This window comes from Chitinophaga niastensis (assembly GCF_003014755.1).
GTDB lineage: Bacteria > Bacteroidota > Bacteroidia > Chitinophagales > Chitinophagaceae > Chitinophaga > Chitinophaga niastensis.
The window spans coordinates 1,960,829-2,018,499 of the sequence record NZ_PYAW01000001.1 but is presented as its reverse complement, the minus strand read 5'-3'; the positions used below and the strand labels follow the sequence as shown (position 1 = coordinate 2,018,499).

At 40.9% G+C, this 57,671-nt stretch carries 45 protein-coding genes and 1 tRNA gene (2 of these 46 running past the window's edge); 18 read left to right on the top strand and 28 right to left on the bottom strand.

Annotated elements, in window-relative coordinates; all coding sequences use genetic code 11:
* Positions 1–349, bottom strand: the 5' portion of a protein-coding gene (locus tag CLV51_RS08345; RefSeq protein WP_106527501.1) for an FAD-dependent monooxygenase. 827 nt of this gene lie to the left of the window's left edge; the window shows 349 of its 1,176 coding nt (coding positions 1–349); the start codon lies at positions 347–349; its stop codon lies off the left edge, out of view.
* A 414-nt stretch (positions 350–763) separates the two neighbouring features.
* Between CLV51_RS08345 and CLV51_RS08340 the strand changes: the two genes are divergently transcribed.
* On the top strand, positions 764–3,790 hold the full coding sequence (locus CLV51_RS08340) for a glycosyltransferase family 117 protein (protein ID WP_106527500.1): 3,027 nt from the start codon (positions 764–766) through the stop codon (positions 3,788–3,790).
* 110 nt (positions 3,791–3,900) lie between these two features.
* Here CLV51_RS08340 and CLV51_RS08335 read toward each other — a convergent pair whose 3' ends face one another.
* From CLV51_RS08335 to CLV51_RS08310, 6 genes are all read right to left on the bottom strand, one after another.
* A complete protein-coding gene (locus tag CLV51_RS08335) occupies positions 3,901–4,374 on the bottom strand; it encodes a YybH family protein (protein ID WP_106527499.1) in 474 nt (157 codons plus the stop codon).
* 89 nt (positions 4,375–4,463) lie between these two features.
* Positions 4,464–5,264, bottom strand: a complete 801-nt coding sequence (locus CLV51_RS08330; protein ID WP_106527498.1) for a helix-turn-helix transcriptional regulator — start codon at positions 5,262–5,264, stop codon at positions 4,464–4,466.
* A gap of 68 nt (positions 5,265–5,332) precedes the next feature.
* Positions 5,333–7,777: a TonB-dependent receptor gene (locus CLV51_RS08325; RefSeq protein WP_106527497.1), complete on the bottom strand. Its 2,445-nt coding sequence runs from the start codon at positions 7,775–7,777 to the stop codon at positions 5,333–5,335.
* 315 nt (positions 7,778–8,092) lie between these two features.
* Entirely contained in the window at positions 8,093–9,001 is a 909-nt protein-coding gene (locus CLV51_RS08320) for a helix-turn-helix domain-containing protein (RefSeq protein ID WP_106527496.1), read from the bottom strand.
* Positions 9,002–9,069: 68 nt separating this feature from the next.
* Positions 9,070–10,518 (bottom strand): aldehyde dehydrogenase family protein, encoded by a 1,449-nt coding sequence (locus CLV51_RS08315; protein ID WP_106527495.1) that lies wholly within the window; start codon positions 10,516–10,518, stop codon positions 9,070–9,072.
* Positions 10,519–11,021: 503 nt separating this feature from the next.
* Positions 11,022–11,753, bottom strand: a complete 732-nt coding sequence (locus CLV51_RS08310) for an SDR family oxidoreductase (RefSeq protein ID WP_106527494.1) — start codon at positions 11,751–11,753, stop codon at positions 11,022–11,024.
* Between the two features lie 412 nt (positions 11,754–12,165).
* Here CLV51_RS08310 and CLV51_RS08300 point away from each other — a divergent pair, with 412 nt between their 5' ends.
* The 3 genes from CLV51_RS08300 to CLV51_RS08290 all read left to right on the top strand — a co-directional run bounded on the left by CLV51_RS08300 (position 12,166) and on the right by CLV51_RS08290 (position 14,365).
* Entirely contained in the window at positions 12,166–12,573 is a 408-nt protein-coding gene (locus tag CLV51_RS08300) for a VOC family protein (RefSeq protein ID WP_106527493.1), read from the top strand.
* Between the two features lie 57 nt (positions 12,574–12,630).
* Positions 12,631–13,074, top strand: coding sequence for a DUF1569 domain-containing protein (locus CLV51_RS08295; protein WP_106527492.1), 444 nt, complete (start codon positions 12,631–12,633; stop codon positions 13,072–13,074).
* 274 nt (positions 13,075–13,348) lie between these two features.
* Complete coding sequence (locus tag CLV51_RS08290) at positions 13,349–14,365, top strand: serine hydrolase domain-containing protein (RefSeq protein WP_106527491.1); 1,017 nt, start codon at positions 13,349–13,351, stop codon at positions 14,363–14,365.
* Between the two features lie 59 nt (positions 14,366–14,424).
* Here CLV51_RS08290 and CLV51_RS08285 read toward each other — a convergent pair whose 3' ends face one another.
* The gene (locus CLV51_RS08285) at positions 14,425–15,708 is read right to left on the bottom strand and encodes an HAD-IB family phosphatase (protein ID WP_245898653.1); all 1,284 of its coding nucleotides are present in this window, start codon (positions 15,706–15,708) and stop codon (positions 14,425–14,427) included.
* Between the two features lie 189 nt (positions 15,709–15,897).
* On the bottom strand, positions 15,898–16,737 hold the full coding sequence (locus tag CLV51_RS08280) for an AraC family transcriptional regulator (RefSeq protein ID WP_106527489.1): 840 nt from the start codon (positions 16,735–16,737) through the stop codon (positions 15,898–15,900).
* Between the two features lie 91 nt (positions 16,738–16,828).
* On the opposite strand from CLV51_RS08280, the gene CLV51_RS08275 reads away from it, so the two are divergent.
* A complete protein-coding gene (locus CLV51_RS08275; RefSeq protein ID WP_106527488.1) occupies positions 16,829–17,389 on the top strand; it encodes a short chain dehydrogenase in 561 nt (186 codons plus the stop codon).
* An 85-nt stretch (positions 17,390–17,474) separates the two neighbouring features.
* On the opposite strand, the gene CLV51_RS08270 is transcribed toward CLV51_RS08275, so the two are convergent.
* A complete protein-coding gene (locus CLV51_RS08270) occupies positions 17,475–18,470 on the bottom strand; it encodes a quinone oxidoreductase family protein (protein ID WP_106527487.1) in 996 nt (331 codons plus the stop codon).
* Positions 18,471–18,805: 335 nt separating this feature from the next.
* Complete coding sequence (locus tag CLV51_RS08265) at positions 18,806–19,924, bottom strand: DUF2911 domain-containing protein (RefSeq protein WP_106527486.1); 1,119 nt, start codon at positions 19,922–19,924, stop codon at positions 18,806–18,808.
* 447 nt (positions 19,925–20,371) lie between these two features.
* Here CLV51_RS08265 and CLV51_RS08260 point away from each other — a divergent pair, with 447 nt between their 5' ends.
* Positions 20,372–20,983 carry a hypothetical protein gene (locus CLV51_RS08260; RefSeq protein ID WP_106527485.1) on the top strand — a complete coding sequence of 204 codons (612 nt, stop codon included), beginning with the start codon at positions 20,372–20,374 and terminating at the stop codon, positions 20,981–20,983.
* 72 nt (positions 20,984–21,055) lie between these two features.
* Here the strand turns inward: CLV51_RS08260 and CLV51_RS08255 are convergent, their stop codons facing one another.
* From CLV51_RS08255 to CLV51_RS08245, 3 genes are read right to left on the bottom strand one after another with little or no spacing between them, the layout of a single operon-like run.
* Positions 21,056–21,472: a c-type cytochrome gene (locus CLV51_RS08255; protein WP_106527484.1), complete on the bottom strand. Its 417-nt coding sequence runs from the start codon at positions 21,470–21,472 to the stop codon at positions 21,056–21,058.
* Positions 21,473–21,480: 8 nt separating this feature from the next.
* The gene (locus tag CLV51_RS08250; protein ID WP_106527483.1) at positions 21,481–22,779 is read right to left on the bottom strand and encodes a PQQ-dependent sugar dehydrogenase; all 1,299 of its coding nucleotides are present in this window, start codon (positions 22,777–22,779) and stop codon (positions 21,481–21,483) included.
* 44 nt (positions 22,780–22,823) lie between these two features.
* Positions 22,824–25,709: a helix-turn-helix and ligand-binding sensor domain-containing protein gene (locus tag CLV51_RS08245; RefSeq protein WP_106527482.1), complete on the bottom strand. Its 2,886-nt coding sequence runs from the start codon at positions 25,707–25,709 to the stop codon at positions 22,824–22,826.
* 364 nt (positions 25,710–26,073) lie between these two features.
* Between CLV51_RS08245 and CLV51_RS08240 the strand changes: the two genes are divergently transcribed.
* From CLV51_RS08240 to CLV51_RS08220, 5 genes are all read left to right on the top strand, one after another.
* Positions 26,074–29,289 carry a SusC/RagA family TonB-linked outer membrane protein gene (locus CLV51_RS08240; RefSeq protein ID WP_106527481.1) on the top strand — a complete coding sequence of 1,072 codons (3,216 nt, stop codon included), beginning with the start codon at positions 26,074–26,076 and terminating at the stop codon, positions 29,287–29,289.
* A gap of 23 nt (positions 29,290–29,312) precedes the next feature.
* Positions 29,313–30,812 (top strand): RagB/SusD family nutrient uptake outer membrane protein, encoded by a 1,500-nt coding sequence (locus tag CLV51_RS08235; protein WP_106527480.1) that lies wholly within the window; start codon positions 29,313–29,315, stop codon positions 30,810–30,812.
* Positions 30,813–30,848: 36 nt separating this feature from the next.
* On the top strand, positions 30,849–31,733 hold the full coding sequence (locus CLV51_RS08230) for a hypothetical protein (protein WP_106527479.1): 885 nt from the start codon (positions 30,849–30,851) through the stop codon (positions 31,731–31,733).
* 4 nt (positions 31,734–31,737) lie between these two features.
* Positions 31,738–32,772, top strand: a complete 1,035-nt coding sequence (locus CLV51_RS08225) for a family 16 glycosylhydrolase (RefSeq protein WP_106527478.1) — start codon at positions 31,738–31,740, stop codon at positions 32,770–32,772.
* Between the two features lie 284 nt (positions 32,773–33,056).
* Positions 33,057–34,175, top strand: coding sequence for a TIGR03118 family protein (locus tag CLV51_RS08220; protein ID WP_106527477.1), 1,119 nt, complete (start codon positions 33,057–33,059; stop codon positions 34,173–34,175).
* 46 nt (positions 34,176–34,221) lie between these two features.
* On the opposite strand, the gene CLV51_RS08215 is transcribed toward CLV51_RS08220, so the two are convergent.
* Positions 34,222–35,064, bottom strand: coding sequence for a rhomboid family protein (locus CLV51_RS08215; protein WP_106527476.1), 843 nt, complete (start codon positions 35,062–35,064; stop codon positions 34,222–34,224).
* A 270-nt stretch (positions 35,065–35,334) separates the two neighbouring features.
* Here CLV51_RS08215 and CLV51_RS08210 point away from each other — a divergent pair.
* Positions 35,335–35,408, top strand: a tRNA-Asp gene (locus CLV51_RS08210).
* Positions 35,409–35,659: 251 nt separating this feature from the next.
* On the opposite strand, the gene CLV51_RS08205 is transcribed toward CLV51_RS08210, so the two are convergent.
* The 8 genes from CLV51_RS08205 to CLV51_RS08170 all read right to left on the bottom strand — a co-directional run bounded on the left by CLV51_RS08205 (position 35,660) and on the right by CLV51_RS08170 (position 44,800).
* Entirely contained in the window at positions 35,660–37,999 is a 2,340-nt protein-coding gene (locus CLV51_RS08205) for an N-6 DNA methylase (protein ID WP_106527475.1), read from the bottom strand.
* A gap of 6 nt (positions 38,000–38,005) precedes the next feature.
* Positions 38,006–38,341, bottom strand: coding sequence for a helix-turn-helix domain-containing protein (locus CLV51_RS08200; RefSeq protein WP_106527474.1), 336 nt, complete (start codon positions 38,339–38,341; stop codon positions 38,006–38,008).
* Positions 38,342–38,557: 216 nt separating this feature from the next.
* Positions 38,558–39,376, bottom strand: a complete 819-nt coding sequence (locus CLV51_RS08195) for a hypothetical protein (RefSeq protein WP_146151248.1) — start codon at positions 39,374–39,376, stop codon at positions 38,558–38,560.
* A gap of 11 nt (positions 39,377–39,387) precedes the next feature.
* Positions 39,388–39,594: a hypothetical protein gene (locus CLV51_RS08190; RefSeq protein ID WP_106527472.1), complete on the bottom strand. Its 207-nt coding sequence runs from the start codon at positions 39,592–39,594 to the stop codon at positions 39,388–39,390.
* 4 nt (positions 39,595–39,598) lie between these two features.
* Positions 39,599–40,123: an endonuclease/exonuclease/phosphatase family protein gene (locus tag CLV51_RS08185; RefSeq protein ID WP_106527471.1), complete on the bottom strand. Its 525-nt coding sequence runs from the start codon at positions 40,121–40,123 to the stop codon at positions 39,599–39,601.
* Positions 40,124–40,203: 80 nt separating this feature from the next.
* Positions 40,204–42,681 carry a beta-galactosidase gene (locus CLV51_RS08180; RefSeq protein WP_211301950.1) on the bottom strand — a complete coding sequence of 826 codons (2,478 nt, stop codon included), beginning with the start codon at positions 42,679–42,681 and terminating at the stop codon, positions 40,204–40,206.
* A gap of 305 nt (positions 42,682–42,986) precedes the next feature.
* Complete coding sequence (locus CLV51_RS08175) at positions 42,987–43,364, bottom strand: SWIM zinc finger family protein (RefSeq protein ID WP_106527470.1); 378 nt, start codon at positions 43,362–43,364, stop codon at positions 42,987–42,989.
* Between the two features lie 14 nt (positions 43,365–43,378).
* Positions 43,379–44,800, bottom strand: a complete 1,422-nt coding sequence (locus CLV51_RS08170; protein WP_106527469.1) for an AAA family ATPase — start codon at positions 44,798–44,800, stop codon at positions 43,379–43,381.
* A 746-nt stretch (positions 44,801–45,546) separates the two neighbouring features.
* On the opposite strand from CLV51_RS08170, the gene CLV51_RS08160 reads away from it, so the two are divergent.
* Positions 45,547–46,413, top strand: coding sequence for a helix-turn-helix transcriptional regulator (locus CLV51_RS08160; RefSeq protein ID WP_106527467.1), 867 nt, complete (start codon positions 45,547–45,549; stop codon positions 46,411–46,413).
* A gap of 58 nt (positions 46,414–46,471) precedes the next feature.
* Entirely contained in the window at positions 46,472–47,077 is a 606-nt protein-coding gene (locus CLV51_RS08155) for a short chain dehydrogenase (RefSeq protein WP_245898652.1), read from the top strand.
* A 225-nt stretch (positions 47,078–47,302) separates the two neighbouring features.
* Here the strand turns inward: CLV51_RS08155 and CLV51_RS08150 are convergent, their stop codons facing one another.
* The 5 genes from CLV51_RS08150 to CLV51_RS08130 form a co-directional block, all read right to left on the bottom strand.
* A complete protein-coding gene (locus CLV51_RS08150) occupies positions 47,303–47,713 on the bottom strand; it encodes a hypothetical protein (protein WP_106527465.1) in 411 nt (136 codons plus the stop codon).
* 351 nt (positions 47,714–48,064) lie between these two features.
* Positions 48,065–49,786, bottom strand: a complete 1,722-nt coding sequence (locus tag CLV51_RS08145) for a hypothetical protein (RefSeq protein ID WP_106527464.1) — start codon at positions 49,784–49,786, stop codon at positions 48,065–48,067.
* Between the two features lie 10 nt (positions 49,787–49,796).
* Positions 49,797–50,588, bottom strand: coding sequence for a DUF4397 domain-containing protein (locus CLV51_RS08140; protein WP_146151247.1), 792 nt, complete (start codon positions 50,586–50,588; stop codon positions 49,797–49,799).
* A gap of 60 nt (positions 50,589–50,648) precedes the next feature.
* Positions 50,649–54,005: a TonB-dependent receptor domain-containing protein gene (locus CLV51_RS08135; protein ID WP_106527462.1), complete on the bottom strand. Its 3,357-nt coding sequence runs from the start codon at positions 54,003–54,005 to the stop codon at positions 50,649–50,651.
* 63 nt (positions 54,006–54,068) lie between these two features.
* A complete protein-coding gene (locus CLV51_RS08130; protein WP_158266955.1) occupies positions 54,069–55,052 on the bottom strand; it encodes a FecR family protein in 984 nt (327 codons plus the stop codon).
* 185 nt (positions 55,053–55,237) lie between these two features.
* Between CLV51_RS08130 and CLV51_RS08125 the strand changes: the two genes are divergently transcribed.
* The 4 genes in view from CLV51_RS08125 to CLV51_RS08110 are tightly spaced (at most 49 nt apart) and all read left to right on the top strand, a layout consistent with a single transcriptional unit that may run on beyond the window.
* A complete protein-coding gene (locus tag CLV51_RS08125) occupies positions 55,238–55,825 on the top strand; it encodes a Crp/Fnr family transcriptional regulator (RefSeq protein ID WP_106527460.1) in 588 nt (195 codons plus the stop codon).
* 49 nt (positions 55,826–55,874) lie between these two features.
* Positions 55,875–57,089, top strand: coding sequence for a multidrug effflux MFS transporter (locus CLV51_RS08120; protein ID WP_106527459.1), 1,215 nt, complete (start codon positions 55,875–55,877; stop codon positions 57,087–57,089).
* A gap of 3 nt (positions 57,090–57,092) precedes the next feature.
* Positions 57,093–57,614, top strand: a complete 522-nt coding sequence (locus CLV51_RS08115) for a GNAT family N-acetyltransferase (protein ID WP_211301949.1) — start codon at positions 57,093–57,095, stop codon at positions 57,612–57,614.
* A 37-nt stretch (positions 57,615–57,651) separates the two neighbouring features.
* On the top strand, positions 57,652–57,671 hold the 5' portion of the coding sequence (locus tag CLV51_RS08110; RefSeq protein ID WP_106527458.1) for an alpha/beta fold hydrolase. The gene runs 1,426 nt beyond the window's last position; only the first 20 of its 1,446 coding nucleotides appear in the window; the start codon lies at positions 57,652–57,654; the stop codon falls past the right edge of the window.

Below are 57,671 nucleotides of genomic sequence, written 5' to 3'. Positions count from 1 at the left end.
ATTCAACATCTTGTTTTGTGGCATCATAAAATACATTCACCAGGTCGCCACGCATAATTTCCAGCTCGCCGCTGGTAAAGCCTTCAGGCATACTGGCCACCTTTTTATTGTTCTTATCTACAATGGTAATTGTACCTGTGCGTGTTTCGTATTTTCGTATCTCATCAAGAAGTCCCATCTTCACCAACACCTCCATCGCAGCACCCCGAAAGTCAACAGCATAGCCTCCCGGACGAATTCCCGGTGCACGTTCAATAATTGTAGTTTGAAAGCCATAGCGGTTTAGCCAGAATGCCAATGCAGGGCCTGCAACACTGGCTCCGGAAATTAAAATAGTTTTTGTTTTCATAACTGTTTTTATAAGTTATTATCTCTTTTGAATAATGATCCAAAACTAAATTGAATCTAAAATTTCAGCAATCGCCAATAAGGTCAACTACGTAAATAGATCGGTAAATGAAGGACTTGGGCCGGTAAACAACGGGGGGCTTTAATTTTATCATGTAGAAGTTAATCGCCCGTGGCCTTCTCCCAGGCGAATTATCAAAAATAAAACCTATAGTCTCCAATTATGAACTAATATGTTACATTCATCCCTACAAACCTGGCAGATAAATCCGGTGAGGACATTGCCTCACAGATCCTTCATGAAACAATGCAATGATGGTGGTTGTAGATGACCGCAAATTTTAACACCTTATTTCAGGAATGTCTTCTAATTTTATAATCATCACTTCCTTTCATAAAAATAAACTTCTCTTGAATGAGCAGCTTTAAGAAAATGAATAGCATAGCAGGCTGGATAATTTGCGCCATTGCCTGCACAATGTATATCCTCACCCGGGAAGCCACGGTTAGTTTTTGGGACTGCGGAGAATTTATTCCCTGTGCATATAAGCTTCAGATCTCACATCCGCCGGGTGCCCCGTTATTTATTATGTTAGGCAGATTGTTCATTATATTCTTCGCAGGCAGCTGGGATGCAGTGGGGCCTAACGCCCATGCAGCACAGCAGGTGAATCTGTTGTCTTCCATCAGCAGCGGGTTTACCATCATGTTCCTGTTTTGGACTATTACACATCTGGGCCGTCGCCTGTTGCAAAAGAAAGAGGAAGTGCTACCCCTGGAAAAATCACTGGCCATTATCGCTGCAGGTGCAGTAGGTGCACTGGCATTCACGTTTTCTGACTCCTTCTGGTTTTCTGCAGTGGAAGGTATCGTGTTTGGTGTTTCTCCTCTCTTCATTGCAATGGTTTTCTGGGCTATTCTTAAATGGGAAGAACAGGCGGATGAACCATACTCCGATCGCTGGATCTTGCTGATTGCCTATCTGATAGGATTATCTATCGGGGTACACTTGTTAAGTCTGCTCAGCATCCCGGCTATTGTAATGACCTATTACTTCCGCCGCTACCGCTATTCACGCAAAGGTGCTTTGCTGGCCTTTTTGCTGGCATGTGCGTTAACCGGTATTGTACAGATATTAGTAATACAGGACACTGTAAAAATAATAGGCTGGTTTGACCGCTGGTTCGTAAACGATTTGAATCTGTCATTTAATTCCGGTGCTGTTTTCGCTATTTTGTTACTAGCATTACTGATTGGTATAGGGATATACCAGGCACAAAAAAGGAAACGGTACTTTCTTCAGCTGGGATTATGGTGCTTTACTTTTATCCTGATAGGATATTCTTCTTATTTCATGATCCTGATACGCGCCAATGCCAATCCTCCCATCAATATGCAGCAGGTAAACAACCCGATTGAGCTGGTGGCTTACCTGGATCGTTCCCAGTATGGTACATGGCCCATTTTACATGGCCCGGATTTTACAGCCAAACCTGTTGGCAGCAAAGAAAAAGGAGATATTTATTATAAAGATGAAAAAACAGGGAAGTATGATGTAGTAGGAAAAAAATTCGATTATGAATATAATCCTGACGATATTCACCTGTTTACACGCGCATGGGACAATGACAATTCCCTGGGGCATATAGATTATTACCAGTCATGGCTTGGCCTGGGTAAAGAGGAGAAGCCCTCTTTCGGCGATCATATGAAATGGCTGGTGGGATATCAGTTTAACTGGATGTACTTCCGTTATTTTATGTGGAATTTTGCAGGCCGGCAGAATGATTTGCAGGGCCTTGGCAATGCCCGTGATGGTAACTGGATATCGGGTATTCCTTTCATTGATAATTGGCGGCTGGGTAATCAGCATCTGTTACCGGATACGCTTAAAGAGAATAAAGCGCACAACACCCTGTTCATGCTACCATTGCTGCTTGGTATACTGGGTATGGTTTATCAGTGGAAACGCGACCGCCATAACATGATAGTAATGTTCCTGCTTTATTTCTTTACAGGTATCGCCATCATATTATATCTTAATCAATACGGCCCGCAACCGCGGGAAAGGGATTATTCTTATGTCGGATCTTTCTATACATTTTCCATCTGGATAGGATTAGGCGTATTATATGTATATGAATGGATAAAAAGGAAACTGCCTGGTAAAATGGCTGCTCTCACTGCCGGATTGGTATGCCTGCTGGCAGTGCCGGTGTTGATGGCTTCACAGGAATGGGATGATCATGACCGTTCCATGAAAACACTGGCAAGGGATGCTGCTGCAGATTACCTGAATTCCTGCGCGCCCAATGCCATCCTCTTCACCGGTGGCGACAACGATACCTATCCGCTCTGGTATGCACAGGAAGTGGAAAATATCCGTCCTGATATACGCGTGAGCGTTACCAGCCTGCTGGGCACCGATTGGGCTATTAATCAGTTACAGCGGAAAATAAATAAAAGCGATCCGTTGCCTTTTAGCTGGACACCGGATAAATACCTGGGCGATAACCGTAACTACATTCCTTTTTATAATCCCGGTAATATTCCGCAAGACCGTTATTTCAATCTCAATGAAATAATGGCTTTCATGGGAGACGACAATAATAAACAACAGACGCAAGGAGGAAGCAGTGTTAATTACTTCCCCACACATCAGTTCTTCCTGCCGGTGAATAAGGAAGCTGTGATAAAGAATGGTACGGTGGCGCCGAAAGATAGCAGCCACTTTGCATCACAGGTGAACTTTACGATAACTGGTAATGCGCTGTTCAAAAATGACCTGGCAGAACTGAATATTATTGCTGCCAACAACTGGAAGCGACCAGTTTATTTTACACATCCTTTCGCTTTAGGGTTAAATAATTATGTACGACAAGAAGGCCTGACCTATCGTTTGGTGCCTGTTAAAAAAGAAGCAAATGAAGACCTTGGCAGCAGCGTGAATACAGATGTTATGTATAATAACCTGATGACGAAATTCCGTTTTGGCGGTGCCGAACATCCAGGTACTTATTTCGACGAAAACGGCAGGAGGATATTGTTAGGCATCCGTAAAACCTTTTCTACATTGGGTATTGCACTGGCAAACGAAGGCAAAAAAGACTCTGCGATTAAGGTCCTCGATTACGGCTACAAAATGTTGCCCACAGCCACTTTGCCTTATGGGATGACTTCCGGCGAAGGTAATAGCATGCATAATATTACTTCCATGGAATATGCATATGCTTATTATCTGAGCGGCAACATAGCCAGGGGCAACGCTATCGCGGATGAAGTGATACGCGACTGTAACCAGCAGCTGAATTATTATAATGCCTTACCACCCAATCTGAAGGATGCCTTTTTACAGGACCAGCAATCAGGTACCGCCATTATTACCCGTTTACAACAAATGAAAACAGCATTTTCAGATGCTGCTCAGTTGAAACTTAAATAACGGCTGCCATTATTTTAATATACATTTTCGTATAGTTGTAAGCGTTACATATACGCCTACAACTATACGAAAGGGTAAACTGACATATTTATAAAAAGCGTCGAACTAAATTATTTAGGGCGCCAGTTGCTGCTAAACGAATCTCTATACATCTTCCATCCTTTTGCTGTTTTTTTCCATAAAACCAAATACTTTGCCTCATCAATTAAAGTACCGTTCTTATCAAATACCTGCCCCCACCCTACTTCCGTCACAAATTCAATTCCATCTCCATATATTTCGGTAGTCACGAGCTTTCCGCTCCTCGCGCCGGCATTGTACCCTGCTCTGAAAAAATTTGCTATACCCTCTCTCCCGCACGCCATAGGACTATTCGGCGCCATAAGACATGCATCGTCAGTATAACAGTTAATAAAAATAGAAGAATCATTTTTAAAAAATGACTGATGAAAAACAGCGTTACTTGCAGCAATATCTTTTTTGGCTTCTTCTAAATTTGATTTTGATTGGGCGTGGCTGTGGCTAAGGTGAAAAAGGGAAATTACTGTTAAGGTGATTGCGATAAAGCTTTTTTTTGTTCTCATTTTTTGTTTCTTTAACTGTTACGAATTGCGTTAATTGAAACAAAAATAGTGCTGTCGCAGAAGTTAAAATAGTAAATTTCGGAACTCCATTAAGTTTTTGCGATTGCTTTGGCGTTTAAATATGCCAGTGGTGTTTCTCCAGAAAGTAACTTAAACTCCTTGATAAAATGTGATTGGTCAAAATATCCACAGCTATACGCAATGGATGTTAATGATTCTTTTTTGTTATCAAGAAAGCTAAGGCTGTGGTGAAAACGATTTATTCTCAGAAAGCTTTTTGGTGTTAATCCGGTGTGTTGCAAAAATAGTTTTTGAAGATACCGATTTGAGATTCCATACTTTTTTGCAATAAAATCCACATTGTCACTATAGTTATTGGCTGCCAGACTTCTGGTAATATCACCAACCAAGTTAATCTGGTCAAACCTTCTTTCGGGGCATGATAACCGGTTCAGCAAAAAATATTCGATGAGCGCAATTTTCTTTTTTAATTCTTTTGTTTCCATCAATTGTTCATACAATGTTTTAGTGGATGTATGCAGTAAGCCTGTCAGGTCGGATATCTGATCATTGAACTCTTCCATGCGCTCTTTTAAAAAATACGCTGCCGCATGGGCATAAAACCTTATTCCTAACATGGTAAGTTTCCCTTTAGACTTGATTGCCAGCGGCCTGGTCAATTGTCCCAGGTAATCAATAGGTGGGGTTAGATTGAATCGCTCCTCTTTTTCAGAATGCAGGTATACATCGCTTAAATTAAATATCAATTCGGGGTATCCACCTGGCAATACTTTTGATTCATATTCAATAACCTCATCAGACTCTATAATAAAAAAGCATTTTACATACTGCCTTAAATACTCCTGTGGTGTTATTTCTTCGTATTTCATGTGTATATGGATCTTCTATAAAAATATAACTTTATTGAATACCTTATTTCCTGCAAACGATCTTCTCCTTAGTTCTTAATATTAAATGGAATAATCAACTTAATACTAAAATTCCTTCCCATGCTATAAACGCCCATCCTGCCGGTTACATTATTCGTATCACCATATTTAACGCGGCTCATATTGCTTTGGTAAGCAACATCAGCCAGGTTATTGCCCGATATATAAATAGAACAAATGGCTTTATTATTTGAATAAATATCTGTGCCAATGCCCGCATTAATTAAAGTGTATCCGGGTGTTACTGTTTCATTGCCAAATTTGTAATAAATTTTGTCCTGCTTAAAATAATTTTCCATTCCTATCCTGAAAAAAGCATTTTGAAAAACACCATTTATTTTTTTGCAACTGAACCTAAGCGTTGATAATAGCTTTTGTGGTGGTGTGTATGGCAGATATTTGGTAGAATCTCCCTGGTTTTGCAGAATGGCATGTATCAACGAAAAACTATTTTCAAAACTCAGCCATGTAACAACCTGCGGGTGAATATTACAGGTTAATTCTCCACCGGAAATCACCGCATCACCTGATACATATTTGAATGTAGAACCGGCAGGCAGACCTGAGGCGAAATCCTGCCGCAATGAATCACCGCCAAAAACACTTGCGAGTTTTACCGGGAAAATGTAATTATTTATTTTATTAACAAAAGTATTCAGCTCTGCTGAAAAGTCTTCCGTATTTATACCAATGGAAGCATCTACCTGAAAACTGCTTTCTGCTTTTAAATTTGGATCCCCTATTTCATAAAATGGTGTACCGTCATGAATTCCATCAGAACCACTTTCAGCAATAGTAGGCGCCCGGAACCCCCTCGAAAAATTCAGCTTACCATATACATTTTCTGTAACATCATAAGTAGCACCGAGGCTCCCGGATACACCAGAGAAATTGGATTGATGAGCAGTAAACCTGTTAATGGACTTAGCATTCGGGCTATTTAACCTTACTGCATTGGAATCGATATATAAATCTTTTGTTTGAAGGTTACGTGAATCAAACCGGAGGCCACCACTGATAGTAAGTCTGCCCATCGTTTTTTTAGCTATAGAAAAAACACCAATATCAAATAAATTGTATTCCGGCACCAGAAAAACAATACCACGATCTTCGGATGACTGTCCCATGCCATTTACACCAAAGGACCATGATAATTTATTTTTTTCCCGCATAATATACTGTGCATCATAATTGATAGTACGCAAAAAGAAATAATTATTGTATATATCGCCCCTGGTAATATCATTTGCTTCCTGACGGTAGTTTTGTTGTAAGCCTAATTTTACTGTCAACCGCCCCTCACCCAATATGAAATTATTATCCAGCACAGCTTTATAATGCCGCACATGCTGATGAATAATGGGATAATTATTGTATTTGGTATAATCGCCGACAGGTGCGATACCTAAACTATCTGCATCATTTGCGTCCAGAAAATGTTTGGTAAAAGAACCAGTAGCGCTGTCTCTTGCCCCTTCAATGATACCTAATTTCAAATCAAACACGCTTAACCGAAGGTGAGAATAGCCCCATTTTTTGTTAAGGCCTATAATAGCTTTAAAATCATTTTCTCCGTAACCTGAATTCCAGACATAACCATCATATTTGTTTGCATAATCATGCGCTTGTTTCTTTGTATATCTAAAATCCCAGATAAAACCATTTTGATTACCAGCCAAATTAAAAGAGCCTGCATACAAGCCATTGTTGGTTTGATAATTCGCTAAAATACTTCCTTTAATTTTTCCTTCGGGAAGGGGTGCAGGCGCCAGGAAATTTATTACGCCGGCCATTGCATCTGAACCATAGCTAAGGCTGGACGGGCCTTTTAAAATCTCCACGCGGTTTACCGTATATTCATCTATTTCAATTCCAAATTCATCACCCCATTGCTGGCCTTCCTGCCGTACCCCATCATTAACAACCACCACACGGTTATAACCTAAACCGCGTATCACGGGTTTAGAGATAGCAGGACCTTCTGTTATTTGTGATACGCCTGGTGCAGTTTGTAACGCATCTATAATATTACCGGACACATTTTGTAACAGGTTTTTTTGTGTAAGGATGGTGCTGGGGACAGGGTTTTTTCGCCATTCTGTAGCAGATGATACACCTGTTAAAATAATTTCCTGTAGCTCAGCCTGGGAAATGGTGAGCGAATAATTTTTTTGCGTTTTCCCTTTGATAGATATATTATCAATCTGGCGGGCATAACCAATGATGCTTGTTTCTATCAAAAAAAATCCGGAAGGAATATTTTTGATAGCATAAGACCCCTTTACATCGGAAACAGCGCCCGTTTCCAAATCGGGGATATAAATAAAAACACCTGGTAAAGCCATTCCACTCTTAGCGTCTTTTATTATTCCACTCAGTTCATTTTGTGCTTGTATAATGGCAGGTAACAATAAGAGCATAACAAGATATGCGAATGAATACATCTTTTTCATAGGGATAAAATTTGGTTGTTTTCACGCCATGTAGCGTTAAAAAAAAATAAAGTAAATTGACAGGTGACTGTGGCAGTTCATTGTTCACAATTTGGGATTCATGGTGATATGCTAAAAAAGCTATAGGAAAATACAACTTTTTTTATTTTAATCATTAAAATAAAAAATAACCTGACATTATTCTTAAAAGGCAAAAAAGTATTAAAAATAAGTTAATATTATATTTGAAAATACATTACCTATTTACCTATGAACTAGGGCATAAGCGGTTTTAAATAAAGAAGCCTGATACAGATGAACATAAATCTCCTGATATCAGTTAAATGACTTCCTGAATTCAATGGGCGAAATATTGGTTTTACGCTTAAATATTCTATTAAATGATTGAGGGTGCTCAAAACCAAGCTGGTAAGCAATTTCAGCGATGGTAAGATTTGTGGTACTTAGAATGTCTTTCGCTTTTTCTATGAGCTTATTATGAATATGCTGCTGGGTATTCTGGCCGGTAAGCGACCGAAGCATATCACTTAAATACCGGGTGGAAACATTCAGTTTGTCTGAAATGAATTGAACTGAAGGAAGACCTTTCATTAACGCCTCATTGTTGTCAAAATAATCAGTCAAAAGCTTTTCCAGCTCCACAAGCAAGTCACTGTGTATTGCTTTCCTCGTAATAAACTGGCGGTTATAAAAACGATTGCTGTAATTGAGTAACTGTTCAATTTGCGATATTATAATATCCTGACTAAAATTATCTATTGATAATGAAAGCTCATGTTCAATATTTTTAAAGATGCCGATAATAATTTCCTTTTCTTTTTCAGAAAGATAGAGCGCTTCATCAGCCGAATAAGAAAAATACCCGAAGTTCTTAATATTGTTTCCAAGCGGATAGTTCCTGATAAAATCCGGGTGGAATAATAATGTGTAACCGCCAAAATCAGCTTCTTCAGCGGTGGCAGTAATGACCTGATTTGGCGAGATGAACGATAGCCCACCTTCATCAAAATCGTAATACCCTTGTCCGTATTTTATTTTGCCTTTAAAATTCCTTTTATAAGAAACCTTATAAAAATTCAGGATCATGCCCTTCCCAATTTCAGTGGTGTCATTTTTGACATCCTTATAATCCACCAAACTTATCAGTGGGTGCAATGGTTTGGGTAATCCAAGTTCCCGATGTAAATCAGAGATTGAATTAAATATGTGAGGTCCAGGTTTCATATATTAATAGTATTTCATTAAAATATTTGTCGGGAAGATAATTATCCAATCAAAGACAATACCATTAGTTATGATTTCGGTACACCCTGCCAGGTCCCTGCATTTTGTCTGACTGCAATCGTCTGCGGAACAGTGTATGCAAGCAAGCCCTCGCGTCCACTCTCAGTTCCGAGTCCGGACTGTTTGTGCCCGGCAAAGGTAATGAAAGGCGATAGACCCAAAGCCTCGTTAATCCATACCGTTCCTGCCTGTAACCGCTGGCCAACAGCCAATGCGGCAGCGGCATCTGCTGACCAGACTGTAGCACCAAGCCCATAATCAGTGGCATTAGCACGCGCGATGGCATCTTCAATATTATCGAACTCAATTAACGGCAGCACCGGACCAAACTGTTCTTCCTGAACAATACGGGAGTGCTCAGGTGGATTATCGATAATCGTAAGAGGAATAAAATATCCCTTTTGCGCAGTTGGCATGCCGCCCATAAGAAATTTATAGCCGTTGTCCTGTGCATCACGAATTAAATCCAGCACACGCTCATATTGCGGACGATTCTGAATAGGTCCAAGCTGAACATCCGGATCTGTGCCATTCCCCATCTTTATCGTTTTCGCGTAGTTTACAATCTCCTGCTTCATTGGCCCGTAAATGTCTTTATGAATATAAATCCGTTTAGATGCAAGACAAATTTGACCGGAGTTTCCAAACGAAGCCCAGAAGATGCACTTAGCAACAGTTTGTATGTCAACATCCGGAAGGACGATTGCAGCATCATTTCCTCCAAGCTCGAGCGTAAGATGCTTCAGCGTTGCTGCTGCACCAGCCATTACTTTGCGGCCGGTCGCTGTTGATCCGGTGAAGCTGATTTTGGCAAAGCCGGGATGGCTCGTCATCCATGGTCCTAGTTCATCGGAGCCTGATATTACATTAAGTACGCCTTCAGGTAAAACGGTTTGCATGAGCTCTCCTAATTTCAGCGTCGTCAACGGAGTAAAAGGAGACGGCTTAAGGACAACGGTGTTGCCTGCCAAAAGAGCTGATGCGAGCTTGAAGGCAGCTAATCCAATGGGGTAATTCCACGGTGCAATTGCACCGACTACGCCAAGCGGAACATGACGAGTGACAGAGCGATGCGCTGAACTGTCGTTGTTGACTGTTTCCGGCAGCGTCATCTTAGCAGTTTCACGAAGCCAATAGGCTGCACCACCAATTTCCATCGCAGCGTCACTTAAAGTCTTACCCTGTTCAGCAGTGAGCAGCCGACTTAAAGGCCCAACGTTAGCCTCTAAAGCAGACGCCATTTGATGGAGCAGATTTTGACGTGCTGTAAATGGAACTACTGACCAGGAAGGGAATGCGCTGTGTGCCGCCCCAACTGCACTATCCAGCAACTCACGTGAGCAATCAGGTGCGTATCCAACGATTTCTTCGTTAGCAGGATTTATCACTGTAATCTTCGATGTTGTCGTTACGCTTTTCCCATTGATGGTCATCGTAAAATCGGAATTGAATTTCATTTTATTATCTTTTTTGTCAGAAAATTTTTGTTGGACCAGTCATCGTTTCTATATAACTACAGTATAACATTGACTTCGTTTGTGATGATGAAATTATCAGGCTGAATTATTATAACACAAAGGTGGGTCGAATCAATAAAGAACCTGTAGCCTATTTGGTGTTTATTGTATCCAAAATGACATTAAACCCAATCAGGCACATACTATTCTCCTTATCCCCGGCCGATTACCGGGGTAAGTTCGCGATGCTGCAAGACCAGCTTATAAACAATATAAAGGTGAGGTTTGGTTACAGATATGGGGATCGTAATGCTGTTACCGTAAATTATTAGATGATTCCTTAGTATGCTTATTCGTCAGGGGGTAAGATCGCTTGCAAAACCTGTTTAGTAAAATGGTAGATTTTATCCGGATCAGCGGCAAAAAAATTCGAACATTGCTCCCTGTAGTCCGCAATTTTTTATAAAGAAACCGCGACTAGCGCGGTTTCTTTTTCGTTCAATTTAACCTTGATTCACATTCAACCGGTTAAAAGCATTTTTTAAATCTTCCGGACTTGCTTTAACCATCGCTTCACTAAATCCAAACGTTAGCTGAGATTTCCCTTCCTTCAACTGTTGAAATACTGATGCTATAAAATCACTTACAGGAGGCGCAGCATCGTGCAATCCTATTCCACCGAGATCTGTATTCAATGCAGGTGGGACCATTTCAATCACTTCAATATTTTTTGATTTCAGTAAGTGTTGTGCAGAGAGCGTAAACGAATGAAAAAATGCTTTCGTTGCTGAATAAACCGGTACTTTAGTAAACGGCACAAAAGATAAGCCTGAGGTTACATTAATAATAGTATTTAACGATTTTAAATTAATGAAGAGGGAGGTTAAGTGAATGGGGGCTTCAATATTAGTGGTGATTTCCACTTTTGCACGTTGAAAAAAATCAGTATCAGCGATTGTCATCCATTGCTGAATGCCCGCATTGTTTACCAAAACATTTAGATCGCTGTGATTATCTGACACCCAGTTAAATAGTTCTATGCGTTCTGCTTCAACAGATAAATCGCATACCCTGGTAATCACAGCAGGAAACTTATCAACGACCTCCTGTAAAGCTGATTCGCGCCTTCCACAAATAATCACGGTATTATTTTCCCGGATAAATCTTTCGGTGAGTCCTAAGCCAATACCGCTTGCACCACCGGTAATCAAAATTTTGTTGCCTGTTATTTTCATTTTTGCTTTGTTTTAAAATTGATGGCAAATCATCTAATACTACACCGCTCTTTGCCTGGATCAGAAACTCTTCCGTAAAAATGCAGAAGTACCCGGACTGGTTCACATCCTGCGGCAAATAGTGGTAATAAGTAACCTGGTTCGACGCTTATACCTGATGCCTGCTTATAAAAGTCATTGAGCGTGGTAATATCCATTATCCTGGCTTGTAAAAATCAAATTTACCCCTTTGATTGAAATTGCCGGCCAGAAATTATGCTGGCTGCCTTTCAGGCCGGGTCAAATCACCTTTAACCTCTATTCCAGATTGTTTTGCTTAAAAAACAGTTAGATTAGAAAAAATAGCAATTTTGGAGAAATGAAGTTTTAATTAATACCTGTTCTTTACGTAATCATTTAAAACCCTGAAGGCATGATATCTAAAATGACACATGTTAGCATCTATGTTCTCAACCAGGACAGTGCTTACGACTTCTACACTAACAAACTGGGGTTTAAAGTTATAAAAGATGTACCAATGGGTAATGATGATCGCTGGATCACTGTTTGCCCACCAGAACAACCTGGTTTTGAAATAATATTATCGCCGGTAAACAGGGGCCTGTTCTCTCCGGAAGCAGTTAAAGCGCTGAAAGAGCTGATAGAAAAAGGAACTTTTGGTGTAGGCCTTTTTACCTGCAACGACATCTTTGCAACATATGAAGAACTAAAAGCAAAAGGTGTTGAATTTACTAAAGCGCCTAAGAAAGAATTCTATGGCACGGAAGCAATATTTAAAGACGATTCAGGCAATTGGTTTTCGCTCGCGCAGCTTGTTTAAAGAATATCTTACCCCAACTCACACCATACCAATATATTTAAAAAATTATCAGGGAATATGAAAACAGTATTTGACAAAACAACAAGAGATGAATTGATTAATAGAATCAATATGCTCAATGAAAATAGTACCGCTCAATGGGGCAAGATGAATCTTTACCAGATGGTGAAACATTGCAGACTATGGGAAGAAATGATATTAGGCAAGAAAAAGTATAAACGGATATTCATGGGTCGCCTGCTTGGTAGAATGGCGCTGAAAAGTTCTACAAAAGACGAAAAGCCTATGATGCACAATGCCATTACAATTCCTGAACTCAGAATAAAAGAAACTGGTGATTTTTCATCCGAAAGAAAGAAATGGATTGCCCTGATTGAGGAACATGAACATTTTTCAAACCCTGATTTCGTACATCCTTTTTTTGGAAAGATGACAAAAGAACAGATTGGATACCATGCTTATAAACATACCGACCATCATCTCCGGCAATTTAATTGTTAGCTGCAGGGGCTATGTGTCTTTTCTGTTTTTATATAAAAAAGTAAACTATCTCAAACCAATTCAGTATTCCATTGTTAAATACGATGGCCTTTAACAATGGAATACATCCTTAAACAGTTCCTGTCAAGCCTTCCGGCACTGCTGTGCCAAATAGATCACCTAACCATCCTCTCCCCTTTTCTCATAAGATCTACCCGGGATTATTTACAATTATTGTATATTTAATTACGAAGAACCAATTACCCAAAACAACATTCATTAATCCCCGGCTATAATGAAAAAAGTGCTACTCCTGATCTTCTCATGGATCATCGTTTTGGAAGTCTGCGCACAAACAGGGCAGGACACTTTCACCCCACTCCGGAAAATACCTTCCTTATACAGTATAGTCCTGTCCGTAGGTGATACAATACGTTATAATCAGCATTTCAACGGAACAAAAGATGATGATATCTTTGATGATCAGTCTTTGACCAAAAGTATAGGATGTTTCCTGATCGGCATTGCTATCGACAAAGGGTTGATTTCATCGCCTGATGAAAAGCTGGTGCATTGGTTCCCTGAATTAAAAAATGATACAGATAAAAGAAAACAGGATATCACGCTCCGGCAGGTGATGAATCAGGCTTCAGGACTTTATCATGAAAACCTGGAAAAATTGAATGGTATTGCCGACTTTCTGGCTTTGCCCGATCCTGCCGGCTATACATTGAAAGCTCCTTTGCTGACAACTCCCGGCAAAGAATTTCATTATAATAATGCAGCCACGCACCTGCTATCGGTAATACTCAGCAAAAGTTGCGGGATGGACGTATTCGCTTTCGCCCAAAAAAATCTTTTCAACCTGCTGGGCATTCAAACGATGCAGTGGAAAAAAATGAAAGATGGCTATTATGATCTGAGCGGCTTAGAGAACATTCGGCTTCGCACAGTAGATTTGATCAAATTTGGGTCCTTACTGCTACATGAAGGCCGCTATGGTCAGCAACAAATCGTTTCTCCCCAGTGGATCGCGCAGATCCTCCATCCCGATATCCAGTATGATACGGAGTGGGGGTTCCATCCTTCCCGGTATGGCCTGTGCTGGTATCATACAACATACAGAGGACAGGATATGATCTATGGTATGGGTTGGGGAGGGCAGTTCCTCATCGTTGTCCCTGCCCTTAAAATGGTGATGGCTATTAATCAAAGTCATGAAGACGACAAAGCCCCCATGCAAAGCGGACGTTTTACCACGGCTATCTTCCCGCTCTTCTACGACGCAGTATTACAGCACTGGAGTCATTAAAAAACGCGCATCAATCATATGACTATGCGGTTTTTAATGATAACTTATTCACAACATCATCAGTATAGTACCCGAAAACTAATCGTATTATTAGTATTCTTCAAATCCTTCAATACCTGTTTATCATATTCAGCACTGATGTCTGTGATCACATAGCCTATACATTCATTCGTCATCAGGAATTGTGATACAATGTTGATACCGTGCCCGGCAAACACCTGGTTTACTTTAGCCATAACACCCGGTACGTTCCGGTGAATGTGGATAAAACGGTGTCCATTTTTCACTTCAGGTAACTGTATGTTGGGGAAATTACTGCTCTTGAACGAATCGCCATTATTAATAAACTTAGCGATCCTTTTGGCAACAGATTCAGGCTTCCTGATATTATCAAAAATCACTACTCCCATTGCAGTACAGGTATCATGAGAAATATATTTTTTACTGTTACCCAGGTAACCGATGACTTTCAATTTTGCGGCACGACTGAGTTCTTCCGGACTAATGGATGCTTTATTACCCATTAAAATGATCCCTGCTGCTGCTATATGCTTCTCCTCCAATGAGGCGACCTGTTTTACGGAGAAACCATCTTTTTTCAGGTATTTAACGGCTATATCCGGCACGTCGCCGATAACCACACAAAGGATACGGTTTTTCGGGTAAGAGATAGCTGAGGGCAGGTTATTTACGTACAGAAATTCATCCAGACTGGGCGTGATATGATCCGCTTTCTCAGTAACAGATTTGCGTTCTATATTCTCTGTAAAAGCATAAAACTTTTTGATCATACCAAATTCCTTCAACTGGAAATCTGAATATCCATCACCGATACCATGTATTTCTCCCTGCAACTGCAGTTCCCGTAACAGTTTCACCTTACCTCCTTCGAAAGAAAGCGGATTAGCTTCATCATAACCCACTATTTTCCCTTCCTCATTAAACACAAATGTATTGGCATAAATATTTTCCTTTTTGATATGAAAAGGAAGTACTACCGGCGTAATAAATTCTTTAAATCCACCTGATACGATCAACACATCATCTGCATGACGACTGAAGAAATTTTTATTCCTTGAAAAAGATGTAGACACCTGCTTTTTTAAATGCTTTACCAGCTGCTTCAGGTGATCCTTATTGGCTTCCAGTAACTGTATCCTCCCTGCCAGGCTTTCTCTGAAAGAAAGTTTGCCATCCATGGCCTGATTGGTCAAATCTTCTATTTTCTTATAGATCTGCTCCCTTTCCGGATGCTCCCGCAGTGAAATGCGCGCCAGTTCATCTAATGCTTCCACCTGCGTAAAGGTGCTATCGAAATCAATTATATAATATTTTTTACTCACAGACATCTTATTTATATAATCTGGCATGTATCAGCAGCCAGCTACGTTAATTGGAGCACAAAAATATAAGTTTAAGTAGCATTTAAAAGACAATTTTATTTTTGCTTCTTAAGATCAGGAAGAATAAAGACGGGAAAGCTGCGGCCTGTTTGCGTTACCGCCAGCTGGAAAGAGGGGATTTAAAACTATTTACCTGGCTTGATTGCGGAATGCTGTTGGGCTCATCCCCTTATACTTTTTGAAAAGCCTGTTCAAATGACTTTCATCTGTAAAATTAAGTTCAAATGCAATTTCATTTATCCGCATGTCGCTGTGCAACAATCTTGTTTCTATCAATCGCAGTTTATAAGTTGAAATATATTGCTGCAGGGTTTCTCCCGTTTGTTTCTTAAAATAACGTCCCAGGTAACTCAGTGAAATCCGAAAATGTTTACTAAGCTGTTCTGCTTTCAACATTTTTGGTTCAAATATATTTTGCTGGATATAATGCAAAATATCAAGCACTGTTTCACCGGTATTTTCTTTTATATTTTTAGGGAGTTTTAAGGCAATATTTCTTGCTACAATAATGATAATTGCATTTACAATTTGCTCAATTATTTTATTATGATATAGCTGTTGATTAGCATGTTCTGCGATTATACTTTCGATAAGAGATGCTATGAGCGGCTTATCTGTCTTATTTTTTAATATACATCCGGGGCGGTGACTGGCATTCTGAAGAATATATTCTACACGCTCCACCCATTCTTTATGTTTATTCGACTTTGTCTTTATGTAATATTCATTAAAACGAAGAAAAAAGAATTGAGTAACTGTGGTTATTTCAAATGAATGAATATCCTGCGGCGTTATTAAAAACAGGTTCCCCTTTCGATAATTAAATTTGTTCTTGTTTATATACTGTACGCCGGTTCCTCCCGCAATATAAATTAACTCAAAAAAATTATTGCGCCGGATAGTCCTTGGAAACTTGTCCAATTCCTTATAATCAATTTCAAAAGGCTGATGTAAATTCTCGTTTGCCATATATTACAAAATATACAGAATTAGCGAAATAATGTACAGGAAAATAGGATAATAATCTGTATAATTTTGCATTATCACAAATTATCATCAAATGAAAATATTGATAATAGGGGCTGGCGGCACCATTGGAAAATTACTCGTAGCCCACCTTTCAGAAAAGCATGAAGTTATCAGTGCAGGAAGAAAAAGCGGGGATGTCCGGGTAGATATTTCTTCAGCCGCGTCTATTGAAAACATGTTCAGGCAATCAGAGAACATTGATGCCTGCATTTGCGTAGCCGGAGAAAGTTATGCGGGGGAGCTCCTGTCGCTTACACAAGCGCAATTAAATGCGGGGATCACCAATAAATTATTGGGACAGATTAATCTTGTACGTATTGGGCAACATTATTTGAATGATGAAGGTTCTTTTACACTTACCTCAGGCAAGATGGGCGACAAACCTGCCAAACACACTGCAGGAAAGGCCTTTGTTAATGGAGGCATTAATAGTTTTGTAAAGGCTGCCGCGATGGAAATGGAAAGAGACATCCGTGTAAATGCAGTGAGCCCTGCAAAAGTTACGGATATTGCTGTTACAGAATTAGTAGCAGCCTACCTGAAAAGTGTGGAAGACCCGCTTAACGGAGAGATCATTAAAATCGGGTATTAAGAATTCGAACATGGCCACTTGTAGCCCGCATAAAACTAAAAATGCTCACCCGAGCTATGAGCATTTTTAGCTTTTAAATTTTTGTTTAGCTATGCAGATCAGATATGTTGAAAACATGCTTCCCACTTCCGGGATGATGTATGCTTTCATTGATAGCAGTAATGAAATCTTCCAACGCATGTGTTCCGCCTATAGGAGCTTGAAAGCCCGCTTGTCCGGATACTGCTGCAATTTCCTCAAGCATCGATACGTCCTCTTTTTTTGGCGGTGTGAAAAAGTAACGGTATACATGAGATTTGATTTCGATACCATTAAGAAGCACATCGAAATTATGCAATTCAAACTTTTCAGGGCTCATGCCTCCGTTAATAATCACTTTAGCGCCAAAGGCTGTACTCCTTATCAGTTCTCCGGTAATTGGCCCGCCAACGTTGTCTATAATTCCATTTAGTCCTTTATTTCCGGTAATCTCCATGATTTGCTCCCTGATATTTACCTGTAGATCAGAAAGATTGATGACAGCTGATGCTCCGGCAGTTTTCAGGTCAATTGTCTTATTCATTTTGCGGACAATGGAAATAACATGTACACCTTTATTTTTCGCAAACTGGGAAACCATCATTGAAATGGATGAATTACCCGCAGTCAGGGCAAGCCATTGGCCAGACTGCACCCCGGAATCGTGGAGTAAATCCCATGCACTGATTGCATTCATAAACTGACCAGCTCTTTCAATTGGATAGCCTGCAGGTAATACCATCAGCCATTCTGCGGGTACAGCTACATATTCTGCCCAGGTATTATAATAACTGAATGCTACATACGTGCCTACTGGCAATGAAACATTTTTTCCTGTCTTTTCAATTATACCAGCGCCGTGATTCCCTGCAATCTGCTGTGGAAAAACCGGTCTTTTAGGTGCGGGATAAAGATTTTGAATGAATAAAAAATCTCCGGGATTAATAGATGCTGATACTGTTCTTACAAGCACTTCATTGTCCTTTATATCAGGCACAGGTATATCACGAAGTTGTAGTACCTCTGCAGGCAGGCCTATCTTATCAAATACGATTGCTTTCATTTTTTAAAATTTAGATGATTATGCTGAAAACAATATTCGGTCACATTCCTTATCTTTCATATGTCATATTTGACAATTACTATGCAAAAACTGCCATATGTATTTTGTTATTTAACTACCGGGATGACGCCTGGGTAGTTTCGCAGAGAGACTCAGCCCCATAAATAAAGCTGGAGCCATGTTGGCGCACTGGTGGGCTTATTAGAAATTAATTTAAGTTGGAGATGTGTCGGGGGCCCGATTAAGGCAGGTAAGTAGTTAAAATGCTTCCGGCAAATGCCGGAAGCATTATTTATTTCAGGAAACGTGGCGGGCTTGCCCGCCTGAGTAGCAATTTAATTTACATCCTTTCCGTCCTGCAAAGTTTTAATGATTTTATCAAGCCTGTCTTTATTGGGTTGGTCTGGTGCCTGTGCTCTGGCCTTTTGTGCAAATGGTAAGGCTTTCTTATAATCGCCGATGGCAGAATATGCCCTTGCCATACCTGCATTGGTAAGAAATACATCCGGATGTTTATCATAATCCATTTTAAAAATCTCAAAGGCTTCCTTACCTTTTTTATTGGCGGCCAGCGTTCTTGCATAGAAGTACAATTCGTTCACATCGCCAAATGGTAACCCTTTTTTCATAGCCGCTGTAGCCTCTGCACTTCGTCCCAAGCTATCAAGTATCATTGCTTTAGTACTCCAGGCCTGGAAGCTCTGGCTACCACCAAAATCAACGTTGGTTGCATTGTCGGCCCATAACAATGCTTCATCGAGATTGGTTTTATTTTGCGCACAGTATAATGCTGCTTCGTTCCAGCTTTCCCAGGTAAAGCCCTTGCTGCTGCGTAATTCATTTCTGTATGATTCGAGTTGCGTATTGATTACATCAACATCAATTTTAAAAGGGATGATCAGCTTTTCCCATTGCAATTGAACAGTGGCGCTTGTTGGAGTTTGATCAGCAAACTCATATTTAAGCCATTCAACACTTTTGTCTGTTTGTATTGGTTTTACTTTTACGCGCAATGCATCTTCGGCAGGGTTGTAATAAAAACTTCCCCATGAAGAGGTATTTTTTGAGAAGAGAAGTGTACACTCATTGGGGTCATAAGCAACAAAGAAACCATACTTACCGGCAGCCAAAGACTGTCCTTCGATCTTTACATTTGTTGAAAATTCGATCGTGGTATTTTCATTGGCCCCGGCGCGCCAGGGGGCAGCTTTTGAAGGGCCAAAACCCTGGTCAACATAACCCACGGGGATTAGTTCTCCCCAGATGTGACCTTCTCTGTTTTTAACATGTGGCCGGCTGTAGTTAATAGTCACCTCCGTGATGCCTATTTGTTCGGCAACTGATGCCCTTTTATTGCCGCCATTTGGCAATGATGTTAGTTGTGCCTGGACCAATCCAATAAAAACAAATTGGAAAATTGCCATGGTAATACAGGCAGCCATTACTTTTTTCATTTAACGTGTTTTTTAAAGTGATAATGAAGCTATTTGTTTAGATTTTATCCGATGAATTTCTTCATTGTCATGTCTAAATTTGTACAACCCGGCTTCAGCAATACGATTCACCATTGGCTGGCCACCACAAAGATTTTTAATGCCGGACAGAAAGTTTATAAAATGATTAATAATTGAAGATTTTGGTCTGATACTTTATAATGCAGGCGACTTGTTTGTCCGGGGCTTTCGACTTCTTCTTGGGATAATTTTAGTTTATAAGTTATGAATAATTACTCAGAATATGCCACTTTATTTTGCTGCTGCTTTTTGTTGGGAAGCTCAGCATTTAGCATGCGCCTGATTTCAGCAAGTCCTGCATAAGGGTCTAAACTTATCCCTTTCGCTCCGGATAGCACAAATTTGTTTATATTACCATCGGATTATTCTCATTTTTATTTATACCCTATGTCTGCTATATTCCCTAACACACCAGCATATGACCTGGTAGCTGAAGCTGAGCGCAAGAAACAAAACTGGTTCCAACAAAAATTTGGCCGTGCATTTTCGATTAAGTCCACCACACAATATGCTGGTATGACCCGGGCCACTGCAGATGAATCAGGGAATGTGGTGGTGAAGAAATCTTATGGTACTGAAATCATTTCACTGGTGGTATTTTTGCTGTTTATTGCGATAATGCTTTTCAACTTCATCAGCATCTCCAACAGCACCAGTTTATCAGGTATCAACCCACCCAGTATTTTTTTTGTAGCGGTAATGGCCGCCCCTATTATCTTTCTTGTTAATTTCCTCTATGCGCGCAAGGATAAATCCCGTCCTAAAATCATTACCATTAATAAACAAGGCATTTTTATTAACGATGAGTCAATACCCTGGGCGGAGATACGCCAGACCTTTATTGTTGAAAAACCAAAAGGTAAAAGTGTAAGCAAACGCCTGGTCATTGTAACATCTACAGACACACTGCTATATTATAACCTGGATGGCTTTTCTCTCTGGGGAAATAGCCTGCTGACAGTATGCGCCGCTATCAGGGATTTTCAACCCAATAAATAATGTGCACCAGCATCTCCCGGTGTAAATAGAAGAAACAGCATTTTATTAGCATCTATTTCATAGCCGCTACATTTACGGCTGCTTTGCGCGGACAGCCTTCACTTCTGCTATCGTAACTGCTTTGGCTTTATTACCAAAGTTATTACGGATAAAAGTTAGTACATCAGCAATTTCCTGGTCTTTCAGGAAATTATGAGGCGGCATATTGTTAGAATAATATTCATCATCAATAGGCACAGAAGATTGCATGCCTTTTAAGATCACATCTATCAGTTTTGTTTTATCTCCAATTATAAAAGATGTTTTTTTCAGTGGCGGATTCAAATGCGGTACGCCACCACCATCTACCTGGTGACAAGCAAGACAATATTGCTCGTATACTTTTTTTCCTCTTATTTTAGATTGTTGGCCGGGAGTAGTTTTTGGTGCCTGTGCCATCAACGAAAGTATGGCACTGAGTGCCACACAGGTAACGATCATTCTTTTCATACTAAAAACTATTTCCCGCTATAGGTAATTTTATATACTGTTCCTTTTACATCGTCTGTAACGTACAATGAGCCATCAGGGCCTTGTGCCAAGCCACATGGGCGGTGTTGCGCCTGACCGGGAGACTGAATATTGGTAATGCCTGCAAAGTTATCCGCAAAAACTTCCCAATCACCGGAAGGTTTACCATCTTTAAACGGAACAAAAACTACGCAATAACCTTTCTGTCCTTTCTGCCTGTTCCATGAACCATGAAAAGCAATAAAGGCGCCATTTTTATATTTGGCCGGAAACTGGCTACCGGTGTAAAACAACAAACCATTAGGCGCCATATGCGCCGGGAATGCAGCAACAGGATCAATGGCATTTTCTCCGCCTGTTTTCTTTCCATCGCCACCGTATTCAGGTGCCAGCATTTTTTTCTTTTGCAGCCCATCATAATAAATATATGGCCAGCCGGCATTATCTCCCTTCTTCAAAGCATACATACATTCAGCGGGTAGTTCGTTGCCCTGCTCCAGTGTATAATATTCAGGGAACATATCAAACAGTCCGTCTCTTCCATGCTGCATTACAAATAACTGGTTCTGCTGGGTGTTCCAGTCGAGCCCTACTACGTTACGCAAGCCCGTCGCGTACTTAACACCATCTCCATAAGCCTGATTCAGCTTATCGGCTTTGAATTGCCAGATGCCCGCTGCTGAGTCCAGTATAGGACATCCTTCAATACCTTTGGAACCTTTGGCCCTGTCCTGTACCTGGCAGGAATTGGAAAATGCACCAATGTTTACATAAATATTGCCGTCATTATCCAGCGCTAAACTTTTGGATTCATGCTGATGGCGGTTAATGAGCCCGGTGATAATCTTTTCAGGCTGATCAGGATTTATTACCTGGTATTTGTCGTTTAACTTATAACGATACACGTCTTCATCAGAAGATGCATACAGGTAATTTCCTTTTATGATAATACCGGTACCACGATAAGTACCAAAACTCTTTACTACGTCTGCCTTTCCATCTCCGTTATTGTCGTGCAGGAAAGTAATGGCTTTGCCTGGTTTAGACGATTGTACCTTCACATACACATCACCCAGCGGCGTTACAGCCACATGCCGGGCTTCACCCAGATTCTCCGCTACTTTTAAAGCCTTGAAACCTGCAGGCAGTTTTAAACCAGCGTTACCCGGATCTGTAACAGGTGAATGATGGCGGATAACAGTGCTATCTCCGTTAGTTGCCAGGCAACTGTTAGAGACCAGCGCCATTACAGACCAACATCCTAAAAGAATCAGCTTTGCTTTCATGTTGCTTGTTTTTCAGTGATAGGTGTAAAAATAATAAGGTTTTATTACATCTCATTTAAAAAATCGCTCATCGATTGTTCCGTCGTCAGATTCAGTTTTTTCCGCAACCGATACCGCTTAATCTCTACCCCACGCACGGAAATCGCCATCAGCTGCGCTATTTCTTTGGTAGATAGTTTCAATTGCAGATAAGCACACACCTTTAAATCAGTATTCGTGAGCGCAGGAAATTTGTTTTTTAATTTCTTCAGAAAATCATTGTTGATCTCATCAAAATGCGAAGCAAACTGGTCCCAGTTAGCATTATTTCTTTCCACATCACTCAGTAGCAGCAGTGCATTTTTTATCTCCGGATTATTACCATTCTTTTTATAAACAGCTGCCAATATATCCTTCACTTTTACCAATGCATCCCCTCTTTCTACCAGGTGCATAGACGCATCCGCGAGTGCATTGTTTTTGAAATGGATCTCACTCGCCAGTTTTTCATTCTGGAGCTTCATGATTTCTTTCTCATTTTTTTCTAACTCCAGCTGATGAATATATTTGAGTCGTTGTTGTTCTTCGTCAAACCTGCGTTGCTGCAAATGTAAAACCCTTTCCTGCCATTTGTGTAACAAATAAAGCACGCCCAGAAAAAGCAATACATATAAAACATAGGCCCATATTGTTTTATACCAGGCTGGTTTTACTACAAAACTATAAGTCACTATATCAGATTCATGTCCGAGGTTATCATGCGCCTTTATTTTAAAGATGTATTTTCCGTCAGGCAGATTGGTATAATCTTTTTCAGATTTAGCCGACCAGGCAGACCATCTGCTGTCGTATCCTTCCAGTTGATAGCTATATTCAATATTATTTTGCATGCCATAAGAAGGCGAGCTGTATTCAAAATGAAAGGAGTTGTAGCTCTTCGACAATGCCGCAATTTCCTGTTCACCCTGCTGGTAACCGGTTGCAGACCGATGATGAAAATAACCACCAAAAATAATACTGTCTGATTTACCGGAAGCTTTTACCTGCCCCAGTAAAACTTTCACCGCCTGTTTATTGGTAGTATACTTTTCGTAGTTAAGATGTATAATGCCTTTATCTGAGCCGATAAAAATATTCTCTTTATTAAAAGCATAAATATTTTCGAAGCCTAACAATATCTTACCGTTTAATTCCGGTATCCAGGTAATAGCAAATGGTTTACCAGCCGCAGGTGCATTGAAACTAACAACGCCCATTTTTTTCCCGCTGCAAAACCAGATATTACCATCTGTATCTTCATTCAGATATCGTATTTCCATATTGCCAAATACCGGCGTGAGAAAAGATGATGGTATAAACCGGCTGGTAGCCGGATCAAATTCATATATTCCCTTGCCCGTAGCAAATACAACCCTGTTCTTTATCTTAAAAACATAATTACCGAGTGCAGACGGTAAGCCTGCGCTGTCGGTAAATAATTGTGAAGAGATCTTTTTATTATCAGGAGATAGTTGCAGCTGGTACACCCCTCTGTAAGGATGTGATGCCCATATGGTGTTGTTATTGTCAATTTCCAGAAAACGGATAGACTCGGAGATGCCTTCCAGCATTCCTTTATCTACAAACTTATCCTGATTAAACTCCAGCATCTTCAGGCCGGTATAGGTGCCCACTAAAATATTTCTTGCAGGAAAAACAGCAGATGTGGGCTTAAACAGCCATGCACCTACACCATAGGCCAGTGGCATGCTGATATTATTTTGTATCACAAAACTACCGGTGTGTTGCCCCATCAGGATACGTTTATTCACTTCATCAAACCGCCACACCTCTCCCTTACTGTTTTTGATGTGTATAAAATCGCCCTTGGAAAAACTGAGGTCGCCACCGGTATCCGATAACGGTACATAATAGGCTCCATCGGAAGTGCCCATGTAGAGCTGCTTATCAAAGATCCTGGTAGAGTAACCCGATAGCTCATTACTTTTATTGGGCGTGATATATTTAATAGCCGCATTGTAAGCAATAAAGCTGATACCATTATTTAATCCTGCCCACAGGTTATTATCCTTGTCCAAAAAAACGCACAGCACATTATTGTTCTGCAAGCCTTCTGTACGGGAGATCTTTTGCACAATATGCCCGTTGAAATCCAGTACCAGGCAGCCTTCTGCAGTGGTGCCCGTTACAAATTCGGCCGGATTTATTTGCTCCGATACAAAAACACAACTACTGGAAAATGCCGGTTGTTTTTTAACGATAGAATCGTTGTGTAAAAAATATAAGCCATCGAACTGTGTATTTATCAACAGGCTGTCGGTCCCGATCTTTATAATGCCGGATACCATTACATTGGTTAATGACCGTTTGTTGCCAACAGGTATCCATTCATGGTTTTTAAACTGCAGGAGCCCGTTGGCTTTGTCCTGTGCATACAGTACATCACCTGCTTTTTTCAGGTACAGCCATTCGTTGGGGTATACTTTGATACTGTTATTTCTATATTCAAGAATACGATCTGAGGCTTGAAAGAATACGGACTCTTTATAAATTTCAATACGCCAGATATCAGCAAACTTATTTTGTGATGGCGGGAGCAAATTTTTTAAAGAGGTGTAGGTGAGGCTGCCATTGTAGCCGGGAGTGAAAAAGCCAATCTCATCTTGTGCGCCTGCAAAGATCCTGTCGTTGTTGTCGATTGCCAATGCACGTACAATTGTTTTATTAGGCAGCGGATATATTTTCCAATGGCTCCCGTCATAGGTGAGCATCCCTTCATTATTAGCGAAGTACATAATACCTCTGCTATCCTGTTTTATATCCCATGTTTGTGTACCTGCCTGGAAGTCGCCTTTATTATAATTGATGATCTGCGGCAGCCCGATGGTGTTTTGCCCTAAAGCAATAATTGCCCAGCCATTGATCAAGATAACTAACCACCAGATTTTCATGAAACGTAGTTATTATGTTGTTAGATGTACTAATGATGTAGTTGAAATTTATTAGTAATCATTTAGTTAGATAATTATGATGAAGTATAGATGTACCCTGAATATTTGCGTCATACAGTGGATCGTGTAATTTTAATTATTCAAAGTAAGGTAAAACTTTAGACGCAGACCAACTGAAATCATGATCGGATTTTTAAAAATACAGGTAGTCAGTACGCATCGTTGTTGGCTATTATCACAGCAGCCAGATCGGCTGTTTACAATATAATTTATCAAATAATAACGAAAGATCAACCCTCCTCAGCCAGAAAACCAATCTGGTCAGGGCATTCCCGTATGCAAAATTGTCAAATAAAATTCTCGTATGAAAAAGATTTTACCAAGCATTTTAATTCCTGTATTGTTATTGTTTGCCACTGTGTCATGGGCACAAAACAAAACAGTTACCGGCAAGGTAACAGATGAAACAGGTGCACCTGTACCGGGTGCTTCCATTGCAGGCAAGGTTTCCAAGGCAGCGGTAGCCGCTGATGCGAACGGCGTGTTTAAAATTGCCGTTGCTCCCGGAGAAAAAACCCTGACCGTAACCGCCTTAGGTTACACGCAACAGGAAGTACCCGTTTCGGATGCACCAGTTACTATTCGCTTATCATCTTCTTCTAAAGAATTAAGCGAAGTAATAGTAGTAGGTTATGGCACGCAAAAGATCACCAAAGTATCCGGTGCCATCTCCACTATTAAGGGAACAGACATTGCTAACCTCCGGCCGGTAAGGCTTGAAGAAGCACTGCAGGGAAGAGCCTCAGGCGTCAACGTTATTCAAAGCGGCTCACCGGGCGCTAAACCAACAGTATTGATCAGGGGTATTCCTTCCTTTACCGGAACAGACCCGGTAGTAATAATAGATGGTATTCCGCAAACACTGGACGACCTGAATGCTATTAACGCTGCCGATATAGAATCCCTGAACGTATTAAAAGATGCCGCTACCACGGCCATTTATGGCGTAAAAGGAGGCAACGGCGTGATTGTAGTAACCACCCGCAGCGGCAAAAAAAATCAAAAACCGGAGATCACCGTCAATGCTAATTATGGGGTACAGGAAGTACTAAAAACCATCGGTGTATTAAATGCTACCGAATACGGCGGCATTATCAATGAAGGCAGCGTGGCCGCCGGGGGCAATCTTATCTTCCCCGATATATCAAAACTGGGTGCCGGTACCGATTGGCAAAAAGAAATATTCCACAAGGCGCCCATGCAAAACTATAATGTAGGCGCCCGGGGCGGCAGTGAAAAAATGACTTATTTTATTGCTGCCGGTTATCTCGGTCAGGATGGTATTGTGGGCGGTGGCAGTAAATCCAACTTTAACAGGATTAATGGTACAGCCAATATTGGGATAGATCTGGCACCTAAATTGAAATTAATCCTCAATACCAGCTATGTTAATATAAGAAGTAAAGGCATCCGGGAAAATTCCTTTAACTCCATCATTGGCAGCGCGCTAAACTTTGATCCTACCGTTCCGGTATTAAATTCAGTACCTAATACCGTTGGTAAATACGGCTTCAGCGACCTGCTGCGATCAGAAATATTTAATCCGCTTACCAAACTGGATAATACCTATCAAACATCCAATGGCAACAAGTTATATGGCAAAGCGGAATTACAATATGATATCCTGAAAAACTTAAAACTCACTTCCCGTTTTGGTTATACCAATTGGGATGAGACGGGCAAATCCTTTATCCCACTGGTTTTCTACGGCCCTTTGAATGTGGAGAATACCATGAATGCAGATGGCGCTACGGTTGTTACCAAAAATGATCTGGGTGGCATTTCCTCCAGCGCACATAACAGCGTAACGGAATACAAAAAAAGCAATTTTAGTTTTACTGCAGAAACATTTGCCAATTACAACTTCAATATAAAAAAGGATCATCATTTTGAAACAGTAGCCGGTTTTTCTATGGCTAAAAGCACCTATAATGGTCTTACAGCTACTGCGCAGGATGTACCTTTTAACTCCTGGACATTTGCAGACCTCACAGCTGCTACCGGTACCAACAGCGCCGGCGTAGTGTATTACCGCGATACTATTATCAATGGTGTTGCCCAGCAGGTGCGTGATAAATCAGGAGATGTGGCCCCTAACCTGAATGCACGCAACATGAATAAAGATCGTGGGTTCAGAAAAAACCTTTCTTATTTTGGCAGGATAAATTATGATTATAAAGATAAATACCTGGCCTCCTTTACCGCAAGACGTGATGGTTCCTATGCATTCGGGCCTGATAACAAGTTTGCTGATTTCTACTCCGGCTCCTTAGGATGGATAATTTCCAGTGAAGATTTCTTTCATTCTAATTTTATTAATTATTTAAAAATAAGAGGCAGCTATGGAACGGTGGGAAATGAAAATGTAAATCCTCCTTCCATACAGGTGATCACCGGCGGACCTAACTATGATAACGCCAATAACAACGGCTATACATTCGGCAATAGTTTTCTTCCGGGATCTACCATCGGGTCTTATCAAAACCTTGCATTAAGCTGGGAAAAACAAAAACAATCAAATGTTGGGTTTGACATTACCTTCTTCAAAAATAAATTCTCTTTAACAGCAGACTATTTCCAGAAAGAAGTAAGCGGTTTATTATTCACTCCTTCTGTATCGCTTTATCTGGGCACCGCAAAGGTACCGGATGCTAACATCGGCGCTACAAAAAGCAGCGGGGTAGATATGTCGCTGGGCTACACCGATAAAATAGCCAATAAGTTATCGATCAGCACCTCCATAACTTTTACTTCTTCCAAAAACATGGTTACCGGCACCAATACAGATAATACCGCTGTAATAAATGGTGGCAACTATTTTAACGGTCAATCTCAAACCGTTACCCGGTTTGAAAAAGGGCAAATACCAGGTTATTTCTATGGCTATAAAACAGATGGCTTGTTTCAATCCGTCGCTGATATCGCCAAAGCACCGAAACAAGATGGCGCACAACCAGGCGATATCCGCTTTGTAGACGTAAACGGAGACGGCGTAATTAATGATAAGGATAAAACCATGATCGGTAACCCCTTCCCTAAATTCACAATGGGCTGGAACTTATTTTTAGGATATAAAAGTTTTGATCTGAATATTTTCACCTATGCTTCTGTTGGTAATGATGTGTACAGAGCTTATGAAAGAAATGCCAACTACACCAATAAATTCAGAGATGTTTTAGACAGATGGACCGGCCCCGGCAGCACTAATAATGCACGTCATCCGCGGTACTCTTTCACAGATGGCAACAGCAATATCAGGGTATCCGACAGATATGTAGAAGATGGTTCTTTTATAAAACTTAAAAACATTCAATTAGGCTACACATTGCCCGCCTCCGTTTTTCAACATGCCGGATTCAGACAGGTACGTGTATACGTACAGGTTAAGAACGCGTATACCTTTACCCGCTACTCCGGTTATGATCCGGAAATAGCAGGTGGCATACTGGATACGGGCGTAGACAGAGGTGCATATCCCCAGGCCAGAACATGGTCTTTCGGCATTGATTTCAAATTGTAGTGTTAAAAGTAAAAAGACGAAAAATGAAAAACATACTAAAAATAGCAGGTGTTCTCCTTTTCATAATAACAATAACTTCCTGCAAGAAGTGGGTGGATTACAATCCGCACGACGATTATAAAGTAACGGATCTCGATTACCTGAAAACAGAAAGTGATTACAGAACAATGGTGGTGAGTACCTACTCCCCCATCCAGTGGCTCAATCAGGCAGTACCTATTGGCGACATTGCATCAGACAATGCTGTAACCGGCGGTGAAAACGCCTCCGATGTACTGGGATTGCAACAAATAGATGATTACACCATTACCACTAACAACGATTATTTAACAGAGATATGGTCATCTGCCTATGAAGGCATTAACCGCGTCAATTACCTGGGCCAGTTTAAGGACAAAAATCCCGCAGGCCTCACCATTGATTTTGCAGGTAAAGATGCGCTGTATGGAGAAACATATTTCCTGAGAGCTTACTATTATTTTACATTGGTTAAGTTTTTTGGAGACGTTCCGCTGTTTACAAATAAACGGCTTTCCATCACTGATTCCAGGTCATTAAAAAGATCTTCAAAAGATGATGTATATAAACAGATAGAACTGGATCTGAATAATGCCATTGCCGTATTACCGCCTACCAATGCGCAGGCTGGCCGCATCACTAAATATGCAGCCCAGGCTTTGTTAGGTAAAGTATTGCTGTATGAAAATAAATTTGATGCTGCCGCAGCCATGCTGGAAAATGTAGTAAACGGGCCGTTTACTTTAGTACAAAACTTTGGTGACATTTTTTTACAGTCTGGTGAAAACGGACCGGAATCAATTTTTGAAATTCAATATTCCAATCTCTCTCCTTATTATAACTGGGGAGGCGCTACCAGGGGCCAGGGTAACTATGCGGTACAACAATGCGGCATACGCGGTCTGAACGGATCAAGTCCTTATGCCGCCGGATGGAGTACCAATCTGCCCACACTGGAGTTAGCGAAAGCCTATGCTTCCGGTGATCAAAGGAAAGATGTAACCGTGTTGGATATTGAAGTGTATAAGACCGCACATCCCGAATTTAATATTTCTTACCAGGTAGCTCCTTATAAAAATACCGGTCTTTATAACCAGAAATACCTTCCAAGAAAAGGCGAAACTTCTGGTCAGCCTGAGCTGAACTATTTGAATAACTACAGGACCATTCGTTATGCGGATGTGCTGTTAATGGCTGCAGAAGCCAATAACAGGGCTACTACTCCCAATGATAATAAAGCACAAACGTATTTAAACAAGGTACGCCGTCGTGCTTTTAATGATCTCTTACATGATGTAACACTCACCGGTACTGCATTAAAACAGGTTATCTGGGATGAGCGCAGGCTGGAACTGGCGATGGAAGGCGACCGCTTTTTTGACCTGGTAAGAACAGGCAGGGCAGCTACCATTATCGCCGGATTTAAAGCCGGAAAAAATGAGTTGTTCCCGATACCACAAAAGGAAGTTGACATCTCTCAACTGACACAAAATCCAGGGTATTAGTACTTCTATTCACTAATTAATTCAGCACACCATATTATGACAAAACAAATAAAATTATTTACCCGGCTTTTTTTAGCCACACTGCTTTTATTAAGTAGTTGTAAAAAAGATGATTACAGTTTCGGAGATGTAATAACACCGTCGAAACCTGCACTCAACATTTCCGTTGTGGGAAAAGATGCTACACATCCTTATGGCGATGGTTCAGGCTCTATCCTGTTGAGCGTTACAGCAGATCATGCCTTTAATTATAAAGTAGATTTTGGTGATGGACAACCCGCCAAAATTGCCACCTCCAATGAATTTGCTTATCAATATAAACATACCGGCAATAAACAATTTACCATCACGGTAACAGCTGCCGGTAAAGCAGGTGTTTCAAGCGTAAATACAGCTGATCTGACGGTATACCGCGCATTTACACCTGATCCCGGATTGGTTACCATGCTGACTAACAACAGCAGCAAAAAATGGCGGGTAGATAAAGATGCACCCGGCCATCTGGGTGTATCAGATGCCGCGGTGTTTACACCCGCATGGTGGGCGGCGGCTCCCAATGAAAAAGCCGGCTTAGGTATCTATGATGATGTATATACTTTTACTGCGGCGGGCAATGTATTTTCACACAAAACAAACAATGATCTGTTCGGAAAAAAAGAATACCTGGTAGACTTTGATCCCACGCTTACCGGTACCGGCGACTATACTTTAACCGGCCCCAAAGCTGCTGACTACACAGAAACCTTTGGTTATGATGGCAGCGCTACGGAAGAATTTATCACTTTCTCCAACAAAGGACATCTTGGTATGTATCTTGGCGTTCATAAATACCAGGTACTGGAAAGAACCGATACTCATATGAGTTTACGTTGTTTGCAGGCACCCGGTGCATGGTATGTAAAATTAATAGCAATTCAGTAAGCGTATGAAATATATCTCAGTAATTATGATGGCACTACTCATCAGTATTGCCAGTTGCGGAAAAAATGAAACTAAACCAGCCGCAAAGGTAGCGCCTTCCAACCTGGTTGTAAATGCCGTGGTGAGTGCCGACAGCAGCGGTGCAGTAACTTTTACAGCCGTCGCCGAAAATGCAGTAACGTATGATTACGATTTTGGTAACGGTACATATCAAACTGTGGCCAATGGCATCGCTAATTATAGTTACACGGTTGTAGGGCATCACAGCTACACCGTTACTGTTACAGCAAAGAGTGCCGACGGACTTGTTATCAGCAAATCTATACAGGTGGCGGTAAATGTAAGCGCCTTGCTCTGGTCGGATGAATTTAATACCGATGGTCCTCCTGATCCTAAAAAATGGGGCTATGATATTGGTACCGGCGACAACGGATGGGGCAACGCAGAAGCGCAATATTATACTAACCGGCCAGAGAATGTAACCGTAGCTAATGGCATCCTGAAAATCACGGCCATCAAAGAAAACTATGCCGGCAGTGCCTACACCTCTACCAGGATGCTCACGAAAGATAAATTTTCTTTTAAGTATGGTAAGATAGAAGTAAGCGCCAAACTGCCCGCCGGTGGCGGTACATGGCCCGCTATCTGGATGCTGGGAAGCAATATTACAACTGCCGGTTGGCCTGCCTGTGGTGAAATAGATATCATGGAGCATAAAGGCAATGTGCCTAATAAAATTTACGGCACGCTGCATCACCCTAATCATTCCGGTGCTAACGGTGACGGCAGTACGCTGATGATCACTAATGCAACTACTGCCTTTCACAAATATGCTGTTGACTGGTCGCCTACCCTCATCAGGTTTTATGTAGATGATCAGTTATTTTACACATTTACGAATACAGGTAGTTTGCCTTTTAACCAGCATTTCTTTGTGATATTTAATTTCGCCATAGGCGGTAATTTTGGCGGCGCCATTGATCCGGCGTTTACCAGCGCATCCATGGAAGTGGATTATATAAGGGTTTATAAGAATTAACTAAGCTCCAGTCTGTCAAAAGGGTCAAATCATCAGGAAGATGATTTGACCCTTTTGAATTTGTGCATCCTTAAAAATAATTTTTTACCCCGAGGCAACGTTTTTAGTGTAATCTCCGTACTTGCAAGTCTATTGTCCTGTCTTCCCTTGCCCCTTCTTTTTAACCATCATTCCTTTTTCATTGTACCGGACTGGTAGTATAATCAGGCTTTGCTATTCCGCTGAATTTAATATGGCCACAGCCTTCCCAGGGTTGCATTTTATCACCTTTTAAATCTGTAAAAATGTTAAAAAAAATTGCCAACGAGCAGTCTGCGTTGAAAAACAAAATCACCCGCAATCCCTTTATGATTGCTTTTATCAGCGTGCTTGCGTGTACGCTCCTCCTGCTCATAACAGGTTGTAGACAGCTGGTCCAGGAAATTATACTGGACGATTACAAACAAACCAATTTAGTGGCAGATGTTAGCGGTTTTGGTGCCGCCAGAATTGATACGGGTCTTGTTAATGCCTGGGGGATTGCGGTGGCCCCCAGTGGTCCTTTTTGGCTGGCTGCTAACCATACCGGCCTCAGTCCCGTTTATGATAAAACAGGCGCCACCCTGCGCCCCTCAGTAACCATTCCCGGCCCCGATGGTACCGGTTCCGGTGCGCCTACCGGCGTTGTATTTAACAGCACAACAGATTTTGTTATCTGGAGTGGTAAACAACCTACCCCCAGCAAGTTTATTTTTGCTACAGAAGACGGTACCATTGCAGCCTGGGCTGGCGGCAGTGCAGCTGTGATTGTAGCCAACAGATCCTCACAAATGGCAGTGTATAAAGGACTGGCATTAGCTAATGATGGCGGCAGTAATTTCCTGTATGCCACTAATTTCAGGGATGCTAAAGTGGATGTTTTTGATAAAGATTTTAACCTGGTTACTACAAAACCATTCCATGATCCGACCATCCCTGCCGGCTTTGCACCTTTCAATATCAGGCTTATAGGCAAAAGATTATTTGTTACTTATGCCTTACAAAAGCCTAACAAAATGGATGATCAATCCGGTCCGGGCAACGGATATGTAGATATTTACGGAACCAATGGCATGCTGATAAAAAGATTTGCATCGCAGGGAGCGCTTAACTCTCCATGGGGAATGGTAGAATCTGGAACCCCATTCTGTAATCTGACACATGCTATCCTCGTCGGCAACTTTGGCGATGGCCGTATTAACATGTATGATGATGATGGAAAATTTGTAGGTCCTTTACAGAACAAGGACATCCCTATCGTTATTCAGGGGTTATGGGCATTGGAAAATGATGTACCTAAGGCCAACCCAAAACAGTTATTTTTCACAGCAGGCCCTGTAGAAGAAACACATGGTTTGTTTGGTTACTTAATGAAAACACACTAAAACAAAGCAACAGCATCTTCCTGGTATATCAGGAGGATGCTGTTACTTAATTTATCTGTTGTGAATACCTATCCAGTTTTTCCTTCTCGCTTTTCGTTAAACTGTTCATTCCCTTTTTATGGATCTTATCTAAAATAGCATCCATCTCTTTTTCCCTATTGGCCCTTTCATAGTTGTATTTATCATCTATATCAACAAAAACCTGGTGCCGCTTAAAAAAATAATTATCTATCAGTAAAAAATGTGGCCGCGTTATGATCATGTAGATAAAAAATATACATGGTACAGCGATAGCAATGATAGTGATATAATTATATACCAGCACATCCGGCACCATGATAATAGCGGTAATAAGCCCTGCCAGTGCACCTCCCAGATGCGCATCATGACCAATATTATCACGCGCGGATTTGATACCATAGACAGCACACAGCACAAATAAAATTCCATAGAGCCAGCCCGCAATAGGAAAGAGTCCGAAAAAGCTTAGTGCCATACCAGGATATAAAGCAATGGAAGCAAAGATAACTCCGCACACAGCGCCGGATGCGCCTACTGCACTGTAATCGCTATGACGCCGGTGTATAAACAGTGAAAGCAGATTACCGCCTATCAGACTGCCAAAATAAATAATGAGATACCTGGCACTACCCAGATCCGTTTCCAACGTCAAACTGAAAGCAAATAATGATATCATATTAAAGATCAGGTGCCGCCAGCTGACATGCAAAAATCCGGAAGTAATCAGTCGTTTATATTCTTTATAAAGCAGGATTCTTTCTACCTCAAAGGAGTAACGGTCAAAGAACGAATGGTTTTTTAGTCCTTTGTATGAAAAAATAATATTGGCTACAATTAGTACCAGGCTTATTATTCCGGTGTTTGTCATTATGTACAGGGTTTTATTATACGTGCTGCTGGTAGTTAACAATGGGAACAGCCGGCAGACACAATCACAATATGTGCAATTATTCAAATATATCAAAATCAGCAGAAAAATATTGCTGTATGAAACACCTGCCTGAACATTACTCTCACGTTCACTATTTTTATTTTTTTCAAAAAATAAAAAAAATATTTGGTTGATTGAAAATATTGTTGCTACATTTGCAATCCCAAACGGGGGCAATGGTAAGGCTGAAAGGCCCGCCAGTATTGAGGATCAGTAGTTCAGTTGGTTAGAATGCCGCCCTGTCACGGCGGAGGTCGCGGGTTCGAGTCCCGTCTGGTCCGCAACAAGGACTTTCTTTAAAGTTAAAGCCGCATAAATTGTATGATTTATGCGGCTTTTCTATTTTTAGCATGTAAAGGTAAACTACATCAAACGAATGGGAAAGGTTACAAATTAGGATACACTGACAAAAAATAATTGTAGTGTATCCTAATTTCTGCCAAAGCTTAATTTCACTTTTCACTTACTTTTATCCCCTCACTGGATCAACAATATGAAATTATCCAATCTTAAAAACATGTTATTATGAAAGCTATTGCTTTTTATAGTTTTCCCTAAAGAATTTAATTAATGGAAAAGCATTTGCTTTTCTCGTGAGTTCGGCCATTTTAACAAAATCAGGAGTGCCATCCTTCTTAATTGGAACAATTATATTGGTTAAATTAATTCTTGCTTTTCCAAACTTTCTCGCATAAACATATCGCCATTTTTCACGACTAATTAAATAAGCTAGATAATATAGTGCATCTACATCAATTTTCACCCCTTTCTTAGGATTAAGAATTGCTACCTTATAAAAGGCATAAAATGGGTATTCTTGCACAAAAGTCGAGCAAGTACTGCCATCAGTTGCTACTGTTATACAAGGCGGAGAATAAAATGTTTTAGGATTTTTCCACGTAGTAACACCGTTAAAAAACTCACTTGTTGAAACAATCGGAAAATTGCCCTCTTCAAGATCTTCTATTTCTTCTGTACCTCCTAATACCACATCTAAGTATTGTTCAATATTCATAGCACCAAACCCAATTCCTTCAAGAGACAATTTAGATGTAGGAGAATAAAGAATACCACTTAGATCAAGCTTCTCAGTTGATAGAGATTTCTTAAGAAGCTTGGCCCCATTTAATACATAGAAAGACGCTTGCTTACGAATATGTTCTTCAAATCCAGAAATAAAATCACTATCAGTATAAATTGCGTTATCTAAATAAGCCTCAGGAGACCATTCAGCAGAATTCTCATTAATTAGAGCCATCTTACAGAGCTCAGGTATTTCTTTTTTAGACTCAAATGCTTCTAATATTAGCGGAAGTAAAGATCCACTCTGCTTAATTCTATTATTTTTTTTCAGCTTAAAGCCATCATTAGGAATCCTACATACAAAAGTTTTCTTATTGCCATGGGGGATTCCCTTCTGAATCATTAAAATTGCCGTGTTATATGAAGCATAAGGGTTAAATAAATCTGCGGGCAAAGTTACTATCAAATGAATAGTATTCTCTTTAAGAATTTTGCTATGCCAATCGTTCGCTCTAACAAGTAAAGAATAAGGCACGATACTCGCCAATATTCCTCTTTTCTTTAGACTTTTTAACCCTCTGTCAATAAATTCAGAAGCAGGCGTGTCTGTTTTTTTGTGGGGAAAAGGAGGGTTCATTAAAACAAAGTCCACGTCCTTGGTCGGAAAATCCTTCTTCACAAAACAATTTGCTTTAATAATTCCGCTTTTACCATCCCCTCTGAATATCATATTCGTAATACAGAGTGCTGCAGTTGAAGGTTCAGATTCGATCCCAAATAAATTGCTTTTAACCAAATCAACAGCTTCCTCATATGGTAGCTTCTTTTGCTTCACCATTTTGTTCAATGCACCAATTAAAAAACCGCCGGTACCACAAGCAGGGTCAAATACTGTATCATTTGGGGTAATATTCAAAATTTCACAAATAAATTCTATAATATGCCTCGGGGTAAAGTATTGCCCAATTGTATTTCCCCCTGTATATCTGAAAAATGTCTCATAAAGTTGCCCTAAATAATCATGCTCGTGTAGAAAAGAGCGGATATTCAATTTCTTGAGTATATCTACAATTTCCCAAGCCTTAGCCGCGAGGGCATCATTTTCAACATCCACCCTAAGGCTTTCTGCCAAAGCTCTCTTATTGGCTTTATTCAGTGCAAGTTGAGCATTCGCATTTATTTGGTGCAATACAACATCAGAATCAATCGATACCTCTCCCTGCCACAATGCAAGCATGAAAGTGGCAGCATATACGGGACGATACTCATCTTTTATTTTGCACTCTCTCAATATTTCATTCAATTTATTTGCTTGATCTTGCAAAATCTGTTCAGATGGCCTCTCTGGCTCAATCTCAGTCTTCTGTTTATCTGCTAAAATTCTTTGCGTCTGTTCGGGAGATGGTATCCAATCTATAGGCCTACCATTAATTGTTAAATTCTTCCAAACAGTTCCTATTTTCCTTCTAACAATAACTGAACATATTTCCTTCTCTGCACCGGCAATTCCTACAACAAGAACTTCATGCCCTTTTTCAATGCAAGCCTCTCCATAATGGATAGCTTCATTAATAGCATCTTCTGATTGTTTTAATGAGGCTTTAGTTTCAATTAGCAGAACTGGCTTTAAGCCCTCAAAATTATTTACCAGTAAAAAATCCGGGATGCCATCACCTTTGCCCTTCTTTGATTTCCCTTTAAACAGAGTTTCAGTAGATTTATGATTCTTATACTCGGACTCTTCTAGAAGTAGACCTTGGCTTGTAACAGATTTCACATCCCAACCTCTAAATGTTAATAGTTCCCTTGCTACTTGCCTTGCTCTTTGCTCAGAAAGTTTCTTTGCCATAGTCAGTTATTTGTCAGTGAACTTCAGTACACCTTGTTTAGTATTCTTTATTCTTATGTATTTAATTTTTTCCTCTACTAGTAATAAAATATTCTCCGAACATTTATTTTTACAGATAGCATAAGCAATTTTTTCACTAAAGAATTCATCCTTTAACATATCTAAATTCAATTTGAAGACTTTAGCCAACTTCGGCAAAACTTTTTCATCAAGCTGCTTTTTCCCTGTTTCGATTTTGCTTAATGCTCCAGAATCAATATTGAGTTTAGCGCCGAGCTGCGTTAATGTCAGATTATTGTCTGTCCTTAGTTTTCTTATATATTCACCGAAAGCCACTTGCATGATCTTGATTTAAAATTCTTGACTTTTCCGTCAAATCTAAAAGGTTTCTCGTAATTTGCCAAATATTTTAGCATTTTTATAACGCATAGGAAAATCTATTTTTGCAGCTTAACCAATAAAAGCTCTTTTAACACTGTCATAATAAGTTATACTGCGAGGTAACAAATTCGGATACACTAACCGAAAACCTGCTGTAAAACTGCGATTTATAAGGCATTAATGCAGTCCCGTCCGGTCCGCAAAAGGGGACAAATCATCATCAGTATGATTTGTCCCCTTTTCATTTGAGCCGGTATTCCCCGACAGGCCGGCGATTAACGCGAATACTTCATTTACTTTTCCGGTTCGAAGTGCCTCATTTTTGCGATCATAGACGATTCCCTCAGGAAATATAAGTTTTTGCAGTTTCTCTTTCATACCCACATCACTGGAATGCCACACCATAGGTAGTTTAGAAGAAAGTGATAGCGCATATTGAATAGCTTCTTCCGGGTTCGAAATGCCTAGCTTACATTTATCCAGTTGCGCAGCTATATTTTCACGTTCCTTAATATAACGAGGATAAAATTTATCAAAAGTTTCCTGGCTCATCTCCTTTAATACAAATCGACTTTCCTCCAGGCTATCTATCTTTTTATTTATTTCCTTTAGCTGGCTGGTTAGAATGCCTTGTTGCTCCAGGTTACCCTTATTCATTCCGTTATATTCAGTGATAAGTACTGATTTCAATGACTCTATTAGCTCTTCTCTTACGCAATACCGGTTCAGTAGCCCCTCAAACAGTTCATGTATTCGTTTCGCGCTTTTATTGCACTTACAGCCATCTGTACGACATTTATAGTACCATAGCCCTTTGGCTTTTACAACATACCCTGTAAATGGCTGATGGCAGGTATCACATTTGATAAACACCTTTAGCGGCAGCGCACTATCTTCTTTCTTGTGTGGTACTCCATAACCAACAGAACCCTTATGAATGTTATTCACCTTCAAAAATATTTCCGGGCTAATCATCCTTTCATGTTCACCTTCCACTATTTTCCCCTCTAGCAACCCATGATTGATAATACCACAATAAAAGGGTCTCTTAAATATTTTGCAATTATCTTGGTGGGTGCATCTGAAGGAATGGTGTTTGCACAACCGTTTTTACAGGAACGAATAAAACCGGCGTCTAATTTTCCCACTACTTTACTGTCAGGTTCCGCGTTGAAATCGCCGGCAATAATAACCGGATACTTCCATGGCTGCAAAGATTTAGTAATCTCTTCTATCTGAAGCAACCTGCTGGCATCCGATTGGGAGGCATCCATATGCGTACAGGCAAAAATCAGCTGTCCTTTGGCCCCCCATGTTGATAAATGCCAGTAACAATACCCTGTTTTCACTTCCATTGATGGCAGATGGCAGGTTAATAACATGAGTGGAATCAATTTTATATTTTGACAATATGGCGATGCCATACCCACCTCCATCATAGTCAATTGCTTTTGCGAAACAGCTATTCATACCAGCATCAACAGCGATATCTTTGGCTTCGTCCACCGTTTTACCAGATCTGCCGGTATGAACGTCTACTTCCTGCAAAGCAACGAAATCGGGCGCTTCTCTGCGAACCACTGCTCCTATTGCTTTAACATCTATTACACCAGGTTTGGAAGGAGGATTAGCATGATGTATATTATAAGTGAGTATTGTTAGTGCATTCTTTTTCTGTCCGAATATATCCTGACTGATGGTCAATAAGAAAATAAAAAATAGTACCCTGGAAAATGTTGTCATAACTATTTGTCGATTTTTAGTTTGTAAGATGGCCACTCATATGTGAATAATTGTTGTTGCTATTTTGTAAGTGAATACTGTTATCTGGCATAAGGGCGAATCTCCATGGCTTTCAGGAACGCTCCCTTTTCTGTTTTCCGCAGTCCCATCACCAGTACATTTTTACGGGCAGTCCCAAAATGCAGCCAGCACTCAGGCAGATAGAATTCACGCTGCGGACCTGCCTCCCAATGTCTGCCGATATTATGACCATTGAGCCACATATACCCGTTACCGGAAGCGTTGATGCGGGCCAGCCAGGAACTTTCCAGTGCCACTTTATCTGCCGGTAAAGAGAATTCAATTCGATACCAGGTAAAGAGTCCGTTCATTGATGCTACCGGTTGAATATAATTGCCTTTGCGTGGGATCTCCATAAGAGTATCCAACGACACTATCTTCCAGCCGGCCGGAACATAGGAGGGTAAATGATATCCAAGGGAAATGCCTGCTGCATCCGCTGCATATTCCCATTTTAACGGATGCGTCAGTGTGGTATCAGTGGAGGATAACCCGGCTTTGCGGATGCCTGCCAATTCTTCCATAGGTACATAACCATGTGCATGTCCCAGATCTTCATACACCACATTTATTTCATTATTCCCCGGTTTCAGCAGACCTGATACATCAAAGCGGTTATCATATTCATTGGGCTTTATCCTGTCAAAGCAGCCGCGGGTTGTCCAGGTTTGCGCATCTGCTTTGTCGGGGAACAAACGCTTCGCCGGCTTACCATTTACCGAAACAGTAACAATATCACGGGTAAACATATTGAAGAGCAGGTATCGCTCTTTTTTTGACTGCTGATCATCCAGCTTTAGTTTAGATCGGTAGAGACTATATCTGAAATCATTGACGCCCAATTGTGTTAATGATATGCCGTCCGGTAATGATTTCCACCTGGCCATGGTAAGCGGATCGTCGGTTTTCCGCGCAATAGCCACTCTTACCGTTGGTGGGGTAGACTGCTGAGAAGCGGGAGCAGACAGCACTTCCGGATACCATACGCCATCTTGCACAGCAGCGCCGGGAGGAATCACCAATACCCTGGCACCAAGTGGTTCCAGGTGGCAGGCGATGGATATGTTTTCCAATTTCAGGCTATCCGCAGTAGTGTTACCATCCGTTGTTTTCATCCGGACATGTTGTCCGTTCTGATCAATATTATAAATAGGTTCGGTTGCTTTCGCAATGCTACCGGGTATAATGTCTGCCTGACCGTTGTAACCGGCTTTGGCATCACTGTTATTCAGGAAGATGAATTTTGTACCATCCGGGGCGATACGGATACCACCTGTAATATTTTTTGGAACACCTTGTATACGACAAGGACCTCCTTTGGATCTGAGCAATGGTTGCTCATACCGGTGAATGAAATTTCCGATGGATGTAGCCACATCATATTTGGGCGTACAGATGCCGCTCTCTCCAATGGCGGCGTTATAATCATAGGTAGTAGTCATTCCCCTGGCTCCCCAGCCAGCGAAGTGGGTACCGCCAACAAACATATAATAGTTGATGCCCGTACCGCCACCTAACAATGTCATTAAGGAAATGGCGTTAAAATGTCTTGCATCAGAAAAATGTTCCTCGCTGAGCGCGCCGGTTACCGTTGAAAACCATCCTCCCTGCATCTCCGTTACAAAGCCGGGTGCATCTGGTTGTCTTTTCCGGAGAGATGCCATTCTATGTGCACAACCTGCAGCGCCGCTCTGATCAGTATAATAATTATCACAGTCAAATACCTGCGAAAGCTCCGAATCTTTACTGCCACGGCATTGACTGGTAAGACAGGTAAATACCGGCACATCTATGCCATTGCGTTTTGCAGAATGATATAATGCCTTCAGGAAAACCTCTTTATCCTTGCTATCATCAGCATCGTATTCATTCTCTATCTGCAGCATAATGATTCCCTTACTGCCTTTGGGTTTCCGGGTCAATTGCTCTTTGGCCATAAATTTACACACGGCATCGAACCAGTGAATGCACCATTTGATATGCTCCGGATCTGCACTTCTTAACCAAAAGTCACCCTTACCAGGACCATACATCGCCAGCCAGCGTGGATATGCGCCTCCTGACCACTCCGCACAAATGAATGGCCCCGGCCTCACAATGGTATAAAACCCAAACTCCTCATGCGCCATCTTCAACCAGGCGCTGAGATCCGAGAAATCAAACTTTGACTGATCGGCAATAGAAGCCGGCGCTACACGCTCATGCCAGTTCCACGGAACATACGTTTCTACGGTATTGAAACCTGCCGCCTTAATTTTGCGGAACCGGTCCCGCCATAATTCCTTAGGGGTTCTGAAATAATGGAAAGCCGCGCTATATATAAATACATCCTTATTTTCAATCGTCATACAATCTCCATCATAGCGGATTCTGTCCGGATGAGGGAAATGCTTTAACAGCCTGATATCCTGAGCCAGGGTACTCATTGCCAGTATCAGAGAAGAAAAGAGTAATCCTAATGCGATCGGAATCTGTTTCCCGCAATTAATTTTTTTCATTGCAATGTTCTAATAATACGTAGTAAAAAAGGGTGACGATACTTAATAATATCAGGGGATTCACCATTACATTTCAGACTTACAACAATGGATCAAGGTAAAATATTCAACTAAAACTAAACATGCAAAGATCCAATTGTTTAAAAGGAAAAACAACATCAAATTTACCCTCCATTGATGTTTTATTGCCTGCTAATGATACTTAATCATGCAGGGGCTTTCACCCCTGCATAACAGGTTTACAACAGTTGCATGGGAATCATCTAAGATAATGTTAGCTGGGCTTTCACCCCTGCATAACAGGTTTACAACAATGGATCAAAAATAAATTCCTGGTACTCCTCTAAGCTTATTTTTTGTATTAACTTACCAAAATCTGCTTTGGGGACTACTTTTTTGCGAACAGCAGTGTTTGCAATTTTTTCCCTCAGAAGAAATAAAACAGCTACGACATGCTTGCAAATATCACCGTCATAAGGACAGTCGCATGAATATGATTTTATGTTGTCCTTTTTGAAAATCTCCACTTCCACTGCATATGGTTCGGTTCCCATCACTTCGGCTCGCCAGAAGTCTTTTCCTGTTTCCTCAAGATCAACAACAGCACCATTTTCATAATATTCCCTTCCTCTATATACGATTGTATCACTTATCTGTAATTCAAATTTTCTCAATGTGAGCATAAGAATTGTTTAAATCATCGAAATAAATCATCCATGGTTAAACTATTCTGGACCATACTATTAGAATACATATTTCTGACTATTCCAAAAGTAGTAATCATAGTCAAAAAAATGGATTTATTGCTACGCGTTGCTGTTCGGAACGTGTCTATTTTGTCCTGTAATTCTGCTTGATACTTTTTATCAATAGTAAAAGGATTAATAGAGAACTTCATTTCGCATATGTTAATAACATCGTCCTTTCTATTTATAACCAAATCTATTTGTCGCCTACTCCCCTCACCCGTGTTAATCCATGAAGAACTACTTGTCTGGACACCACTGATACCGAGAGCATGTTTAATCTCTGTCAGATGAGCAAGACATACCTGCTCAAATGCATAACCACTCCAGGATCTCTGTTGTGGCGAATCAAGTCCATTAATCCAGGTATTCTCGTTCAACGCATGATTTCCGCGTATAAATTTGATATAAAACAAGGAATAAAAATCACTTAATTGAAAAAGACTACTTTTCTCCTTCTTGCCAAATGAGAAGTACTTACGTATAAAGCCACTTTCCTCCAGTTCATTTAATATTCTTGTCGTACTTCCTGCATTAGGTAACCCTGTATCGTCAATAATTTCGGAACGTGTTAAACCCCTTGCTTTCTTGCTTAACGTTTCAATGACGGAAAGATGTTTCTCTGCTTTATTGAATAAAGAAGTATAAAGATCTCTAAACTCTTCTGTCAATAATCCGTCCCGTTGAAAACATAATCGATTTATATTTTGAGAGGCACTCATACTTACGTCTACATGATCAAGATAAAAAGGTACACCTCCCATCACCATATATAATTGAATTATTTGGTATCTACTAAATACTCCTCCACGGCTCTGAAAGAAAGTTTCACATTCCCTCAATGAAAAGGATTCCAGGCGTATCCTGTGGGTAACCCTGTTATGTAACCCACCCTTATTATGAATAAGTGTATTGATCATCCATGAGGCAGCAGATCCACATACAATCAAAATAATATCGTTTCTTGCACTAGCATATGAATTCCAGAAATAGTCGAGTGCTTGAATGAAACCAGATTGCGCAGTATCCAGCCATGGAAGTTCGTCCAGAAATACTATTTTTTTTTGCTTCCCGCTTTTTGATAATAATTCTTCCAGTTGACCGAAAGCTGCAAACCAATTTTCTGGAAAAGGAGCAGATTCATCAGGATGATATTTCTGCATGGCTCTTTGAAAATTGGACAAATTCTGTTGTAGATTTATATTAGCTACACCAGTAAGGTAAAATGCAAAATCCTGTTGAAAAGCTTCTCTGATTAGAAAAGTTTTACCAACCCTTCGCCTTCCATATACTGCAATAAACTGGGAGGTCTCAGATTTTGTTGCTTTTTCTAGCATTTTCAATTCTTTCTCCCTTCCAATTATTCTACTCATTTCTTACAATTTGGCTTTAAATATATCAATTTTAAGTATTAGAGCCAAATTGACAGCCAAATTGGCTCTAATACTGATTAAGCATACAGGTAAAGCCAAATAGACGGCAAATAGTCAAAATTATACAAGTATTTATAACTGCTAACTTATCCACAACTCGGTTAACCACATTACTTACAATTGATTATCAGCTCATTAAGTATTAAAGTAGTTAAAAAAACAGGTACCAGTCACATAAAACGACAATTATTAAATCTCTCTACATAGATTTTCGCCATCTTAAACTTAAGAATCATAGGATAAGATCTTCCCCAGATCTGCCACAAATAAGTTCGAACATTATCCTCTCCAGCCCGCAAAATTTTTTAGAAACCTGCCCAAGTCGCGGGTTTTCTTTTTGGGTCGATTTTACTTTAATATTCTTCCAGGAAATTCTATTTCCAGATTACAGGCTAATCAGTAAAAAAGACCTTTCCATCTGTTGCATTCCCATTATCAATTCTTACACTACGATAAGGAAAATACAATCTTTTGATCAATAAAACATCTGCATCGACACCAGAGAATATGTAAAAAGGTGTATCCTTAAATAATTTTGTTGAGAGAAAACTCATATGATCGCCCGTCTGACTACCCAACATATAATACTCATTCCTATCAGGAACAATAATAAGTCTGAACATAAAGATTTGTACAAACAAAATAACTAAACGATAAATAAAACAGTCATTTAGTATCTTTAGCGCATGCTTTTTCGTTTTCCTCCTACAGAATTAAATGCTAATGATCCTTCCTTCCTGACTGAAAACGGAGAGGTTTTCGCCAAGCTGAAAGAAGAATCGAAAGCAGGAAAACGCACCGTTTTCCTGACAGAACATACGCTGATCTTTGTTACCAAAGGAATAAAGCTGCTGCATCTTCCCGATATGACGATCGAAGCCGGTCCGGATAGCGTTGTGTTGCTGAAAAAAGGTATTTATGTCATGGCAGAATACATAGCGGAAGGATTGAATTTTGAGGCGCTGATGCTGTTTTTGCCAGTGAAATTATTAAAAACTATTTCTATGGAGCCGTTTTTCAACAACAGGAAGGCTGCAACAACAACATCCTATATGGTTTTCCCTTGCAGTGAGATGGTCCAGGGATTTAAAGAACAACTAAGAAAGTATTTTAATAAGCCCTTGTTGCATACTGGCCAGCTACTTTCACTTAAACAAAAAGAAATTTTATTATTACTGATGACTTCAGGTCATCAGCGCAACGTCTGCGACTTCATTTCGGATGCGATCAGCACAGAGCCGGAAGACCTGGATTATATTGTCCGCACTTACCTGCTGCAACCTGTTACTATCGAGGACCTGGCTGATCTTACCAATCGTAGTCTTGCTACGTTTAAAAGGGATTTCCAGCGTATCTACCATATGCCTCCACGTCAATGGATCAATGAGCAACGACTTGCGCATGCCCACCTGCTGGTAGCCAATACCAACCTGCAGGTATCAGAAATCGCCTGGAAATGCGGGTATGACAACATTTCCTACTTCATACGCATTTTCAAAAAGAAATATGGTAGCACGCCGCAATCTTTACGAGCCGAAACGACTATCAATTGAGCTGTTAGGACTACCCTACCTCTGACTGTATCACTAGCTTTGTACTATAAAATCAGACATGATGAAAATAGTACTCATAGGTGGTCAGGGAACCATCGGGAAAAAGGTGGCCGCAGCATTATCTCCCCGGCATGAACTTATTATTGCAGGACGGAACAGTGGTGATATTCAGGTCGATATTACTGTTGCTGCGTCGATTGAAAACATGTTCCGCCAGTTGAAAACAGTAGATGCCTGTATCTGTACCGCCGGAACCGGCTACTACGGAGATTTCCAGACTATGCAGCAGCACCATATGATGGGTGGAATAGAAGGTAAATTAATGGGGCAGGTCAATCTTGTACTCATTGGCAAACAGTATCTCACCGAAGGTGGTTCTTTTACGTTGACTTCCGGTATTGCAGCTGAACATCCTGCGAAAAATGGGGCCAGTGTGGCAATGATCAACGGTGCGGTAAATAGCTTTGTGCTGGCTGCTGCCCAGGAGCTGAAAAAAGATCAGCGTATCAATGCAGTTAGCCCGGGGCTTGTAGAAGACAGCTGGGAAAGGTATGGTGCGCTGTTCCCTGGTTACAATCTGGTGCCTATGCAGAAGCTGGTTAATGCTTACCTCCTAAGCGTGGAGGGAGCAGTTGACGGAAAGATTATCAAAGTGTATTCCTAAGCCGGGATAAGGGATTATATCACAAAACTTGTTTTGCAAAGAGATATTTTTTTCAAGATCAGCTGCAAAAAGGTTCGACCCTTGCTCCCAGTAGTCCGCAACAAGAAACTTTCTTTAAAATTAAAGCCGCATAAATCGTATGATTTATGCGGCTTTTCTGTTTTTAGCAGGTAAAAACATACTACATTAACTCAGCATCCTTCAAAACGGGACAACTACAATGCGTTATTGTACTGTATATTCAACAGCTGTTACTGTTGACGGAGTCATAGGAGGAGCGCTGCCGGATACTGATTTTATTTGCTGCCCATCAACTGATATGTATAGATCGTACTTAAAAGTAGTACTGGTTTGGTTATTAACTTCTGTTGATAATCTGGCTGTAAAGGGTTTAGCAGAAACAGTAATTTTCTTCACCCCATTTTGGAACTGCATTGCGTCATTTAACACAACAGGTGTTCCTGTCTGATCATTATATGTAATCCTGGTAAAAGAGCTATTCACAGAAACAATCCTGTATTCAACTTCAAAAGTATTCATATTGTTTTGCTTCGTATCTTTTTTGCAAGCAACCTGCACAGAAAGTATTGCAATAGCAAATGCAATAAGAGCGCAGCTTTGTATAACCTTTTTCATGGCTTTGATTTATTAATAATTTACAAGGAATGCTACTGTTGTATGTGGTAATTATGATAAAGATCATAACACTGTTTATTTCTAATACAACAGGACAATTTGGCCGCACTAAATTAGCACAATGAGAGAGGTGGAAATAGTAAGAAATCGCAAATTCGAAGCTCTTTTAGCAATATTTACAATAAATAGTTGAGAATACTGATTACTAGTTTCAGTTATATCTACCGTTTGTAGTGATCATTTATGGGTTAATGCTACTATGGCTGGTGATTATCCGTTCTGTTTCTCTAAAAGCAAACACCCCGGCTTAATGTCCGGGGCGTCTGTTTTTTGTTGACTGATACAGCATCACTAGTGTTTCACCGGATGCAACTTATAAAAATCAACTCCATTCGTATAATCTGCATATCCATTGCAATAATAAACAGCATTGGTCTTATCCTGCCCTATCAGTACTGCATGGCTGAAATCCACCCATTTGGCTTTACCGGTAAGCTTATTCTGCCCGGGTGCCGGAGCATTATTGCCATTTTCCACACCTGCATAACAATACACCCCTAATGTCTGAATATTGAAACTATAAAGTGAGCCACCTAGTATCCCCAGCATCGAACCATCTGATTGCGGCATTACATTATTAAGCGCATAAATGAAACTTCCCCAGTCTACAGGAAGTACTAAAGTACCGGTATATTTTGTAGCCGGAATAGTATCATAGGAGCGGAAAGCAAAAAGGCCATAAGGAGATTTTACAGTGGCAACTACAGCTTCCTGTTGTATATCGTACTGTAAGGTTAATGTGCGGGAGTCAGCAAAATTGGCAAATCCATATACATACCGGCCCGACGGATCCAAGAGATATATACTTGAGACCACATGTTCCCCGGGAGTAGTATATGAAGGTTTCATGTCATAGAAGTAAGGAGCACTCATCAGTACTTTAACTCTTCCGGTGATATCCAGCCGGCAAATAATCATCAGGTTCTTACCGTATGCTTCTGTATTTATTGTTCCGCTACTAATGGCAGTTTCCCAGTCAGTGTGCGCGTTAGCAACATCTCCCGGAGCATAGTAGTTGGTATAAAAGAGATTGTTCTGTACATCTGTATTCAGAAACATTGCTACTACCTTCAAATGATCAACATTGCCCTGGTAAGGGCTTCCATCTTCGCTTAATGCAACAGTTCCTTTCTTCACCAGTGTACGGTTTATCGTAGTAATATTCCTGGTAGCCACATCCATTTTGCATAACCGGAAGATGTAATTGGCCGCTGTATCAATAGAAGGTTCTGTATTCTCAATAGAAAAAAACAAGGTACTTCCATCAAAAGAGATGGCGCTGCCTAATACCTGCTTCAATGTAATAGCGGCTCCCTGATCGTCTTTCAGCTGATCACCGGCCTTGAATATATTGTTGACCTGTCCGCCTGTTACCTGGTTGATGCCCAGCTGATTGTCGAACCAGATATTACCTGTTTTATCACAGTGGATACTGCGAACCAAAGCATAACCATTACTACTGAAAGCACCGGCATTTGCAGGCAGCCAATGTGCCAGCTGGTCTACGATGAGTGTGGTATCCGTTTTACCGGCACTTTGTGCAAATTCCTGCACCGCCACCGCCGGACCACTCACAGTATTACCATTGGCAGTAACGGTAACAGGCCGGCTGGCACCTAAGCCCATTTCCTTTGTTACCACAAAACGCACCACGTCCATTATTTCATAGGGAAGACCATAGTTGGTATATTGTTTATTGGGATCTACTTCTATATGATCTATCAGCTTTACCGGAACATCTCCTACGCGTATTTCACTGCCCGGTTTACCGGCAAATAACTTTCCTATCAATATCGCCGTATCGCCCACCACCATTACCTGTGGATATTTCCATTCAAACTGACCGTACGTTCCGCCAAGAGGATATTCGTCTGCCAGCCAGGGCTGTGCTTCCACCAGGTTTTTATGATCATCTACCTTACGGCATGCCGGCAGTATAAAAAGTAATACTACCAGAGAAAGGAGCCACCTGTTGCTATTAGCATGGATAAGGCATGAAAGTATTGTTCTCATTTTGTCTTATTTAAAAATTACTCAACGGTGTTATGGCAAAATTACTTTGTAAAGAAACGGTGTTACCCGTACGAGGATCTACATAAGAAGAGCTCCGGTTATCAGAGTAACCGGTCATCAGTAAGGTATAAGCATGCCCTGGCAGCACCATCAGCAAAGTACGTCCAAGAACGGTACTGCTATCGCTGACAGAAAATGCCTTCACTGACAGCGTATCCTGCCGGGATACATCCATCGGGATAAATCCGGTATGATCTCCCATATGCGTGGACGCCGGCAACGTTTGCTGGATCTCATTATTCACGGTAAGAAAAATCTGACCATCCACGGGGCTCATGTTAATAATCCGAAGCCCCATCTTTCCGTTGACAGGAGAATAATCATCGGCTGCCACCAAACTGCGAAAAATACCACAACTGTCCGCATACACGACTGCCATTGGTTTTCTGGCGTCTAAATCAACAACGGTATTATCCAGGATTGAACTGGAACTATCCACCAGTCTGAATGTATGATTGCCCGCCGGGATCTGCCAGTAAGTAGGCCATTGCCCTTTTAAATAAGGATAGGTATAGAGATAACCCTGATCAAAATAAGGATATTTAGATGCCCCAAAATAGAAATTGTAATGATACGTACTATCCTGGCTGTCCATTAATATAAAATTGGTCTGGCTTTTAGGCATATTTATTTCACCCGTTAATGCAAAAGATCCGTTGAAAAAAAAGATGTTCCCTTTTGGCGTATCGGGTATAGGTGTTACGTCTTTATTGCAGGCCAGCAGCAAACAGATTGTTGCCATGAAAAATGAAGCAGGTGATAAAAATATTTTCCGGATATAAGCAATCATCGTATTATTTTTTTAGAAAGAATAAGTAAACTGTAAGAGGAAATACCTGCCGGGTTTATATTTCGTATAGATATTATCTCCTACCATTAATGCAGGACCACTGGGTTGTTTTACAAGCTTTTCGGGATCATAATGCTGATTGAAGTTCTGATCTTCCACAATACGGTAGCTTTGATCCAGCAGGTTCTGTATACTGAACTTTGCCTGTAATGATTTAATGATACGTTGTGTAACAGAGAAATCCAGCAGGTGCATAGGCAGCTGTAATAAGTCAGGACGGATATAGCTATCTGTGTATAGCGTATCCTCTTTAGTTCGCTGGCTCTTGGCATAAATACGGGGGCCACTTACATTATATACAACCCCCGCTTTAGTTCCCCAGGAGGGGTTTTCATAGAATAATCCGGCATTCACCACATAAGGAGATTGTCCCTGCAAAGGTTCTCCCTTCTTGTGTATACTATCTATAACATAAGAAGCATTAAAGCCATGGGTTACCGTAGTACTTTTTATTAACGATCCATTTAATACCACCGAAAGATTCCGGAATAAATTACCGGGGATAAAAGAAAGGCTCTTCTTTATCTCCGCCTCAAGGCCATAAATATCGGCACTCACAGAATTGATGTACGTAATGTTGGTGAAGTTCAGGAACAGACCATAGTCAGAGGCGGAAGTTTCTCTCCGCATCCGCTCAATCGGATTTTGGATATGCTTATAAAAAGCGCCCACATTCAATACTTCGTTTTTATTATTTGCCGGGTATAACTCTGCGCGGAAATCATAGTTATCCACAATCGCAGTAACGATCTTGGGGTTACCCTGAATATTTTCATTATTCTGGAAATCAAAATCATTATAAGGAGTCAGTTCACGGAAATCGGGCCTGTTCACGGTACGGCCATAACTACCCCGTAATACAAATGTTTTGCCGGGGAGATAGCTGATATTAGCAGAAGGCAATAGCAACGTTTGTGGATGATCTACATTAATCGGCTGCAAACTTTGAGGGCCATTATTTCCTTCTCTGGCGCCGGATAACCGCTGCCGGTCATACTCTAGCCGCAGACCACCATTCAGCACCAGTTTTTCTCCGGCAGTTTTCCAGTCTCCCATCAGGTAAAACGCGTGATATTGTTCACTGGCCACATACGCATCTACCGGGGTGGTAGCATCATACACACCCAGGCCGGTGTTATCATTATTAAAATAAGTGGGGCTCCATACTTTGTGCAGATCCTGCTGACTGAATTGCAGCAACGCCGAATTAATAAATCCGTGATCATTATACCATTCCCCATCATCCGTTGGTGGATTGATATCTGCATTGGAGAGCCCTGCCCTGTTCACGCGGAAAAACCGGCGGCCCACCTGCCTTGATTTAAAGATATTATAGGTACCTGCTTTGAGTGAAAATTCAGGACGGATATGAAAAGTATAATCTATAGCGCCATTATATACCTGCTCCAGGTTCTTGATGAACAACCGGCTGATCATACCCAGATAGCCCGAAGGCACGGCCCTCCAGCTGGTATCAGTCATCAGTGAATAATCATACAGGTGAATCAGCCGCTGATCAGGTAAACTCTGTAAATCGTAAGTATATCCCAGGTTCCATTCCAGCTCATGCTGTTTGTTATGTCCCATTTCATGCTTACCGCCTAAGTTGCCGGCGTATAACATCCGACGCTGAAAAGACAGCACGATATCCCTGGTACGGTATTCATTAATAATGAGACCAACCCCCGGCGGCTGATTAGGATGAGTGGTGTTTTCGCTGGTAAAACGGCGACCATCATTTACAAAGAAATTCCGTAGAAATAACTCGTGGTGATCGTTCAGTTTCAGCGTTAGATTCTCCAGGATATTAATTTTAGCATTTTCGGAAGATTGCTTACCGTTGGCTATTTTATTATTGTCCTGCACACTGCCACCTGCATTGCCACTTCCTTTACCGATTATTGGGGCCTCTGTATTCCCCTTCTGCCGGTAAACATCATAGCCGGCTGTTTCTTTGGTATAGGTGATGGCGGTAAGATCATATAACCTGGCCTTACCCAGTTTCCAACTGTTGTAATAGTTGGCGAAAACCTGCATATCCGGTAAGGTGTAACGGGTACCATAGCTCAATACCGGAGAGAGTGCTTTCATCCATTCCGACTGTGGCACATTGGTGACCTGGCGGTTACTTTCAAAAATACCGGGAGAGAAAGACGGCAGTTTACGCGTACCATCATCAAAGCCCAAAAAATCATATTTTCCACCGTTATAACTCATGCTGTTTTGCAGCGTAGATCCTTCCCGGTGCGCCAGCTGCAGGCCCATGTCAAAATGTTTTATGGGCATGGCGTTTTTGGTAGATATTTTTACCGCGGCACCAGCATAGTCTGCCACGAGATCCGCCACAGGAGATTTATATACCAGGATCTTATCGATCACACTGCTGGGCAGCAGATCGTAAGCAAAGGCTTTGTTATACAATTCTGTGGAAGGTGCAATGCTACCGTTCAGGAAAGTAAGATTATAACGCTCATTCATACCACGTACTACAATAAAGCGATCATCCACTACGGTAACGCCAGAAATTCTTTTCACTATTTCAGCCGCATTCCTATCGGGGGTTTTCGCAATCAGTTCATTGGAGATACCTGATACCACTCCGGTAGCATGACGAATTTCTTCCAGCAACTGCGCCTCGGTGCTGTGTGTAACAGATTTTACCTTACGTGGACCAGCGTCTACCACCACTTCTTTGAGAGAGCCTCCACTCTGCATTTTCACATCATATACCGCCTGTCTATCACTTTCAATATTTATGTTGGCGATTACGTTTCGTTGATAGCCGATAAAAGTGATAACCGCTGTGTATTTACCTGGAGTAACATTGGGCAATTGATAAAATCCCCTGTTGTCTGTAATAGTACCGGTAGTGGTACCTTCCAGCTTTACAGTAGCCCCCGGCAACGGAGAGGATGTTTCAAAATCCACCACACGGCCCCGTAAGGTGCCCGGGTGCTGCTGCCGGCCGGCTTTCACAGCGATGGTATTCCCACTTATTTCATACATCATCCCTGTAGTGCGCGAAATGTCTGCCAGTACGCTTTTCAACGGTACGCCCTTCCAGGTGGCAGCAGCCATTTTTACACTACTTAGAGAGGCCTTGTCGTAAGTAAACGCAAAGTCGCTCTGGCGGTCAATTTCCGCAATAACTACGGCCAGGTTGGTGTTGGTAAAAGAAAGGGTAACCGGTGCTGTGAGTGCCGGCGATTGTGCACTGACATCACCCGTTATCAACATCCATAGCACACACATAACTGAACAACATTTTCTTGTCAGCCGGTTTGCTTTGCTTTTTGTAAATTTGTTCATAACTAATCTTTAAAAACAATTGTTTTTGATGTCCGGCCTGCCAGCCGGACATTTTTTTTATAATCAATAAATAAAAATGCTATCTGCCCGCATATGATAGTGGAAGCTGTGTATGAAAGCCATATTCTTCAGCACCACGCGGAGATCAGGATGGTTGTACTTAGCGGAAAACCTGGCGCCGGAGAAGGCTGCCGGATCAAACACAATTGTTTTACCAAATCTCCTGGCCAACCGGTTGAATACTACGGCCACCGGTACATCTTCCAATATAAATCCTCCCTGTTTCCAGGCCAGCGTATCTTCTATGGAAAAATGAGTATTGGTAAAAAGCTGAGGACCTTTTTTAAAGATCAGTTTAGCGCCGGGAAACAATACCAATGTGCTGTCCTTTCTACCTTTGCGTGGCAACTCTACTGATACCCTGCCTGTAGCCAGCGAAATGCTGACAGTCGGTTCATTCGTATAGGCCTCTACATTAAAACTGGTACCCAATACTGTTGTATGTAACATCCCCGCTGTTACCACAAAAGGTGCAGCCGCCTTTGGTACTACTTCAAAAAAAGCTTCACCTGATAAGGTGATATGGCGTGCCTGTTGTGCATAATCATCCGGGATATCCACCTGAGAGGTGGGAGTAAGCCATACAATACTCTTATCCGGTAAAGTTATTTTAGAGATAGTAGTGGTATTGTTCTTAATTTTTCGCCATGACATTAACGGTGCTGTTACCGTTTGTTTCTTCCCTGTCTTCCATAACCATATACCACTGCTGCTTAACAGTAACAAGGAAGCAGCGGCGGCCCACCATCCCCACCTCCTTTTGCTGCTTACTACCAATGGCTTTTCAGACATGACAGACACCAGGTAATTATCTAAATGAGCGGCATGCTCTGCTGGCATGGGCGGTGGTTCTTCCTGCCAGCCTCCCGTCAGCAACTGTTCGAGTGCTTCATCATCCAATGACTGCAACCATTGCAATATGTCCGTTCTTTCGGCGGTAGTAACTGTACCGTCAATATATCGCTGCCATAATTGTTGATCCAACATAAAAAAGGTTTGCTGCATACTCGGGACAATCCCGCTCATTCACATGCTCAATACTATCACGTAAAAACAGGCATCTACCTCAATAGCTGACAAGAGGAAAAGTGCATGCTTAACAATTTGGTAATACAGTGCGTTTACGTCACGGATGCCTTCAATAGTGGGTTTTAAATAGTAATTTTACCCTTATGAATGTCGACTTAATATTATCAAGTATCTCCCAGCATGTGCGACTTAGCCCATCTGAAACTGATTTGTTTACTTCGGTTTTAGAATCAAGAACAGTTTATAAAAAGGATTACCTTATCAAGTCTGGAGAAATTTGCAGACATGATTATTTTGTAAACAAAGGTTGCCTTAAAGTTTGTTATGCAAACGAAAAGGGAATTGAATGCGTGACAAAGTTTGCCATAGAAAACTGGTGGGTTGTTGATATTGATAGTTTTTTAAACACCACTCCTTCTTTCTTTTACTACCAGGCAGTTGAAGATACTGAGTTGCTGCAGATCAGTAAAGCAAATTATCATTTACTGATAGAACAAATTCCGGCAATTCAAAAGTTCATAATAAAAAGGTGGCAGCATAGTTTTATCATGCTTCAACACCGCTTTATTCAAAGTAATTCTTTAACTGCAGAAGAAAAATACAGCCAGTTCAAAAAAAAATACCCCGGGCTGGAACAGCGTATTTCTTTAAGGCTTACTGCCTCCTACCTGGGAATAACCCCGGAGTTTTTGAGTGTATTAAGAAAAAGAGAGACGAATTCATTTTCTTAATCTACCATAAGGCTTTTTTATCTCTGATATAGTTTTTTTGCATTCAGAAATGAAACAACAAAACTATATTATCGTCCTACTGGGATTATTAGCGGCAATCGGGCCATTCTCTATAGATATGTATTTGCCCGCTTTTCCCGCTATTGCTGCGGATTTAAAAACATCGATTTCCAATGTCTCCCTTTCTTTGTCCAGCTTTTTTATTGGTATTTCCGCAGGCCAGTTTATTTATGGCCCCCTTTTAGATAAGGTTGGCAGAAAAAAGCCGCTTTATGGTGGTCTTGTTATCTACTGTACCGCATCATTGGCTTGCATGTTTGCATCTTCGGCTAATGCTTTAATAGCATTGCGATTAGTACAGGCATTAGGCGGCTGTGTAGGAATAGTAGCCTCCCGTACAATTGTAAGAGATCTGTTTACCGTTTCAGAAAATGCAAAAATATTTTCCCAACTGATGCTTGTTATTGGCATTTCTCCTATTGTTGCACCGCTTTTTGGAAGTTACATTACAGCTACGTTGGGGTGGCAGTACATTTTTCTTATACTTGCACTGATTTCATTGGTTTTGTTGATTTCGGTGTACTTCTTATTGCCGGAAAGCAAGCCCTCTGAAATAGCAACATTTGCTGTTCCTGATTCAGGTAAAAATATTTTTCTGACGATTTTAAAAGAACCGCAGTTTTATAAATATGCAATTTCAGGCTCCTGCTCATCCGCATGTCTATATGTTTATTTAGCTGACTCTCCCTTCGTTTTTATGAAGTTGTATGGAATGACGGAGCAACACTATGGATGGATATTTGCCATTCTTGCCGGTGGCCTGATTAGCGCCAGTCAGTTAAACAGGTTATTACTGAAGAGATATAAAAGTGAATGGATAGTCAGGCGGGCTTCATTGATGCACACGCTGACAGCCCTTATACTTTTCCTGTCAACCCTGTTCGGGTATTTGCATTTGTATGGTATTTTGCTGTTGATTTTTATTTTATTAAGTTGCCAGGGATTCATTTCCCCAAATTCTTCAGCTCAGTGTATGGCACCGTTCAGTAAAAATACCGGCAGGGCTGCTGCCTTATTGGGAAGTATGCAAATGTTTACCGGGGGATTCGCTTCTTTAGCTGTAAACCTTGTTAAAAGGCACTCCATTTTACCAATGACAACGCTCCTGTTTTGCTTTTCCCTTTTGAGTTTTTTAGTGTTACGCAAAAGTGATATTATCAAAAAATACTTTGTCCTAAAAATAATCAACTACTTAAAACCATAGCATATGCCAGAATATAAAATGCTGACTGCCACTACTAATGATGCACAGGAACTTGTGCTATTAATTAACAGCGCATACCGGGGGGAGCATTCAAAAAAGGGCTGGACAACTGAAGCGCTTTTAATTGAAGGCGACAGGATGAATGTGGCTTCGCTGATACAAATGATGAATAAGCCCGGAGTGGTTATAAGAAAATGTATAACTAACGAAGATGTAATTGTTGGCTGTGTTTACCTCGAAACAAAACAAAAAGAGTTATACCTGGGTTTGTTAACCGTGTCTCCTGACATACAGGCAACAGGCATCGGAAAAATGATGCTGATGGATGCAGAAGAAATTGCTTCTAAACAAAACCTTGCGGGTATAGTAATTGACGTTATTTCTTTGAGGCTCGAATTAATAGATTGGTACATTCGGCGGGGTTTCCATCTCACTGATAAAACAATCCCCTTCCCTATAGAAAAAAAATTTGGCCGGCCATTACAACCATTGGAATTGGTTGAGCTAAAAAAATACTTTAAGTAAAAGGTTAAACTGGTTTTAAAAATTCTAAACCCAACATATGAAAAAGAATATTTTATC

What these genes read in the sequence shown, in the direction of transcription:
- CLV51_RS08340 (WP_106527500.1), top strand. Translation starts at nt 764, where the DNA reads ATGAGCAGCTTTAAGAAAATGAATAGCATAGCAGGCTGGATAATTTGC.
- CLV51_RS08335 (WP_106527499.1), bottom strand. Translation starts at nt 4,374, where the DNA reads ATGAGAACAAAAAAAAGCTTTATCGCAATCACCTTAACAGTAATTTCC.
- CLV51_RS08330 (WP_106527498.1), bottom strand. Translation starts at nt 5,264, where the DNA reads ATGAAATACGAAGAAATAACACCACAGGAGTATTTAAGGCAGTATGTA.
- CLV51_RS08325 (WP_106527497.1), bottom strand. Translation starts at nt 7,777, where the DNA reads ATGAAAAAGATGTATTCATTCGCATATCTTGTTATGCTCTTATTGTTA.
- CLV51_RS08320 (WP_106527496.1), bottom strand. Translation starts at nt 9,001, where the DNA reads ATGAAACCTGGACCTCACATATTTAATTCAATCTCTGATTTACATCGG.
- CLV51_RS08315 (WP_106527495.1), bottom strand. Translation starts at nt 10,518, where the DNA reads ATGAAATTCAATTCCGATTTTACGATGACCATCAATGGGAAAAGCGTA.
- CLV51_RS08310 (WP_106527494.1), bottom strand. Translation starts at nt 11,753, where the DNA reads ATGAAAATAACAGGCAACAAAATTTTGATTACCGGTGGTGCAAGCGGT.
- CLV51_RS08300 (WP_106527493.1), top strand. Translation starts at nt 12,166, where the DNA reads ATGATATCTAAAATGACACATGTTAGCATCTATGTTCTCAACCAGGAC.
- CLV51_RS08295 (WP_106527492.1), top strand. Translation starts at nt 12,631, where the DNA reads ATGAAAACAGTATTTGACAAAACAACAAGAGATGAATTGATTAATAGA.
- CLV51_RS08290 (WP_106527491.1), top strand. Translation starts at nt 13,349, where the DNA reads ATGAAAAAAGTGCTACTCCTGATCTTCTCATGGATCATCGTTTTGGAA.
- CLV51_RS08280 (WP_106527489.1), bottom strand. Translation starts at nt 16,737, where the DNA reads ATGGCAAACGAGAATTTACATCAGCCTTTTGAAATTGATTATAAGGAA.
- CLV51_RS08275 (WP_106527488.1), top strand. Translation starts at nt 16,829, where the DNA reads ATGAAAATATTGATAATAGGGGCTGGCGGCACCATTGGAAAATTACTC.
- CLV51_RS08270 (WP_106527487.1), bottom strand. Translation starts at nt 18,470, where the DNA reads ATGAAAGCAATCGTATTTGATAAGATAGGCCTGCCTGCAGAGGTACTA.
- CLV51_RS08265 (WP_106527486.1), bottom strand. Translation starts at nt 19,924, where the DNA reads ATGAAAAAAGTAATGGCTGCCTGTATTACCATGGCAATTTTCCAATTT.
- CLV51_RS08260 (WP_106527485.1), top strand. Translation starts at nt 20,372, where the DNA reads ATGTCTGCTATATTCCCTAACACACCAGCATATGACCTGGTAGCTGAA.
- CLV51_RS08255 (WP_106527484.1), bottom strand. Translation starts at nt 21,472, where the DNA reads ATGAAAAGAATGATCGTTACCTGTGTGGCACTCAGTGCCATACTTTCG.
- CLV51_RS08250 (WP_106527483.1), bottom strand. Translation starts at nt 22,779, where the DNA reads ATGAAAGCAAAGCTGATTCTTTTAGGATGTTGGTCTGTAATGGCGCTG.
- CLV51_RS08245 (WP_106527482.1), bottom strand. Translation starts at nt 25,709, where the DNA reads ATGAAAATCTGGTGGTTAGTTATCTTGATCAATGGCTGGGCAATTATT.
- CLV51_RS08240 (WP_106527481.1), top strand. Translation starts at nt 26,074, where the DNA reads ATGAAAAAGATTTTACCAAGCATTTTAATTCCTGTATTGTTATTGTTT.
- CLV51_RS08235 (WP_106527480.1), top strand. Translation starts at nt 29,313, where the DNA reads ATGAAAAACATACTAAAAATAGCAGGTGTTCTCCTTTTCATAATAACA.
- CLV51_RS08230 (WP_106527479.1), top strand. Translation starts at nt 30,849, where the DNA reads ATGACAAAACAAATAAAATTATTTACCCGGCTTTTTTTAGCCACACTG.
- CLV51_RS08225 (WP_106527478.1), top strand. Translation starts at nt 31,738, where the DNA reads ATGAAATATATCTCAGTAATTATGATGGCACTACTCATCAGTATTGCC.
- CLV51_RS08220 (WP_106527477.1), top strand. Translation starts at nt 33,057, where the DNA reads ATGTTAAAAAAAATTGCCAACGAGCAGTCTGCGTTGAAAAACAAAATC.
- CLV51_RS08215 (WP_106527476.1), bottom strand. Translation starts at nt 35,064, where the DNA reads ATGACAAACACCGGAATAATAAGCCTGGTACTAATTGTAGCCAATATT.
- CLV51_RS08205 (WP_106527475.1), bottom strand. Translation starts at nt 37,999, where the DNA reads ATGGCAAAGAAACTTTCTGAGCAAAGAGCAAGGCAAGTAGCAAGGGAA.
- CLV51_RS08200 (WP_106527474.1), bottom strand. Translation starts at nt 38,341, where the DNA reads ATGCAAGTGGCTTTCGGTGAATATATAAGAAAACTAAGGACAGACAAT.
- CLV51_RS08185 (WP_106527471.1), bottom strand. Translation starts at nt 40,123, where the DNA reads ATGACAACATTTTCCAGGGTACTATTTTTTATTTTCTTATTGACCATC.
- CLV51_RS08180 (WP_211301950.1), bottom strand. Translation starts at nt 42,681, where the DNA reads ATGAAAAAAATTAATTGCGGGAAACAGATTCCGATCGCATTAGGATTA.
- CLV51_RS08175 (WP_106527470.1), bottom strand. Translation starts at nt 43,364, where the DNA reads ATGCTCACATTGAGAAAATTTGAATTACAGATAAGTGATACAATCGTA.
- CLV51_RS08170 (WP_106527469.1), bottom strand. Translation starts at nt 44,800, where the DNA reads ATGAGTAGAATAATTGGAAGGGAGAAAGAATTGAAAATGCTAGAAAAA.
- CLV51_RS08160 (WP_106527467.1), top strand. Translation starts at nt 45,547, where the DNA reads ATGCTTTTTCGTTTTCCTCCTACAGAATTAAATGCTAATGATCCTTCC.
- CLV51_RS08155 (WP_245898652.1), top strand. Translation starts at nt 46,472, where the DNA reads ATGATGAAAATAGTACTCATAGGTGGTCAGGGAACCATCGGGAAAAAG.
- CLV51_RS08150 (WP_106527465.1), bottom strand. Translation starts at nt 47,713, where the DNA reads ATGAAAAAGGTTATACAAAGCTGCGCTCTTATTGCATTTGCTATTGCA.
- CLV51_RS08145 (WP_106527464.1), bottom strand. Translation starts at nt 49,786, where the DNA reads ATGAGAACAATACTTTCATGCCTTATCCATGCTAATAGCAACAGGTGG.
- CLV51_RS08140 (WP_146151247.1), bottom strand. Translation starts at nt 50,588, where the DNA reads ATGGCAACAATCTGTTTGCTGCTGGCCTGCAATAAAGACGTAACACCT.
- CLV51_RS08135 (WP_106527462.1), bottom strand. Translation starts at nt 54,005, where the DNA reads ATGAACAAATTTACAAAAAGCAAAGCAAACCGGCTGACAAGAAAATGT.
- CLV51_RS08130 (WP_158266955.1), bottom strand. Translation starts at nt 55,052, where the DNA reads ATGTTGGATCAACAATTATGGCAGCGATATATTGACGGTACAGTTACT.
- CLV51_RS08125 (WP_106527460.1), top strand. Translation starts at nt 55,238, where the DNA reads ATGAATGTCGACTTAATATTATCAAGTATCTCCCAGCATGTGCGACTT.
- CLV51_RS08120 (WP_106527459.1), top strand. Translation starts at nt 55,875, where the DNA reads ATGAAACAACAAAACTATATTATCGTCCTACTGGGATTATTAGCGGCA.
- CLV51_RS08115 (WP_211301949.1), top strand. Translation starts at nt 57,093, where the DNA reads ATGCCAGAATATAAAATGCTGACTGCCACTACTAATGATGCACAGGAA.